General features: G+C 71.6%; 46 protein-coding genes (1 of these 46 only partly in view). 14 read left to right on the top strand and 32 right to left on the bottom strand.

The window, feature by feature from the left end; translation table 11 throughout:
• Positions 1-2,173: the 5' portion of a UPF0182 family membrane protein gene (locus tag ACZ4IF_RS33985; RefSeq protein WP_467570132.1), read on the bottom strand. It extends 767 nt beyond the left edge of the window; the window shows 2,173 of its 2,940 coding nt (coding positions 1-2,173); its start codon is at positions 2,171-2,173; its stop codon lies off the left edge, out of view.
• Between the two features lie 163 nt (positions 2,174-2,336).
• Here ACZ4IF_RS33985 and ACZ4IF_RS33980 point away from each other — a divergent pair, with 163 nt between their 5' ends.
• The gene (locus ACZ4IF_RS33980; protein ID WP_467569842.1) at positions 2,337-2,882 is read left to right on the top strand and encodes a PPA1309 family protein; all 546 of its coding nucleotides are present in this window, start codon (positions 2,337-2,339) and stop codon (positions 2,880-2,882) included.
• 96 nt (positions 2,883-2,978) lie between these two features.
• Here ACZ4IF_RS33980 and ACZ4IF_RS33975 read toward each other — a convergent pair whose 3' ends face one another.
• From ACZ4IF_RS33975 to ACZ4IF_RS33960, 4 genes are all read right to left on the bottom strand, one after another.
• Positions 2,979-4,076, bottom strand: a complete 1,098-nt coding sequence (locus ACZ4IF_RS33975; protein WP_467569840.1) for a YlbL family protein — start codon at positions 4,074-4,076, stop codon at positions 2,979-2,981.
• Between the two features lie 72 nt (positions 4,077-4,148).
• Entirely contained in the window at positions 4,149-4,346 is a 198-nt protein-coding gene (locus ACZ4IF_RS33970) for a hypothetical protein (protein WP_095936520.1), read from the bottom strand.
• Positions 4,347-4,471: 125 nt separating this feature from the next.
• Positions 4,472-4,933 (bottom strand): molybdenum cofactor biosynthesis protein MoaE, encoded by a 462-nt coding sequence (locus ACZ4IF_RS33965; protein WP_345650732.1) that lies wholly within the window; start codon positions 4,931-4,933, stop codon positions 4,472-4,474.
• 434 nt (positions 4,934-5,367) lie between these two features.
• Positions 5,368-6,480: an SDR family oxidoreductase gene (locus tag ACZ4IF_RS33960; protein ID WP_359489585.1), complete on the bottom strand. Its 1,113-nt coding sequence runs from the start codon at positions 6,478-6,480 to the stop codon at positions 5,368-5,370.
• Between the two features lie 190 nt (positions 6,481-6,670).
• Between ACZ4IF_RS33960 and ACZ4IF_RS33955 the strand changes: the two genes are divergently transcribed.
• Both ACZ4IF_RS33955 and ACZ4IF_RS33950 read left to right on the top strand, forming a co-directional pair.
• Positions 6,671-8,101, top strand: a complete 1,431-nt coding sequence (locus ACZ4IF_RS33955) for a zinc-dependent metalloprotease (RefSeq protein WP_467569836.1) — start codon at positions 6,671-6,673, stop codon at positions 8,099-8,101.
• On the top strand, positions 8,098-8,613 hold the full coding sequence (locus ACZ4IF_RS33950; RefSeq protein WP_359489581.1) for an NUDIX hydrolase: 516 nt from the start codon (positions 8,098-8,100) through the stop codon (positions 8,611-8,613). The genes ACZ4IF_RS33955 and ACZ4IF_RS33950 overlap by 4 nt, the downstream gene beginning before the upstream one ends.
• Positions 8,614-8,756: 143 nt before the next feature.
• Here the strand turns inward: ACZ4IF_RS33950 and ACZ4IF_RS33945 are convergent, their stop codons facing one another.
• The 4 genes from ACZ4IF_RS33945 to ACZ4IF_RS33930 form a co-directional block, all read right to left on the bottom strand.
• Positions 8,757-9,512, bottom strand: a complete 756-nt coding sequence (locus ACZ4IF_RS33945; RefSeq protein ID WP_028802024.1) for an AIM24 family protein — start codon at positions 9,510-9,512, stop codon at positions 8,757-8,759.
• Between the two features lie 16 nt (positions 9,513-9,528).
• The gene (locus ACZ4IF_RS33940) at positions 9,529-10,209 is read right to left on the bottom strand and encodes an AIM24 family protein (RefSeq protein WP_345650745.1); all 681 of its coding nucleotides are present in this window, start codon (positions 10,207-10,209) and stop codon (positions 9,529-9,531) included.
• Positions 10,210-10,220: 11 nt separating this feature from the next.
• On the bottom strand, positions 10,221-11,927 hold the full coding sequence (locus tag ACZ4IF_RS33935; protein ID WP_467569832.1) for a TerD family protein: 1,707 nt from the start codon (positions 11,925-11,927) through the stop codon (positions 10,221-10,223).
• A 125-nt stretch (positions 11,928-12,052) separates the two neighbouring features.
• Positions 12,053-12,649: a M48 metallopeptidase family protein gene (locus ACZ4IF_RS33930; RefSeq protein ID WP_359489576.1), complete on the bottom strand. Its 597-nt coding sequence runs from the start codon at positions 12,647-12,649 to the stop codon at positions 12,053-12,055.
• A 220-nt stretch (positions 12,650-12,869) separates the two neighbouring features.
• Between ACZ4IF_RS33930 and ACZ4IF_RS33925 the strand changes: the two genes are divergently transcribed.
• Together ACZ4IF_RS33925 and ACZ4IF_RS33920 are read left to right on the top strand one after the other, a co-directional pair.
• Positions 12,870-14,090 carry a ThiF family adenylyltransferase gene (locus ACZ4IF_RS33925; protein ID WP_467569830.1) on the top strand — a complete coding sequence of 407 codons (1,221 nt, stop codon included), beginning with the start codon at positions 12,870-12,872 and terminating at the stop codon, positions 14,088-14,090.
• Complete coding sequence (locus tag ACZ4IF_RS33920; RefSeq protein ID WP_467569827.1) at positions 14,083-15,471, top strand: ABC1 kinase family protein; 1,389 nt, start codon at positions 14,083-14,085, stop codon at positions 15,469-15,471. The genes ACZ4IF_RS33925 and ACZ4IF_RS33920 overlap by 8 nt, the downstream gene beginning before the upstream one ends.
• Positions 15,472-15,529: 58 nt before the next feature.
• On the opposite strand, the gene ACZ4IF_RS33915 is transcribed toward ACZ4IF_RS33920, so the two are convergent.
• The 5 genes from ACZ4IF_RS33915 to ACZ4IF_RS33895 form a co-directional block, all read right to left on the bottom strand.
• Positions 15,530-15,754, bottom strand: coding sequence for a hypothetical protein (locus ACZ4IF_RS33915; RefSeq protein ID WP_467569825.1), 225 nt, complete (start codon positions 15,752-15,754; stop codon positions 15,530-15,532).
• Between the two features lie 110 nt (positions 15,755-15,864).
• Positions 15,865-16,188: a hypothetical protein gene (locus ACZ4IF_RS33910; RefSeq protein ID WP_095936511.1), complete on the bottom strand. Its 324-nt coding sequence runs from the start codon at positions 16,186-16,188 to the stop codon at positions 15,865-15,867.
• The gene (locus ACZ4IF_RS33905) at positions 16,185-16,553 is read right to left on the bottom strand and encodes a WhiB family transcriptional regulator (protein ID WP_028802016.1); all 369 of its coding nucleotides are present in this window, start codon (positions 16,551-16,553) and stop codon (positions 16,185-16,187) included. The genes ACZ4IF_RS33910 and ACZ4IF_RS33905 overlap by 4 nt, the downstream gene beginning before the upstream one ends.
• A 174-nt stretch (positions 16,554-16,727) precedes the next feature.
• The gene (locus tag ACZ4IF_RS33900) at positions 16,728-17,051 is read right to left on the bottom strand and encodes a hypothetical protein (protein WP_095936510.1); all 324 of its coding nucleotides are present in this window, start codon (positions 17,049-17,051) and stop codon (positions 16,728-16,730) included.
• A gap of 163 nt (positions 17,052-17,214) precedes the next feature.
• Positions 17,215-19,467, bottom strand: a complete 2,253-nt coding sequence (locus ACZ4IF_RS33895) for an ATP-dependent DNA helicase UvrD2 (RefSeq protein WP_467570129.1) — start codon at positions 19,465-19,467, stop codon at positions 17,215-17,217.
• Between the two features lie 161 nt (positions 19,468-19,628).
• Here ACZ4IF_RS33895 and ACZ4IF_RS33890 point away from each other — a divergent pair, with 161 nt between their 5' ends.
• Positions 19,629-19,871: a mycoredoxin gene (locus tag ACZ4IF_RS33890; protein ID WP_359489565.1), complete on the top strand. Its 243-nt coding sequence runs from the start codon at positions 19,629-19,631 to the stop codon at positions 19,869-19,871.
• 6 nt (positions 19,872-19,877) lie between these two features.
• On the opposite strand, the gene nudC is transcribed toward ACZ4IF_RS33890, so the two are convergent.
• The 5 genes from nudC to ACZ4IF_RS33865 form a co-directional block, all read right to left on the bottom strand.
• Positions 19,878-20,834 (bottom strand): NAD(+) diphosphatase, encoded by a 957-nt coding sequence (gene nudC, locus ACZ4IF_RS33885; RefSeq protein ID WP_359489563.1) that lies wholly within the window; start codon positions 20,832-20,834, stop codon positions 19,878-19,880.
• Positions 20,835-20,918: 84 nt separating this feature from the next.
• On the bottom strand, positions 20,919-22,331 hold the full coding sequence (locus tag ACZ4IF_RS33880) for a dipeptidase (protein WP_467569820.1): 1,413 nt from the start codon (positions 22,329-22,331) through the stop codon (positions 20,919-20,921).
• Positions 22,332-22,341: 10 nt separating this feature from the next.
• The gene (locus tag ACZ4IF_RS33875; protein ID WP_467569817.1) at positions 22,342-26,028 is read right to left on the bottom strand and encodes a UvrD-helicase domain-containing protein; all 3,687 of its coding nucleotides are present in this window, start codon (positions 26,026-26,028) and stop codon (positions 22,342-22,344) included.
• A gap of 182 nt (positions 26,029-26,210) precedes the next feature.
• Positions 26,211-29,816 (bottom strand): ATP-dependent helicase, encoded by a 3,606-nt coding sequence (locus tag ACZ4IF_RS33870; RefSeq protein WP_467569814.1) that lies wholly within the window; start codon positions 29,814-29,816, stop codon positions 26,211-26,213.
• Positions 29,817-30,127: 311 nt separating this feature from the next.
• A complete protein-coding gene (locus tag ACZ4IF_RS33865) occupies positions 30,128-30,493 on the bottom strand; it encodes an MGMT family protein (RefSeq protein WP_257004945.1) in 366 nt (121 codons plus the stop codon).
• Between the two features lie 186 nt (positions 30,494-30,679).
• Between ACZ4IF_RS33865 and ACZ4IF_RS33860 the strand changes: the two genes are divergently transcribed.
• The 3 genes from ACZ4IF_RS33860 to ACZ4IF_RS33850 all read left to right on the top strand — a co-directional run bounded on the left by ACZ4IF_RS33860 (position 30,680) and on the right by ACZ4IF_RS33850 (position 36,871).
• Positions 30,680-33,472: a lysylphosphatidylglycerol synthase domain-containing protein gene (locus ACZ4IF_RS33860; RefSeq protein ID WP_359489554.1), complete on the top strand. Its 2,793-nt coding sequence runs from the start codon at positions 30,680-30,682 to the stop codon at positions 33,470-33,472.
• Positions 33,473-33,643: 171 nt separating this feature from the next.
• Entirely contained in the window at positions 33,644-35,200 is a 1,557-nt protein-coding gene (locus ACZ4IF_RS33855) for an alpha/beta hydrolase (protein ID WP_467569811.1), read from the top strand.
• Positions 35,201-35,314: 114 nt separating this feature from the next.
• Positions 35,315-36,871, top strand: a complete 1,557-nt coding sequence (locus ACZ4IF_RS33850; RefSeq protein ID WP_467569809.1) for an alpha/beta hydrolase — start codon at positions 35,315-35,317, stop codon at positions 36,869-36,871.
• Positions 36,872-36,969: 98 nt separating this feature from the next.
• Here ACZ4IF_RS33850 and moeZ read toward each other — a convergent pair whose 3' ends face one another.
• The 12 genes from moeZ to ACZ4IF_RS33790 form a co-directional block, all read right to left on the bottom strand.
• Positions 36,970-38,148: an adenylyltransferase/sulfurtransferase MoeZ gene (gene moeZ, locus ACZ4IF_RS33845; RefSeq protein WP_467569807.1), complete on the bottom strand. Its 1,179-nt coding sequence runs from the start codon at positions 38,146-38,148 to the stop codon at positions 36,970-36,972.
• A gap of 63 nt (positions 38,149-38,211) precedes the next feature.
• Entirely contained in the window at positions 38,212-38,961 is a 750-nt protein-coding gene (locus ACZ4IF_RS33840) for a spherulation-specific family 4 protein (protein WP_467569805.1), read from the bottom strand.
• Entirely contained in the window at positions 38,949-39,908 is a 960-nt protein-coding gene (locus tag ACZ4IF_RS33835; protein WP_467569802.1) for an NAD-dependent epimerase/dehydratase family protein, read from the bottom strand. Before ACZ4IF_RS33835 ends, ACZ4IF_RS33840 begins: the two co-directional genes overlap by 13 nt.
• Before the next feature lie 149 nt (positions 39,909-40,057).
• On the bottom strand, positions 40,058-41,449 hold the full coding sequence (locus ACZ4IF_RS33830; protein ID WP_467569799.1) for a hypothetical protein: 1,392 nt from the start codon (positions 41,447-41,449) through the stop codon (positions 40,058-40,060).
• A complete protein-coding gene (locus ACZ4IF_RS33825) occupies positions 41,446-43,200 on the bottom strand; it encodes a DUF3492 domain-containing protein (RefSeq protein ID WP_467569796.1) in 1,755 nt (584 codons plus the stop codon). The genes ACZ4IF_RS33830 and ACZ4IF_RS33825 overlap by 4 nt, the downstream gene beginning before the upstream one ends.
• Before the next feature lie 357 nt (positions 43,201-43,557).
• Complete coding sequence (locus ACZ4IF_RS33820) at positions 43,558-45,123, bottom strand: dipeptide ABC transporter ATP-binding protein (protein WP_467570126.1); 1,566 nt, start codon at positions 45,121-45,123, stop codon at positions 43,558-43,560.
• 203 nt (positions 45,124-45,326) lie between these two features.
• Entirely contained in the window at positions 45,327-46,355 is a 1,029-nt protein-coding gene (locus tag ACZ4IF_RS33815) for an ABC transporter permease (RefSeq protein ID WP_467569793.1), read from the bottom strand.
• A complete protein-coding gene (locus tag ACZ4IF_RS33810; RefSeq protein WP_467569790.1) occupies positions 46,352-47,344 on the bottom strand; it encodes an ABC transporter permease in 993 nt (330 codons plus the stop codon). Before ACZ4IF_RS33810 ends, ACZ4IF_RS33815 begins: the two co-directional genes overlap by 4 nt.
• Positions 47,345-47,348: 4 nt before the next feature.
• The gene (locus ACZ4IF_RS33805; protein ID WP_467569788.1) at positions 47,349-49,067 is read right to left on the bottom strand and encodes an ABC transporter substrate-binding protein; all 1,719 of its coding nucleotides are present in this window, start codon (positions 49,065-49,067) and stop codon (positions 47,349-47,351) included.
• A gap of 174 nt (positions 49,068-49,241) precedes the next feature.
• Positions 49,242-49,334: an Ms4533A family Cys-rich leader peptide gene (locus ACZ4IF_RS33800; RefSeq protein ID WP_324608112.1), complete on the bottom strand. Its 93-nt coding sequence runs from the start codon at positions 49,332-49,334 to the stop codon at positions 49,242-49,244.
• Between the two features lie 56 nt (positions 49,335-49,390).
• Positions 49,391-50,893, bottom strand: a complete 1,503-nt coding sequence (locus tag ACZ4IF_RS33795; RefSeq protein WP_467569784.1) for a DUF3152 domain-containing protein — start codon at positions 50,891-50,893, stop codon at positions 49,391-49,393.
• 8 nt (positions 50,894-50,901) lie between these two features.
• The gene (locus ACZ4IF_RS33790) at positions 50,902-51,891 is read right to left on the bottom strand and encodes an alpha/beta fold hydrolase (RefSeq protein WP_467569781.1); all 990 of its coding nucleotides are present in this window, start codon (positions 51,889-51,891) and stop codon (positions 50,902-50,904) included.
• A gap of 159 nt (positions 51,892-52,050) precedes the next feature.
• Between ACZ4IF_RS33790 and ACZ4IF_RS33785 the strand changes: the two genes are divergently transcribed.
• From ACZ4IF_RS33785 to ACZ4IF_RS33770, 4 genes are all read left to right on the top strand, one after another.
• Positions 52,051-52,266 carry a hypothetical protein gene (locus ACZ4IF_RS33785; protein ID WP_095936493.1) on the top strand — a complete coding sequence of 72 codons (216 nt, stop codon included), beginning with the start codon at positions 52,051-52,053 and terminating at the stop codon, positions 52,264-52,266.
• A 186-nt stretch (positions 52,267-52,452) separates the two neighbouring features.
• Positions 52,453-53,094 carry a TetR/AcrR family transcriptional regulator gene (locus ACZ4IF_RS33780; protein ID WP_095936492.1) on the top strand — a complete coding sequence of 214 codons (642 nt, stop codon included), beginning with the start codon at positions 52,453-52,455 and terminating at the stop codon, positions 53,092-53,094.
• 135 nt (positions 53,095-53,229) lie between these two features.
• The gene (locus tag ACZ4IF_RS33775) at positions 53,230-53,457 is read left to right on the top strand and encodes a DUF3107 domain-containing protein (RefSeq protein ID WP_028801993.1); all 228 of its coding nucleotides are present in this window, start codon (positions 53,230-53,232) and stop codon (positions 53,455-53,457) included.
• A 255-nt stretch (positions 53,458-53,712) separates the two neighbouring features.
• Positions 53,713-53,982 (top strand): hypothetical protein, encoded by a 270-nt coding sequence (locus ACZ4IF_RS33770; protein ID WP_028801992.1) that lies wholly within the window; start codon positions 53,713-53,715, stop codon positions 53,980-53,982.
• 121 nt (positions 53,983-54,103) lie between these two features.
• Here ACZ4IF_RS33770 and ACZ4IF_RS33765 read toward each other — a convergent pair whose 3' ends face one another.
• Positions 54,104-54,871, bottom strand: a complete 768-nt coding sequence (locus tag ACZ4IF_RS33765; RefSeq protein ID WP_359489525.1) for a ferritin-like fold-containing protein — start codon at positions 54,869-54,871, stop codon at positions 54,104-54,106.
• A gap of 460 nt (positions 54,872-55,331) precedes the next feature.
• Here ACZ4IF_RS33765 and ACZ4IF_RS33760 point away from each other — a divergent pair.
• Positions 55,332-57,671, top strand: a 2,340-nt coding sequence (locus ACZ4IF_RS33760) for a DEAD/DEAH box helicase (protein ID WP_467569777.1), incomplete at its 3' end; no start/stop codon positions are given.

Genomic DNA, 57,671 nt, shown 5'->3' with positions numbered 1-57,671 from the left:
TGGTCGGGTCGTCCGGGATCTGCCACACCTCACTGCCGCTGAGGAACGTCTGCGCGTCCTTCACGTGGTAGCGGGTGAGCAGTTCGCGCTGGACCTTGAACAGGTCCTGCGGGTACCGCAGATGAGCCATCAGCGACGGCGAGATCGAATCCTTGGACTGCACCGTGTTCGGGAACGCCTTCATCCAGGTCTTCAGGACCGGGTCCTTGGTGTCCCACTGGTAGAGCTTGACCTGACCGGTGTACGCGTCGACGGTCGCCTTCACCGAGTTGCGGATGTAGTTGACCTGGTTCTGCTGGGCCACCACCGCACGCTGGTTGTTGGCCGCCGTCAGCGAGTCCGCCGTCGTGTCACCGAGCGTGGTGCGGGAGGCGTACGGATAGCCGTTCGTGGTCGTGTACGCGTCGACGATCCACTGGATCTTCCCGTCGACGACCGCCGGGTAGGCGTCGCCGTCGATGGTCAGCCACGGGGCCACCGCCTCGACCCGCTCCTTGGGCGTGCGGTTGTAGAGGATCCGCGAACCGTCACCGATCGCGCCCGAGTAGAGGATCTGCGGCTCGCCGAACGCCACCGCGTACGCGGCGCGGTTGACCGGGCTGGACAGGCTGACCCCGCTCTTGCCCTTGTAGCTGGTGGTCTTCTCACCGCTGTCGTCGGAGTAGTCGATCTCCTTCTGGGGACCGCCGACGATCGAGTACTGGCTGGTCTTCTCGCCGTAGTAGATCTGCTGCTGGTACTGGCCCAGGTCTCCCCGGGACGGCAGGTTGTACTCGGTGAAGACGGGCCGGCCCTCGGAGTCGGCCTCGGTGCCCTTGGCCGCGACCACGCCGTAACCGTGCGTATAACGGAAGTGGTCGTTGATCCAGTTGCTCTTCGGGATGCCCTGGAGGTTGAGCTCGCGCAGCCCGATGACCGTGTCCTGGTCCTTGCCGTCCTTGCTGTAGCGGTCCACGTCCAGGTTCGACGGGAAGCCGTAGTAGTTCCGGACCTGCTGGAGCTGCTGGAAGGTCGGCGACACCACGTTCGGGTCCATGAGGCGGATGCTCGCGGCATTGTCCGCGTCGTCGCGCAGCTTGGTCTTGTCCTTGGTGGTGCTCGCGCCCGGGTAGTCGGTCACGTCGGTGCCGTCGATCCCGTACGCCTCACGCGTCGCCTTGAGGTTCTTCTCGACGTACGGCGCTTCCTTGGCCTGCTCGTTCGGCTGGACCTGGAACTTCTGGACGATCGCCGGGTACAGGCCGCCGATGAGGATCGCCGAGAGCACCATCAGGCCGAACCCGATCACGGGCAGCTGCCAGGTGCGCCGCCACAGGGTGGCGAAGAAGAGCAGCGCGCAGATGACGGCGATGCAGAACAGGATCGTCTTGGCGGGCAGGTACGCGTTCGCGTCGACGTACCTGAGGCCCGTCCAGTTGCCCGTGGCCTTGAAGTCGCTGGACTTCACGGCCAGCCCGTACCGGTCGAGCCAGTAGGCGACGGCCTTCAGCGCGACGAAGATGCCGAGGAGCACGGACAGGTGCCCGGTCGCAGCGGCCGTGGCGCGCGCCCCCGGGCTGGTGATCCGCAGCCCGCCGTACAGGTAGTGCGTGAGCGCGGCGGCGATCAGCGAGAGCACGGCGGCGGCGAAGCCGAAGCCGAGCAGGAAGCGGTACCAGGGCAGGTCGAAGGCGTAGAAGGAGACGTCCAGGTGGAACTGGGGGTCCTTCTGGTTGAAGGGCACTCCGTTCACCCACATCAGCCAGGTGCGCCACTGGCCCGAGGCGGACGCGCCGGCGATCAGCCCGACCAGCGAGGTGATCGCGAGGAGCAGCCACCGCTTGTAGGGGGCGATGCCCATGCGGTACCGGTCGAGGCTCTGCTGCTCCATCGACATGGCACTCAGCGGCGGGCGCATCTTGTGCGCGAGCCAGATGTTCACCCCGACCGCGGCCGCCATCAGCAGGCCGAAGACGAAGAACAGTCCGATCTTGGTCCACAGGGTGGTCGTGAAGACCGACGAGTAGTGAACCGACCGGTACCAGAGCCAGTCCGTCCAGAACCCCGCGAACATGACGAAGGCCATGGCCAGCACGGCCAGTACGCCCAGTGTCATGAGCAGGGTCCGGACACGCCGGGACGGTCGGCCCACTCTGATCCGTGGCCCCGTCGGGCCTCCGCCGCGGTCCGGCATCTGGAAAGCCAAGGTGCGCACCTCGAAGTCGCTGTTGATCCGTCAGGCCCCCGTGATGGTGGACCGTCCGCAAGGCTCCGTGATCGTGGGGCCTCATCTATGCAACTTACTCACGCTTTACTCGGTTCCCGGATTCGGGTACGAACGAGGCAGGATTGTGACCATGTCCAACACTCCCATGGCAGCGACCCCCCTCACCCGGGCCGTACTCGAGATCGACGAGTACGCCTCGGGCCTCGGCTGGGACCAGCCCGCTCGCCTCTTCGCCCTCGTAGACACCGCACGGCTGCGGGCCCAGGAACCCGGCCTCGCCGCCCAGCTCGGCCTGGAGGACGAGCAGCAGGAGACCTCCGGTCTCACCCCGATCGAGCAGGACGAGATCCCCGCCGGCAAGCCGCTGGACGAGTTCCTCGGCACCATCGCGTGGCCGGACGCCGTCATCGGCTGCGCGCTCACCGTGGAGCGGCTGATGCTGCCGCCGTCGGCCGAGGCCTCCGTCCCGGACGGTCTCAGCGAGAAGAAGCTCGCCCGCTGGGTCGCCGAGCACCCGGACCGCCAGGAGGTCCGTATGACCGTCGGCGTGCTGCGTGACGGCACCCGCGACTCCGCGCTCCGGCTGCGCGAGAAGGACGCTGCGACCGAGGTGCTCACGGGTTCGGATCTGGTGCCGGGGCTCGCGGAGGCACTCTCGGCGACGTTCGCGGACTGACCGTCGCGGCGGGGGCGGCCCGGCCGCCCGGTGCGCCCCCGTCCGGGGACGAGGGCGGGGTGCGCCCCCGTCCAGGGGCGCGCGGCTGTGGTCGGCTCAGCCCTTGGCCGAGCACTTCGGCAGGGCGGCGGTGTTGCCGGACTTGATGTCCTTGAGGGCGTTCAGCGCGTCGTCGATGGTGTCGACCTTGACGAGCGTGAGGCCCGCGGGGGTGTCCTTGGCGGCGGCCGCGCAGTTGTCCTTGGGCGTCAGGAAGTACTCGGCGCCCTTCTGGCGCGCGCCGACCGTCTTCATCTCGATGCCGCCGATCGGGCCGACCTTGCCGTTGTCGTCGATGGTGCCGGTGCCGGCCACGAACTTTCCGCCCGTGAGGTTGCCGGGGGTCAGCTTGTCGACGATGCCGAGCGAGAACATCAGGCCGGCGCTGGGTCCGCCGACGTCGGCGAGCTTGATGTCGATGGTGAACGGGAACGTGTGGTCGGTCCCGGCCGAGATCCCGACGATGGCCCGCTGCGTCCCGCCGTCGTCGGACTTGGCCGTGGTGATCGTCACGTCCTTCGTCCCCGTCGCCGTCCGGTTCTCCTTCTCGGCCGCGGCCTGCTCCTTGGCGGGCACGATCGTGAAGACGACCTTCTCACCGGGCTTGTGCACGGTGACCAGCTTCGCGACGTCTTCGGGCGCCTTCACCGCGGTGCCGTCGACGGCCTTGATCACGTCACCGGCGTGCAGCCGGCCCTCGGCCGGAGAGCCCTTGAGGACGGTGGAGACGATCACCCAGGACTTCACCGGGATGTCCAGTTCCTTGAGCGCCGCCACCTTGGCGCTCTCCTGGGACTGGCTGAACTCCTCGGCGTTCTCCTGCGTCGACTGCTCCTCGGTCTTGCCGTCCGGGTAGAGCGTGTCGTGCGGCACGACCTTGTTGTCGTGCGCCAGCCAGCCGTAGACGGCCTCGACGAGGTTCATGTTGTAGTCGGCGCTGGTGACGCGGACCGTCGTCATGTTCAGGTGCCCGGTGGCCGGGTACGTCTTGTGCCCGGAGATCTGCAGCACCGGCTCGCCGTCGTGCTCGCCCAGCGTGTTCACCGTCGGCCCCGGGGACATCTCCGAGTACGGCACTTTGATGAACACCCCCGCGCACAGGAGCGCGATCAGGATGAGTGTCGAGGCGAGCATCGTCGCGGTGCGGCGTGGCATGGAACGACAGTACGGGACGGTGCTGTAAGCGCACCGTCGGGGCCGTCCGTCCGGGGGCGCGGAGCGGCGGGATCAGTGGGCGTCGGAGTGCGACTTCTCCTTGGCCTCGGCTCGGACCTCGGTCCGCTCCATGGCCTCGCGGAAGCGCGTGTATCCCGCGAGCTCGACACCGTCCCCGGCCGTCTTGCGATTCCGGCCGGCCCAACTGCCCCAGAGTCCGGCACCGACCGCAGCCACAAGCGGAATCAGCAACCAGGCAAGCGCCGCCATGTCGACCTCCCAACCCCATGAGCGACCGCAACTGACTGATCAGCAGATTAACCATCCGCAGTGCTAACGCTCACGGCAGGGGGCGAGTTACGCAACCGGAGGCCCGGGGGCCACCCGGTCGGCCTTCAGCAGGCGCCGACCCACTCCTCGGTGCCGTCGGAGAACTTCTGGTGCTTCCAGATCGGCACGTCGTGCTTCAGGTCGTCGATGAGCTTGCGGCACGCCTCGAAGGCCTCGCCCCGGTGCGGGCACGAGACGGCGACGACGACCGCGAGGTCCCCCACCTTCAGGTCCCCGACACGGTGGACGGCGGCCAGCGCCCGCACCGGATACTCGGCGACCACCTTCTCCGCGATCCGCCGCATCTCCGCCTCGGCGCTGGGATGACACGAATACCCCAGCTCGTCGACGTCGGCACCCCCGTCGTGATTCCGCACGGTCCCGACGAACAGCGCCGTCCCGCCGGCGGCGTCGTCCCCCACCGCCTTGAAGACCTCGTCCAGCGACAACGGCGTCTCACGGATGGCGATCAGCCTGATCGCGTCCTGCGCCGCCTGCTCACCGGGATGGTCGCTCGTGGATGCCATGAGCCCATCGTGCCCCACACCACTGACAACAAGAAATAGACCATTCCCCCGGCACACGCGCGTGCCCCTTTGGAGCCTCCTACAGAACGGGCGAACCGGTGGAACGCCGTCCAGCTCCGCGCCGGGGCTGCCTTCAGCCCGTCCGACTGGCGGCCCGTCGTCCAGCCCGGTGCCTTCAGCCCGTCCGGCGTTCGAGGACGAGGCCGTCCAGGCCGATGCGGGGGTCTGGGGGCGGCAGCCCCCAGGACGACGGGACTGACAGGGGCGGAGGGGGCGAGAACCACCGTCCGCGACACCTGCCGCAGGATACGAAGCCGGCCGGCGATCACCCCCCGGCCGGGACGGCGACAGCCCCCAGGGAACGCCCGGCGGGAACAGCCACCCCTGATGGAAGCAGCCACCCGGTGGAAAGCGCCCGGCGCCCGAGGGCACCCTCAGATGCGCCGCCGAGCCTTCCGCGCCCGCCGCACCAACGCAGCCGTACCCAGCAGCGCGACCGTCGCCCCCGCGGCCCCCGCGGCCGTCGCGTCCTTGCGCCCCAGCCGCCGCCCCGCCACGGTGTGGCGCCCGGAGACCTCCTCCAGCAGCTCCGCGAGAACCTCCTCGTTGGTCCACTGCGGCCGCCACCCGGCGTCGTGCAGCCGGCTCCCGCTGACCACCCACGGGTACATCGTGTACGCGAGGTCCCCGGCGGGCGAAGGAGTGAGCCCGATCCGGTGAAGTCGCGCGGCCGCCCCGAGCGCCACGGCGGACGGCAGCTCCATCCGCCGGATCCCGCTCAGCTCCTCGACCTCCTCCTGCTCCAGCCATCCGTCGCACCCGACGGCGAGCTCCCCCTCGACCTTCTCGACGACGGCGTACTCCAGGGCACTGCACAGGTCCTCGACGTGGCAGAACTGCCAGGCGGGCCGCGACCCGGCCACCACGAGCAGTCGCGGCGACTCGAAATACCTGGTCAGCGCGGTGTCGGTACCGCCGACAAGCACGGCGGGCCGCACCACCGTGACGTTGAGACCGGGATGCGCGCGCGGCGCCCGCCGGGCCAGCCGCTCGATCTCCAGGAGGTCGCCGACACCCGTGGCCTCGGCCGTCGCCCGCAGTTCCGCGTCCTCGGACAGGGGCAGCTCGTTGTCGGGCAGCGCCCCGTAGACCATCGCCGAGGTGCACAGCACCACCCGGTGGACCCCGGCCGCCGCGGCGGCGGTCAGGACGGTCTGCGTCCCCCGGACGTTGTAGGCGGTCCGGGCGGCCGCGTCCGTCTCCAGATCGAGGTCGAGCGCCAGATGCACCACGACGTCAGCCCCGCGCAGCTTCTCGGCGATGGCCGGGTCCCGCACGTCGAGGATGTGCCACTGGGCCGCCGCGCACTCGCCGCGCCGCTCGTCGATCGCGATGACCTGCCTGATCTCCTCGCTGGCGGCGAGCCGCTCCGTGAGCAGGGCTCCCACGCCGGCCGCGGCGCCGGTGACCGCGACGACGGGGCCGCGCGAGGCGGGGCTGGTTGAGTGGTTTCGCGCTGCGCGAACCTGCGGATCTGGGGAACTCACCGGGCGTCTCCAGCGGTTGTCTTCAGTAACGGACGCGCAGGACGCGTCCGTACCAGGTGGCATCCATCCTGCCGCAGGCCGAGAGTCGGCGAAGCACTGAGGCCCGATCGGGCTGTGGTGTCTACGCTGGGTGGTGTTGTGGGCAGCCGCCGTCGGGAAGAACCGGCGGCCTTACCAGCCGAGGAACCCCGTGAGTGACACCCCATTCGGATTCGGCCTTCCGCCGGAGGAGCCGGAGAACGGCGACGAGGGCAAGAAGAAGGACCAGCAGGGCGGCGGTGCTCAGGGACCGTTCGGCTTCGGGCTGCCCGGAGCCGGTGGCCCCGGCGCCGACAATCCGCTCGCAGCCATGTTCGGTTCCATGAACCCCAATGACCTGGGCGCCGCGTTCCAGCAGCTGGGCCAGATGCTCTCGTACGAGGGCGGCCCGGTGAACTGGGACATGGCCAAGCAGATCGCCCGCCAGACGGTCGCCCAGGGCACGTCCGACGGCACCAAGGACGCGAGCATCGGCCCCTCCGAGCGCTCCGCGGTCCAGGAGGCCGTGCGCCTCGCGGACCTGTGGCTGGACGACGCGACGTCCCTTCCTTCGGGCGCCGGGACCGCGGTGGCCTGGAGCCGCGCGGAGTGGGTCGAGGCGACCCTTCCGGTGTGGAAGGAGCTCGTCGACCCGGTCGCCGAGCGCGTCGGCGCGGCCATGGGCGACGTCCTGCCCGAGGAGATGCAGGCCATGGCGGGCCCGCTCATCGGCATGATGCGCTCCATGGGCGGCGCCATGTTCGGTACGCAGATCGGGCAGGCCGTGGGCGTGCTCGCCGGCGAGGTCGTCGGCTCGACGGACATCGGTCTGCCGCTCGGCCCGGCCGGCAAGGCCGCGCTGCTGCCGCTGAACATCGAATCGTTCGGCAAGGACCTGGGCATCCCCCAGGAGGAGGTACGCCTGTATCTCGCTCTGCGTGAGGCGGCCCACCAGCGTCTCTTCGCGCACGTTCCGTGGCTGCGCTCGCACCTGTTCGGCGCGGTCGAGGGCTACGCGCGCGGGATCAAGGTCGACACCGCCAAGCTGGAGGACGTGGTCGGCCAGTTCGACCCGCAGAACCCGGAGGAGCTGCAGCAGGCGCTCCAGCAGGGCATGTTCCAGCCGGAGGACACCCCGGAGCAGAAGGCCGCGCTGGCCCGCCTGGAGACGGCGCTGGCACTGGTCGAGGGCTGGGTGGACGCGGTCGTGCACTCGGCCGCGAAGCCGCGCCTGTCGTCCGCGGACGCGCTGCGGGAGACCTTGCGCCGCCGTCGCGCCACCGGCGGTCCCGCGGAGCAGACGTTCGCCACGCTGATCGGTCTGGAGCTGCGTCCGCGCCGTCTGCGGGACGCCTCGCGGCTGTGGGCCTCGCTCACGGACGCGCGCGGTGTCGACGGCCGTGACGGCCTGTGGGCCCACCCGGACATGCTGCCGACGGCGTCCGACCTGGACGACCCGGACGGCTTCGTGCACCGCGAGCAGCTGGACTTCTCCGAGCTCGACAAGATGCTCGGCGAGGCAGCCGGCGGTTCCGAGGGCAAGACGGACCTCAGCAAGGACGACGCCCCCAAGGACGACGACAAGGGTGACGGCGCCGAGTGAACCTGCACGACGACGCGGTCCTCGTCCTGAAGGGCTACGAGGGCCAGGAAGAGCTGCGCCAGACCTACCTGGACCATCTCACCGCGCATCCGGACGGGATGTGGAAGGCCTGCCGGGACGGGCACATCACGGCAAGTGCCCTGGTGATCGACCCGGAGCAGGGGCGTGTGCTGCTGACGCTCCACAAGAAGCTGCGCATGTGGCTCCAGATGGGCGGCCATTGCGAGCCGGTCGACGAGACCCTGGCGTCGGCCGCCCTGCGTGAGGGCACCGAGGAGTCGGGCGTCTCGGGACTGACCCTGCTGCCCGGCGGCCCCGTGCGCCTGGACCGTCACCACACGCCGTGTGCCTGGCACCTCGACGTGCAGTACGCGGCGCTCGCTCCGTCCGGGGCCGTGGAGGCGATCAGCGACGAGTCCCTGGACCTGCGCTGGTTCGCCTACGACGAGGTCGCGGACGTGGCCGACGAGTCGGTGGTCCGTCTGGTGGAGGCCACGCGCGCCCGCCTGTGATCTCGAGCAACGGGTAAGGGGCGACCACAGTGGCGGTCGCCCCTTACGTTTGCCTGCCGGACGGCCCAAGCCGCACCGTCGCCCGGACGGTCGGATCCGGGCCCCAGACAGCGGCGGTCGGATCCGGGGCCGTCGTCCGATGGTCAGCTCCAGGCGTTGCCCTGGTTCTGCGCGTGCGCGCCGTGCTGCCCCATGCCGTACTGGGCGCGCAGGCCCTGGCCGATCACGGCGTTCTGCGGCGGCAGCAGCTCGCTGGGCTGTACCAGCGCGTACCCCTGCCCCATGAAGCTGAGCTCCCAGCCCTCACCGGTGTTGCCGCGGCGCCGCCACACACCGGAGGAGTGCGTCTGCGCCTGCATCTGCACCCGCAGACCGGTGGACCACGCCACGATGGCGTCGGCGTCGCAGTTGACGTACCGGTCGGGCGTGACCTGCATCAGCAGCGGCATCCCCGAGGTCATCAGCGCGACCTTGCCGCGTCCCGTGATGTTGAGCTGGTACTTGCCGGAGCCGGAGATGCCGTACTGGCTGTCGACGGCGATGACCTCGTGGTGCAGCGAGGAGTCCATCGCGAGGACGTAGCTGCTGTCGACCGTGAGACCTTCCTGGTCCACGTCCATGACGTGCACGTGCTGAGCGAGATTGGCCAGGTAGACCGTCCCCTGCCCGTGACAGCGCATCAGGTCCAGGCCCTCACCGGTGTAGGCGCGGGCCCGGTGCTGGCTGTTGTTCTGGTACTCGGCGTCGAACTCGACGAGCCCCTGGTACGCGACCATCGTGCCCTTGCGGGCGAGGATGTCGTCGTGGCCCTCCAGGACGACCCGCAGCATCTGCGAGTTCTGCAGGCTGTAGCGGTCCTGGGTCTGCTGCTCGTTGTAGCCGAAAAGCGAGCTCTGCATGGTGTCCTGCTCCCCCTCAGCCCCGGACTCGGAGGCGGTCGGTGCTGTCCTCGCTGGGCTGGACGACGACGATGCCCGTCCCGGAGAACGCCATCTGGTACGCCTCGCCGCTGCCGCGTCCGATCAGCGACTGTGCCTTGAAGCTGCGCTTGCCCTTCACCTTGAGGTTCGGGGACCAGGCGACGAGGGCGTCCGGGTCGACGTACGTCTCGTCCTCACCACCGCCGCAGTCGACGACGATCGGCTTGCCCCGGGAGGTCAGCGCGACCCAGCCCTGGCCGGAGATCTTGGTGTTCCACAGGCCCTGCCCGGCGAACTTGGCGAGCCCCTTCACCCGCTCGACACCCCATTGGAGGTGGGCGTCGAAGGCAAGCAGGTTCGTGGCGTTGACGGAGATCGCGTCTCCGTTGAGGTTGATGACGACCACGTTCGCCCCGTAGTCGGCGAGGTAGAGCAGGCCGTCACCCGAGCACTTCATGAGGGGGGCACCCTCGCCGGTGACCCAGTCGCGCGCGATCTGGCGTACGGCGGGCGGGTTGGGCTCGTACTGGACGAACCCTTCATAGGCGACCATCGACCCCACGCGCGCGAGGAGGTCGTTTCCGGTCTGCATGGCGACCTTCAGCATGTGGTTGCCGTGGTTCTCCATGCGGGCGGACACGGGTGCAGGGGCGAAGCCCGCGAGTGGCTGGTTCATGACGGGCTCCCTCAGACCTCGTACGGCTGGACGACGATGAAATTGCCGGGCGCGCCGCGGAACTGAAGGTTCACGCTCTCGCCGGTGTCTCCGGGGTACGCGTTCCGGCGCATCCGCACCTGGCTGGAGACGACCACCTGGGAGGCCGCGGACCATGCGACGACAGCGTTGCAGTCGGCGAACGTCGTCGGTGTCACGGGCAGCACCACGGGGGCGCCGTGCGTCTTGACGACGATCGTGCCGGTCCCCTGGAACTGCATCGTGAACAGTGCGCCGCCGGGGATGCCGTGCCCCTCGATGCGGCGCACCTCGTACTGGAGTGCCTCGTCGAAGGCGAGGACGTTCTCCGCGGAGACGCAGATCGCGTCGCCCTGGAGCTCGATGGGGTGAAGCATCGTGGAGTTCTCGGCGAGGAACACCTGGCCCTGGCCGGTACAGCGCATCAGCTGCATCTCCTGGCCGGTCGCGTTGCCCACGATCCGGCCGGCGAACCCGGCGCCCTTGTAGCTGAAGTCGACCTTGCCCTGGTAGAGCACCATGCTGCCCTGGCGGGCGAGCACGGGCTGGCCGCCGACACCGAGGTCGACCCGGACGAGCTTCTTGTTCTGCTGCGTCCACCGCTGGCCGGTGGGCGTCTCCTTGAAGGCGCCGAGTGCGGCCGCGACACCGGCACCGCCCTGCGGGGCGCCCTGGGGCGCACCGTACGGGGAGGGGGCCCCGGGCTGGCCGGGCACCTGGCCGTACTGCGGCTGCTGGCCGTAGCCGGGGGGCGCGGTCGGGGCCTGCTGGCCGTATCCGGGAGGCGCGGAGGGCGGCTGCTGCCCGTAGCCGGGAGGCATCGGGGCCGTCTGGCCGGGGGGCTGCTGGCCGTAGCCCGGGGGCGGGCCGGGCTGCCCCGGCGGCTGCGCGTACGGTGCGGGGCCCGGCGGGTGCACGGTGCCGCCCGGCGGGGCGTTCAGGGGCGCGATGATGGTCGGCGCGGCGTGCACCGGAGGCGCGCTGGGCGTCGGTGCGGGGGGCGGCGTGGCTCCCCCCGGCGGCGGTGCGAAGCCCGCGGCAGGCTGCGGCGCGGGGGCCGGAGCGGGGGCGGGAGCGGCCGGGGCACCGAACGCGGGAGGCGCGGTGGCCTGGGCCGGCGGGGCGAAGGACGGAGCGGCCCCGCTCTGCGGCTGCGGCGCGGCGGGCTCCTCCTCTGCGACCTCGCCGCCGAAGTTCTTCAGCAGCGCGTCGAGGCCGCCGTCGAAGCCCTGGCCCACCGCGGCGAAGCGCCAGACGTCCTTCATGTAGAAGTCGCCCAGCATCACGGCACGCTCCGTGGAGAACTCCGCGCCGCTGAACGAGTACCGGGCCACCTCCTCGCCACCCGCGACGATTCGGAGGTATCCGGGGGCGATCTGCGACATCTGCCCGGAGCCGTCGATGGTCGCCGTGAAGGACAGCTTCTGGATCTGCGCCGGGATCCTGTCGAGGGTGACGCGGAAGGACTCGGTGTCGCCCGACTGGGCGCCCAGAAGCTGGATGGACTCCTCGGGGGACTTCGGCTGGTTGAAGAAGACGAAGTACCGGTCGTCCGAGAGCCGTTCGTCGGCGTCCAGACCGAAGCAACTGATGTCGAAGGTCAGTCCGGGGCCGGTGATCTGCACGCCTACGTACAGATCGGTGCCCGCGGTGAGGTCACTGATCCTGGCCTTGTGGCCGCGTTGGAATTCCCTGGCCATGCGTAACGACCGTCCCCCATCCCGAATTCGAGTGCGTCGCGTCAGGCTAACGGCAAACTCCGGGAGTGGACGAAGCCGGTACAGACCCGGTACACAATCGCCCCTTGGGACGTGGGGAACCGCCCCTACTCCTCGCGCGGGGCCGGCGAATGGGGCAGCCGGTCGGCCGCGACCACGCCTTCGAGGTATCCGCGGGCACGCTCGGTGCGCGGATAGGCCTCCAGCAGCCGCCAGAAGCGCGGCCCGTGTCCGGGTACGAGCAGATGGGCGAGCTCGTGGAGGAGGACGTAGTCGACGACGTACTCGGGCATGCCCTGGAGCCGGTGCGACAGGCGGATGCTGCCCTCGGACGGGGTGCAGGAGCCCCAGCGGGTGTTCTGATTGGTGACCCAGCGCACCGACTTGGGACGGGCCCGGCCGTCGAAGTACTGCTCCGACAGGCGCCCGGCACGCTCGGCGAGCTCGGTGTCCCCGAGGAGCCGTTTGCTCTCCTGGGCGGCCAGCTTGTCGAGCATGACGGTCACCCAGCGCTGTTCCTCCGCCTCGGACATACGGGCGGGGATGAGCACGACGGTGCGATCGCCCTCGCGGTACGCGGAGACCGTTCTGCGCCGTCGCGTGCTCCGTCGGACCTCGATCGCGCTCGCCACCGAGCCGCTCGGCGGCGGGCTCGTCGTGCTGCGCTGTGGTTTTCCGGCGCGGTGCAGTGGGTCGGCGGGCACGCCACGACGTTACCCGCTGCACATGGGGGAAGTCCCGCCCCCGGGACGGTTCGATGCTGATCCGCACCCCGAGCGCTTGATTTGTACGACTGACTCCGCCGCCTGTGGACAACTTTCGGCACGGTTCGTCACGGACGGGCATGCTGGCACTCGGTCGGCGGCGTGGGAAGCACACCGCCGGCGACACACGAGGACGCTCTACGGGCTACGGGGGTAGGTCATGCATCCGATCGTGAAGCCCGCGCTGCGGCGCGGCTGGCGGGATCTCGACACCGTGCAGTTCGGGATGGCACCGGCGCACGCGATGGTGCTCGGCCCGATGGACACGGCGACGGCCGGCTTCCTCGATCTGCTGGACGGGACACGCGGTCTGCCGCTCCTGCGTGAACAGGGACGCGGCATGGGACTGCCCGAGGACCGCGTGGACGAGTTGGTGGACCGGCTGGTCCGGTCCGGTCTGCTGGACGACGCGACCGGCGGCGGCCCGGCCGCGGACGCCCTGCGCGAGAAGAGGGACGTCCTGGACCGGTTGCGGCCGGACCTCGCTTCCCTGTCTCTCGTCTCACCGGATCCGGGCGACGCCATCAGGCGCCTCGCCACCCGTCGCTCCCAGCGGGTGCAGGTGCGGGGGGCCGGACGGGTGGGAGTGGTCCTCGCTTCCCTTCTCGCGGGCGCGGGCGTGGGCGAGGTCGAGGTGCGCGACGTCGGGTGCGTCGAGCCGTGGGACGTGGCACCCGGCGGGCTGCCCGCCGACTCCGTCGGCGAGCGCCGCGAGGACGCCGCCCGCCGCGCCACGCGCCGAGCGGCACCCGACCGCCCGCCCCGGACCTCCGCCGAGCGGAAACAGAAGGAGCGGGAGAGAGCGAGGGGCCCGGAGTCGGAGCGGGCCGCCGCGCTGGCCCTGGTCGTCCTCGCTCCGCGGGACGGCGTCGCCGTCCACGCACCCGATCCCGTCGCGGCGGAACCGCTGATCGCCTCGGGAACACCCCATCTTTATGCGGGCGTCGTCGAAGGCACCGGGGTCGTCGGCCCCTTGGTGCTGCCCGGCGAGACTGCGTGCGCCGGCTGTCTGGACCAGGGGCGCGCGGACCGGGATCCGACCTGGCCCCGTATGGTCGCGCAGTGGCGCTCGGGGCGGTCGCAGCGGGTGCCCGCCTGCGACCTGACCCTGGCGGCCGGTGTCGCCGGACTGGCCGCGGGGCACGCACTCGCCTTCCTGGACGGGGAGTTGCCCTCCAGCGCGGGGGCGCGCTGGGAGGCGTCGATCCCCGGATTCGACTGGCACGCGAGGCCGGTCCGGGGGCATGCTGCATGCCCCTGCGGCACCGGGGCGAAAACCAAGGGGGAGCGCCCCTCGGAAGACACCGGGCCGCACGAGACAATGGCGGGGCAACAGCCGTACGCGGCACGGCCGTCTGGGACTTGGAGGGCGCATGTCTGATCTTCCCCGGAAGGCGGTCACCCGTACCGCCAAACTCGCCGCGCTACCGCTCGGCTTCGCCGGGCGGGCGACCTGGGGCCTCGGGAAACGGATCGGCGGGAAGTCGGCGGAGATCGTGGGCCGCGAGCTTCAGCAGCGCACGGCGGAGCAGCTGTTCCGTGTGCTCGGCGAGCTGAAGGGCGGCGCGATGAAGTTCGGGCAGGCGCTGTCCGTCTTCGAGTCGGCGCTCCCCGAGGAGGTCGCCGGGCCCTACCGCGCGGCACTGACCAAACTCCAGGAGGCGGCCCCTCCCATGCCGACCCGCACCGTGCACTCCGTGCTCGAGGAGCGGCTCGGCGAGGACTGGTCCGAGTTGTTCCTGGAGTTCGAGGACAAGCCGTCCGCGGCGGCCTCGATCGGCCAGGTGCATCGGGCCGTGTGGCACGACGGACGCGAGGTCGCGGTCAAGGTCCAGTACCCCGGTGCGGGCGAGGCCCTCCTGTCCGATCTGACACAACTGAGCCGATTCGCCCGGCTTCTGGGTCCGCTGATCCCCGGCATGGACATCAAGCCGCTCATCGCGGAGTTGCGCGACCGGGTCTCCGAGGAGCTCGACTACGCCCTGGAGGCTCAGGCCCAGACGGCTCACGCCGAGGAGTTCGCGGACGACCCGGACGTCGTCGTGCCGTCCGTGGTCCACCAGTGCGACCAGATCCTGGTGACCGAATGGATCGACGGAACACCCCTGTCGGAGGTGATCGCCGACGGCAGTCAGGAGCAGCGGAACCGAGCCGGACAGTTGCTGGCACGCTTCCTCTTCTCGGGGCCCGCGCGCACCGGCCTGCTGCACGCCGACCCGCACCCGGGGAATTTCCGTCTCCTCCCGGACGAGGAGAACGGCTGGCGGCTGGGCGTGCTGGACTTCGGAACGGTGGACCGGCTCCCCGGCGGGCTGCCCCTGCCCATAGGCCACTCCCTGCGCATGACCCTGGACGGCGAGGCCGAGTCGGTCTACGGACTGCTCTGTGAGGAAGGCTTCGTCAAGGAGTCCATAGAGCTCGACCCCGACGCGGTCCTGGACTATCTGCTGCCGATCATCGAGCCGGCCCAGGCCGACGAGTTCACCTTCACCCGAGGCTGGATGCGCAGTCAGGCCGCCCGCATCGCCGACCCGCGCTCCCCCGCCTACCAGCTGGGCAAGCAGCTCAACCTGCCCCCGTCCTACCTGCTGATACACCGGGTGACGCTCAGCACCATCGGTGTCCTGTGTCAGTTGGGTGCGACGGTCCGTCTGCGCGACGAACTGGAGGAGTGGCTGCCGGGGTTCCTGACGGACGAGGAGATCGCGGAGGAACTGGCGGAGGACCTGGTGGACGAGGAGGTGTCGGCGGCGGAGGCGTGAGCCCGCGAGACCTCTGCCGAACGGCGAGGCGTCGGCGGGCGAGACGTGGGTCCGGCCGCTACCACCAGGCCGAGTCGAGCCGTCCCTCGATGGCCCTGAGGTTGCTGCGGGCGCAGTTGTCGCAGAAGTAACGGCGGGCACCGTTCTCCACGGAACAGGTCCATGTCGGTCGGGGACCGTCGGCCTGGGTCCCGCAGCGTGCGCACACGATGCGCTCGTCCTCACCGCCGTCGGACCGCGGTGCGGAGTCGGTGCTGTCACTGTCCCCGGGAAGACTCGTCACTCGGCGACGATATCCCCGCGACCCGTGCGCGGCCCGGCACAACGCACCGCGGGGGCCGGTCCCTTCCGGACCGACCCCCGCGAGGAGTTGCTGACTGCGACTGCTTCGGTTTACTGCATGACCGCCATGGCCAGCGCGCGCCGGGCTCGCATCGAAGCGCGCTCGGCCCGACGCTGCATCCGGCGGGCAGTCGCCAGGCGCACGGCCCGGCGTTCCTGCTCGGCCTCGTGCAGCCGCTCGTGCATATGCGCACGAGCCAAGGCTTCTGGGATGAGTTGCATCTCTCGGGTCCTGTTCTGACGCGAGTCGTTCGCGCCGGTGGTGGTGAAGTCTGGGATGGCGGAGCCGGCGGGCTCGCTGGTGGACGGCTTCATCGGGGCCTGCTTCTTGGGGTCGTGCGTCAGGGGGCGATCAATGGTTCCGCGGATGTTCATGCCGCGACCGGGTTCTTGCGCGGGCGGCCACGCGGCCGCTTGCGGGCCACGACGACACCCTGGACGAAGAGCTCGCCACCCCAGACGCCCCAGGGCTCACGCCGCTCCTTGGCGCCGGCGAGGCAGGCCTCCATCAGCGGGCAGGTGCGGCAGAGGGACTTGGCGTACTCGACGTCGGCCGGCGACTCGGCGAAGAAGACCTCCGGGTCGTAGGAGCGGCACGGGACGGGTACGCCGAGGTTCTCGATGGCGTCGTCGAGCGCGGTGAGCGCGGTGAGCGGGATCAAGGTGGAGTCCTCCGTGAGGCCGGGCGGGGGGATCGTTTCGGAAGGCGGTACGGACGGGGCGTGCGCTTCGAGTTGCACGGTTCGTCTTCCTCGTCTGGTCGTGCCGGCCTGTTGGCCGGTTGGCGGCTGGTACCGGGTTCTTTTCTTGTCCCGAGGCCCCTTCGCTCTGCCGTCCCTGGTCGGGGACAAACAGAAGGGCCGCGGATCCCGGGTGGGGTTCCGCGGCCCTGAAGGCGCCGGCCTGATCGGGGATCAGGCTGGATCACTCCAGGGTTCAGGCCCACGGAAGGCCCACATCGTGTGGTGCTGCGTCGTCTGCTTCAGGGCTCCGGCACCGGCCGCCGCAAAGGCATAGGCCTGCGCCTCTGCCACTACTGCCGCTTCCAGTGCCTGGGTCGGTCGCTCATTGCGCTCACGGACGGGAAGGCCCGCGAGAGACAGGGAGGACGCCGGCCGGGCGGCACGGATGCCGGACAGACCGGTGCCCAGGTTCGAGACGCCGAGCATGCAGGTGGAGACGACCGAGCGATCGGTCATTTTGACGGTGCTGATGGAGCTGGCGTTGATGCTGATCACTGGAATCGCCTCCTCTCGGCGTCTTGGGGGACCAGGGTGAGCCGGTCCGACGGTTATTAAGTACAGCACGGAGGCGGGGCCTTGGAGAAGGCCGCCGTTTCCGTGCTTAGAACCTATGGGGATTGCTGGGGCATGCGCAAACTATTTTTTCGACGAGTTTGCATCAGTCACCCTCGTCCTCCCCCTCGGGCTCCTGACCTGCGCAGATGGCCAGAACGTCAGCTCCGAAGCGGTTGAGCTTGCGTACTCCGACGCCGGGGATCCGGGCGAGCTGTCCCTCGTCCTCGGGCACGGTCTCGGCGATCGCCATGAGCGTCTTGTCGGTGAAGACGCAGAACGCGGGCTGTCCGCTGCGTTCCGCCTGCACGGCACGCCACTCGCGCAACCGCTCGTAGAGACCCTCGTCCATGTCGGAGGGGCAGTCCTCGCAGCGCATCAGCTTCATCTCGCCGGCGTCGGTGAGGGTGCGGCCGCAGACCCGGCAGCGAGCCGGGGTCCGGCCGGTACGCCGCACGGCCGGGCCGCCGCTGCTCCCGACACCCCGCTCGATGCCTCCCGCACCGCCGGACCCGGTGCGGCCCGCGGTTCTGACGGAGCCGGGGCGCAGGCCGTCCAGAAATCGGCTGGGGCGCCGGCTGGAGCGTCCGCCGGGCGAGCGGGACAACGCCCAGGAGACGAAGAGGTGCTCTCTGGCGCGAGTGACACCTACGTAGAGGAGGCGGCGCTCCTCCTCGATCTGCTCGTCGGTCTTTGCGTAGGTGATCGGCATCATGCCCTCGGCCACGCCGACCAGGAAGACGACGTCCCACTCCAGTCCCTTGGCGGAGTGGAGGGAGGCGAGGGTGACACCCTGCACGATCGGAGCGTGCTGCGCGCTCGCCCGCTCGTCGAGCTCGGCGACGAGGTCACCGAGCGTGGCGGCGGGCTTGGCCGCGGCGAAGTCCTGCGCGAGGTTCACCAGGGCGGCGAGCGACTCCCAGCGCTCCCTGACCGCGCCCGAGCCGGCGGGCGGCCGGACGGTCCAGCCTTCGCCCGACAGCACGGCACGGACCTGCGAGGGCAGGTCGACGGTGTCGTCGAGCAGTGAGTCGTTGCCGCCGAACCGGGCCGCGGCGCGCAGCGCGGCACCCGCTTTGCGCACCTCAGGACGGTCGAAGAACCGCTCGGCACCACGCAGCTGATAGGGCACACCGGCGTCGGCGAGGGCCTGCTCGTAGATCTCCGACTGGGAGTTCGTACGGAAGAGGATCGCGATCTCTCCTGCGGGGACGCCGGAGGCGACGAGGTCGCGGATGCGGCGCGCGGCTCCTTCGGCCTCGGCGGGCTCGTCCGTGTACTCCGCGTACACGGGCTCGGGGCCGGGGGCGCGCTGGGAGATCAGTTCGAGGCGGTGTTCGGCGGCCCGACCACGGGCCTGGGCGAGCAGGCCGTTGGCCAGATGGACGACCTGGGGCGAGGAGCGGTAGTCGCGGACCAGCTTGACGACGGTGGCCGAGGGGTGGCGGGTGCGGAAGTCGAGAAGGTGGTCGGGAGTTGCACCGGTGAACGAATAGATCGTCTGGCTGGCGTCGCCGACCACACAGAGGCTGTCGCGCTCGCCGAGCCACAGTTCGAGCAGGCGCTGCTGGAGCGGGCTGACGTCCTGGTACTCGTCGACCACGAAGTGCTGGTACTGGGAGCGGACCTGCTCGGCGATGTCGTGCCGGTCCTGAAGGATGGCGACCGTCAGCAGCAGGACGTCCTCGAAATCGATGACCGCGCGGTCCCGCTTGAGGTCCTCGTACGCCGCGTAGAGCTGGGCGATCTCGGCCGGGTCGCGGGGGGCCTCACGTCCGGTCTTGGCGGCGGCGGCCGCGTAGTCGGCGGGGATGGTCTGGGTGACCTTGGACCATTCGATCTCGCCGGTGACGTCCCGCAGCTCGCCCCGGTCGAGGCGGATGCGACAGGCGGCCGCGGCGTCCGCGACGAGCTGGATCTTGCGGTCGACGAGCCGGGGCAGGCCGCCACCGACCGCCTTGGGCCAGAAGTACTGGAGCTGGCGCAGCGCGGCGGAGTGGAAGGTGCGGGCCTGCACTCCCCCGGCGCCGAGCTGGCGCAGCCGGCCGCGCATCTCGCCGGCGGCGCGGTTGGTGAAGGTGACGGCCAGCACGCTGGAAGGGTGGAGTATCCCCGCCCGGACTCCGTAGGCGATGCGATGGGTGATCGCCCGCGTCTTGCCGGTGCCCGCTCCCGCCAGCACACACACCGGACCGTGCAGCGCGGTGGCGACCTCGCGCTGCTCCGGGTCGAGCCCGTCGAGCACCGCGTCGGCCGTGTCCGGAACCTGCGGGAAGAGGGTGGAGTGCGTTGCTGCTGTCACCCCGCCATGCTGCCAGGTCGCCGGAGGCGGATGAGCCGGTTGTCCACAGGGAGGCACCCGCAGTCGTACTGATGCGACAGGTGTCACGCTCCTGATCCGACGGGAGGGCCGGACGAGGAGCGACGTATCGCATACCCCCGGTGGGAATGCCGGGCAGGTCACTTGCGTTCCACTGGCAGCTACGACGCACCCCCGAGCCGTGAAGGAGCGCAAAAGACATGCAGGGCACTGTGACGATGTACAGCACCACGTGGTGCGGTTACTGCCGTCGGCTGAAGAGCCAGATGGACCGCGAGGGCATCGCGTACACGGAGATCAACATCGAGCAGGACCCGCAGTCCGCGGCGTTCGTGGAGAAGGCGAACGGCGGAAACCAGACGGTTCCCACCGTTCTCTTCGCGGACGGCTCGACGCTCACGAACCCTTCGCTGGCGCAGGTCAAGCAGAAGATCGGCGTCTGAGCCGGATCAAGCGACCGCCCGCGTGGGCAGGGGCTTGCCGTACCAGAGCTCGATGAGGCGGGCCGCGATCGAGATTCCGTAGGGAGGCAGTACCTCCCCGGACTCGAAAGCGGCCCGCAGCTCGTCCCGGGAGAACCAGCGGGCTTCGTGGATCTCCTCGCCGTCGACGTCGATCTCCGACGAGGTGGCGCGGGCCATGAAGCCGAGCATGAGGCTGGAGGGGAAGGGCCAGGGCTGGCTGGCGATGTACTCGACCTCACCGACCGTGACGCCCACCTCCTCGAAGACCTCGCGGCGCACGGAATGCTCGATGGACTCACCGGGCTCCACGAAGCCCGCGAGCGTGGAGAAGCGACCTTCCGGCCAGTGCACCTGGCGGCCGAGCAGGATGCGGTCGGCGTCGTCCGTCACCGCCATGATCACGGCCGGGTCGGTGCGGGGGTAGTGCTCGGCCCCGCAGGCGGGGCAGCGGCGGATGTGACCGGCGGCGGCGATGACCGTGCGTTCGCCGCAGCGCGAGCAGAACCGGTGCAGTCGCTGCCAGTTCTCCAGGGCGACCGCGTGCACCATGAGGCCCGAGTCGCGCGGCGAGAGCAGCAGTCCGGCCTCGCGCAGTCCCGCCGGTCGCGCGGACTGGTCGATGCGGCCCGGCAGCGTGTCCTTCTGGAGTGCGAAGTAGCTCACGCCGTCGTCGTCCGTGCCGAGGAAGTAGCGGTGCGCCTCGGTGAGCGGGGCTTCGAAGGCGGGCGTCATCACCAGTTCGGTGGTGCCGTCCGCGGTCTCGTCGATGAGTACCTGACCGCCCGAGACCACGAAGACTCGGGTCGTGGGGTGGCTCCAGGCCGCCGCGAGCCAGGCCTCGTCGAGCCGGTGGTGGGCGGCGCGGTCGATACCGCTCGGGGCGGTGAGCGAGATGGGACGGTCGGCGGTGCGGTCGGTCCAGGTGGTCACGGGTGCTTCCAACTCCCCCGGTGTAACGGTTGTTTCGGCGGGCGGTTCAGCAGGACGGGTGTGCGGGACGCCCTCCAGGGGCGCGGATCGGCTCCTTCAGTGTGCCTCGCGCCAGTTCTCGGCCATATCGCCCCACAGGTGGGCTGCCGTCTCGACGCCCTTCATGAGGAGATCGAGTTCGACCTTCTCGTTCGGGGCGTGCCAGCCGTCGGACGGGACGGAGATGCCGAGGAAGAGCACGGGGGCCCCGAGGACTTCCTGAAGGTCGGCCGCGGGCCCGGAGCCTCCCTCCCGGGTGAAGCGGATCGGCTGCTCGAAGGCGCGGCCCATGGCGCGTGCGACGGACTGGAGCGCCGGGTGGTCCAGGGGCGTGAGGCACGGGCGCGTGGCCGCGCCGAAGGTGATCTCGTACCGGATGCCGGCGGGCAGCTGCTCGGCGGCCCAGGCGCGTACCGCCTTCTCGATGTGGTCCGGGTCCTGCCCGGCGACCAGCCGGAAGGAGAGCTTGACCATGGCCGAGGCCGGGATGATCGTCTTGCTGCCGGGGCCCTGGTAGCCGCCGCCGATGCCATTGACCTCGGCGGTCGGACGGGCCCAGATGCGCTCCAGGGTGGTGTGGCCGGCCTCGCCGTGGGTGGCCGTCGACCTGGCCGTGCGCAGCCACGTCTCCTCGTCGAACGGCAGCTCGGCGAAGAGCTCGCGCTCGCGATCGGTGAGTGCGGTGATGCCGTCGTAGAAGCCCGGCACGGCCACGCGTGCGTGCTCGTCGTGCAGGGCGGCGACGAGCCGGGCGGCGGCGGTCGCGGGATTGGGCACGGCGCCGCCGAAGGAGCCGGAGTGGATGTCCTGGTCGGGGCCGTGCAGCTCGATCTCGCACTCGGCGAGACCGCGCATGCCGGTGCACACCGTGGGGGTGTCCTCGGACCACATTCCGGTGTCGGAGACGATCACCGCATCGGCGGCGAGCCGGTCCGCGTGCGCCTCGACGAGGTCGCGGAAGTGCGGGGAGCCGGACTCCTCCTCGCCCTCGATGAGGAGCTTGAGGTGGACGGCCGGGGTGGTGCGCCCGGTGGCGGCGAGGTGGGCGCGGACACCGAGTGTGTGGAAGAACACTTGGCCCTTGTCGTCCGCGGCCCCGCGCGCGTGGAGGCGGTTTCCCCGGATCACCGGCTCGAAGGGCTCGCTGTCCCAGCCGTCCTCGCGGGCGGCGGGCTGCACGTCGTGGTGCCCGTAGACGAGGACGGTGGGTGCCTCGGGGTCGTCGGAGGGCCACTCGGCGAAGACGGCCGGGGCGCCGGCGGTCGGCCAGACCTCCGCGGTGGTGAAACCGGTCTCCCGGAGCTTGGCGGCAAGCCAGTCGGCGCTGCGTGCCACGTCCGCGGCATGGTCGGGCTGGGCCGACACGGAGGGGATGCGCAGCCATTCCACGAGGTCGTCGAGGAAGGCGGCTCGGTGGGTCTGGATGTACGCACGGACGGTGCTGACGGCGTTGTCAACGGGCTTGCTCATGCTCACGAGCCTATCCGCCCTCGGAAGCGTGTCCGCCCGTCGGTTCCCCGGGCGGCCCGTCCCGAGGGCCCCGCTCTTCCCTCGGCGTCCCGTCCCCGGAGCCCGTCGGGTCCTCGACGATCAGCCGCTCCAGCGCGGCACGGTCCGGCAGCTCGGGCCGGACGACCTCACCGCTGCGGACGTACAGGAAGGCGGCCGTGACGGATTCCGGGGGCACGCCCTGCTGCTCGGCCCAGGCGAGGCGGTAGAGCGCGAGCTGGAGCGGGTCGGCCGTGCGGGCTCGGCTGGTCTTCCAGTCGACGATCTCGTACGTCGCCGCCCGGCCGTCGCCCTCCTTGTAGACGGCGTCGATGCGGCCGCGCACGACGCGTCCGGCGATGGCGAGCTGGAAGGGCGCCTCGACGCGGTACGGGGTGCGCTGGGCGTACGGAGTGCGTTCGAAGGCTTCCTTGAGGGCCTCCATGTCACGTTCGTCGGCGATCTCGGCGTCGGTGCCCGGCAGCTCCTCGGGCTCCAGCATCGGCAGTCGCAGCTCCTCGAAGCGCGACTCCACCCAGGCGTGGAAGCGGGTGCCCCGGCGCGCCGCCGGCTGTGGGGGGCGCGGCATGGGACGTGCCAGCTCCTGCGCGAAGCCGTCCGGGTCGGCGGCCAGCCGCAGCACCTGCGACGCGGTGAGCGAAGCCGGCAGGGGCACGTCGGTCACCCTGGCGCGGGCACGCAGCAGTTCCCCGGCCAGCGCGTCCAGGTCGCGGTCCCAGGAGGCGAGGGTGCGGGCTTCCTCGGGGGTGAGCTGCCCGGGGCCGACGGGATGCGGACGGCTTCCCGGGCCGGCCGCCTGGCGGGGAACCGTCGGCCGTCCGGCCGGGCGGTCCGTCGTCCACGACTCCCAGTCGACCTGATCGCCCTCGGGGAACGGATGCGTGCTGGAGTGCCGGCCACCGCCGGTGAGCCGGTCTCCGTCGGAGAGCCGATCGCCGTCGGGCACCGGAGGGTGGTCCAGGAACGGATCGTCGTCGGAGAAGGGGTCTCCGTCGGCGAAGTCGCCCTCTTCGTAAGGCGGCTCGTCGAGCGGCCCGTAGAGGGACTCGTCGTCGTCCGGCGGGGGCGGCCAGTCGGGGTCGTCGTAGGACGCCGGGTCGTGCGCGGCCCGCGGTCCGGCCTGCCAGGTCCCGGGAGCGGTCTCCTCGTGCGACGTGACCCGCTCCAGGTGGGCGAGTACGGTCTCGGCGGCCGCGCGGCGGCGGGCGAGTGCCGCGTCGTCGAGCGGGAGCGGCCAGGCGTGGTCGGCGGCCGCCTCACGCAGGGCGGGATTCTCCTCGTCCTCGGCGGGCTCGTCGGCCCAGGCCTCGATCTCGCCGTGTCCGGCCGCGCAGTGCTCGTACAGGGCGTGCAGGAAGTCCGAGGGTCCGCGCGGCCGCTTCTGTGAGGGGCCCCACCAGTGGCCGGAACCGAGCAGGAGCGAGCGGGGACGGGTGAAGGTGACGTAGCCGAGACGGAGTTCCTCGGTGTGCTGGTGGTCCTTCATGGCCTCGTGAAAGCCCTTGAGGCCCTTGGCGTCCCAGGCCTCGACGTCGGGCAGTGTGTCGGCGTCGCCGCGCAGTTCGTGCGGCAGGACCTTGCCCTGGGCGGTCCACTTCTCCCGGCCCTGGCTGCTGGGGAAGGTTCCGGTGACGAGGCCGGGGACCGCGACGACGTCCCACTCCAGTCCCTTGGACTTGTGCGCGGTCAGCACCTTGACGGTGTTCTCGCCGCCCGGGAGGGCGTTGTCGAGGCCCTTCTCGTACTGCGCGGCGGTACGCAGGAAGCCGAGGAAGGCCAGCAGGGTCGCCTCGCCGTCGCCCGCGGCGAAGGACGCGGCGATGTCCAGGAAGTTCGACAGGGTCTCGCGGCGGCGGGCGGCGAGGGCGTGCGGGGAGGCCGAGAGCTCGACCTCCAGGCCCGTGACGGCGAGCACCCGGTGCAGGACGTCCATCAGCGGGTCGGCGAGCGAGCGGCGCAGGTCGCGCAGTTCCGCCGCGAGCCGCGCGAACCGTACCCGGGCGTCCGGCGAGAACGGCAGCCCGTCGTCGTACCCCTCGGCCTCGATGGGCAGCTCCAGGAACGTGTCGAGGGCGTCCGCGAGCGATATCACCTCGGACGGGTCGACGCCTTCGACGGCCGCGGCGAGCCGGCGCTCCGGGTCGTCGTCGGCTCCCCCGCGCGCGTGGGACACCAGCAGCCGGGCGCGCCGGCCCAGGAGAGCGAGGTCGCGGGGCCCGATGCGCCAGCGCGGACCGGTGAGCAGCCGTACCAGGGAGGCGTTGGCTCCGGGGTCTTGGAGCACCTCGCAGACGGCGACGAGGTCGGCGACCTCGGGCAGGTGCAGCAGGCCGGAGAGGCCCACGACTTCGACGGGGATGTCGCGGGCGACGAGGGCGCCCTGGATCTCGGCGAAGTCCCCGGCCGTACGGCACAGGACCGCGATCTCGCCGGGTGCCTTGCCGGTGCGTACGAGATGGGCGAGGGAGTCGGCGAGCCAGTCGATCTCCTCGGCGTGGGTGCGCAGCAGCGCGCAGCGGACCAGGCCGTCGCGTTCGGCTCCAGGGGCGGGGCGCAGCGCCTCCACGCCCGCGTGCATGGCGCGCAGGGGCTCGGCCAGGCCGTTGGCGAGGTCGAGGAGGCGGCCGCCGCTGCGGCGGTTCTCGCTGAGTGCCTGACGGGTGGCGGGGCGGCCGTCACGGTGGGCGAAGTGGTCGGGAAAGTCGTCGAGGTTGGCGACGGAGGCGCCGCGCCACCCGTAGATCGCCTGGCAGGGGTCGCCGACCGCGGTGACCGGGTGTCCGGTGCCGCCGCCGAACAGTCCGGCGAGCAGGACTCGCTGGGCCACCGACGTGTCCTGGTACTCGTCCAGCAGCACGACGCGGAACTCGTCGCGCAGGATCTCCCCCACCTCGGGGCGGGTGCGGGCGAGGGTGGCCGACAGGGCGATCTGGTCGCCGAAGTCGAGGAGGTCGCGCTCGCGTTTGGCCGCGCGGTAGCGCCCGACCAGCTCGGCGAGTTCCCGCCGGGCGGCCGCCGCCTCGGGGACCTTGCGCAGGTCGGCATTGGTGAGTTTGGCGCCGGCGAGCGCGCGCAGCAGCCCGGCGTCGTACGCGCGCAGGTCCTCGGGGCGTACGAGGTGTTCGGCGAGCTCGGAGTCGAGGGTGAGGAGGTCGCCGACCAGATCGGCGAACGATCGGGTCAGTGCCGGGAACGGCCCCGGTGCCTCGCGCAGCACGCGCGCGGCGAGCTGGTAGCGCGTCGCGTCGGCCAGCAGCCGGGAGGTCGGTTCCAGACCGATGCGCAGGCCGTGGTCGGTCAGCAGGCGGCCGGCGAAGGCGTGGTACGTGGAGATGACGGGCTCGCCCGGCGGGTTGTCCGGGTCGATGACGTCGGGGTCGGTGACGCCCGCCTTGACCAGTGCCTTGCGGACGCGCTCGGCGAGTTCGCCGGCCGCCTTGTTGGTGAAGGTCAGGCCGAGGACCTGCTCGGGGGCGACCTGGCCGGTGCCGACCAGCCACACCACGCGCGCGGCCATCACCGTGGTCTTGCCCGAGCCGGCTCCGGCCACGATCACCTGAGGGGCGGGCGGTGCGGTGATGCAGGCCGTCTGCTCGGGGGTGAACGGGATCCCGAGGAGCTCCTTGAGCTGCTCGGGATCGGTGATACGGGCGGGCACGTCAGAGAGGCTAGCGGCGCCCACTGACAGCGGGGGCCACATCGGCCGTCGAGGCGGAAGAACCGCAGGTCAGCACGTGTGGTGCCGTACGTCACTCGCTGACGCGGTCCCGGGACGGCCCACTCGCTGACGCGGTCCCGGGGCGGCGGCTCGCTCGCTTGCGCGGTCCCCGGGCCGGCGGTTCACTCGACGACGTGCCGTCCCTCCGGCCGGGCGCTGCAGGATGCCCGGAAGGCGCAGTGCGTGCAGTGCTGTCCGGCGGTCGGCGAGAACCGTTCGTCGAGGACCTTCCCGGCGGCGGTGGCCAGCAGGTCGCCGACCCACTCGCCCTCCAGCGGCTCCTGGGCCTGCACCTTGGGGAGCGTCTCCCCGCCGTTCTTCTTGGCGGCGCCCTGGCGCAGCTGGACCAGCTCGGCACCGCCCGGCTCTGGACGCACGCCGTCGAAGACGTCGTCGACGGCGCCCTCCCGGACGGCGAGCTGGTAGACGGCGAGCTGCGGGTGGTGGGCCACCTCGGCGGCGGTCGGCGCCTGCTTGCCGGTCTTGAAGTCGACCACGTAGGCGCGGCCCTCGGTGTCCGCCTCGACGCGGTCCATGGAGCCGCGGATGCGCACTTCGTAGGAGCCCGCGTCGAGCGTGACGTCGAAGTCGTGCTCGCTGGCCACCGGCGTGCGGCCGGTGCGGTCCATGACGTGCCACTCCAGGAAGCGTTCGAGGGCCACGCGCGCGTGCTCCTTCTCCTGGGCGGACTTCCAGGGCGCGTCGAAGGCGAGCGCGTTCCACACGGAGTCGAGGCGCTCCATGAGGACGGCGAGGTCGGCGGGGGTGTGCCCGGAGGCGACCTCGTCGGCGAGGACGTGCACCACGTTGCCGAAGCCCTGGGCGGCGGTGGCGGGTGCGTCGGCCTTCACCTCGCGGCCCAGGAACCACTGGAGGGCGCAGGTGTTGGCGAGCTGGTCGAGGGCGCTGCCGGACAGCACGACGGGCTGGTCGCGGTCGCGCAGCGGCACCTTGCTCTCGGTCGGCTCGTACATGCCCCACCAGCGGTAGGGGTGCGCCGACGGCACCAGGGGGCGGCCGTCCTCGTCGGCGAGCGCGGCGAGCCGGGCGAGGCGCTGGGCCGCGGCCTGCCTGAGGGGGTCCGAGACGCGCGGGTCGACGGTCGTGGCGCGCAGTTCGGCGACGAGCGCGGCGACGGACAGCGGACGGCGCGGGCGGCCGGTCACGTCCTTCGGCTCCACGCCGAGCTCGGTCAGGAATCGGGAGGGCTGGTCGCCGTCGTCGGCGGGGGCCTTCACTGCGGTGACGACGAGGCGTTCACGCGCGCGCGTGGCGGCCACGTAGAACAGTCGCCGCTCCTCGGAGAGCAGGGCGCCGGGGGTGAGGGGTTCGGCGAGCCCGTCACGGCCGATGCGGTCCGCCTCCAGCAGCGAGCCGCGGCGGCGCAGGTCGGGCCAGAGACCCTCCTGGACCCCGGCCACGACGACCAGGCGCCATTCCAGGCCCTTGGAGCGGTGAGCGGTCATCAGGCGCACGGCGTCGGGGCGCACGGCCCTGCGGGTGAGGGTGTCGGCGGCGATCTCCTCGGCCTCGACCTCCTCCAGGAAGTTCAGGGCACCCCGACCGCCGGTGCGCTCCTCGGCGCGCGCCGCCGTCGCGAAGAGCGCGCAGACGGCGTCCAGGTCACGGTCGGCGTTGCGTCCGGCGGCCCCGCCGCGACGGGCGGCCCGCTCCAGGCGCTGCGGCCACGGGGTGCCTTCCCACAGGTCCCAGAGCGCCTCCTCGGCGGTCCCGCCGCCGGCGAGGCGCTCGCGTGCCTTGCGCAGCAGGGCGCCCAGCCGCTGCGCACCGCGGGCGTACGCGGGGTCGTGCGCGACGAGCCGCTCCGGCTCGGCGAGCGCACGGGCGAGCAGTTCGTCGGACGGCGGCGGTACGAGATTCCCGGCGGCACGCTCCTCCTCGCGCAGTGCGCGGCCCAGGCGGCGCAGATCCGCGGCGTCCATGCTCGCCAGGGGGGAGGCGAGCAGGGCGAGCGCGGTCTCGGTGTCGAGCCAGGACGACGCGGTCGCCGTCACGTCGTCGGTGCCTGCGTCACCGGCCTCCACGTCACCGCTGTCCGCGACCTCGTCGTCCGCGCCACCGGCAGTCGCGTCGCCCGCCGGGTCGCCGGCCTCCAGGTCACCGGCGGTCGCGTCGCCCTCGGCGTCACCGGCCGCCACAGCATCGGCACCAGCGTCACCGCTGTTGACGTCACCGGCACCAGCGTCACCGCTATTGACGTCACCGGCACCAGCGTCACCGCTGTTGACGTCACCGGCGTCCGCACCACCGGCACCGGCGCCCCCGGCCCCGGTGGTCTCGGCGTCCGAGAGCGCGCCCCCCTCCGGGCCGGCGTCCTCCGCGCGGGCCACCGCCCGCAGGGCCGCGAGCAGGGGTGCGACGGCCGGTTCGTGCCGCAGCGGCAGGTCGTCGCCGTCGATGTCGAGGGGGACCCCCGCCGCCGTGAGGGCCCGCCGGATCGTCGGGATCGTGCGGGCACCCGCGCGCACCAGAACGGCCATCTCGCCCCAGGGGACGCCGTCCTCCAGGTGGGCACGGCGCAGCAGGTCCGCGATGTTGTCGAGTTCCGTGCCGGGCGTCGGGTACGTGTGGACCTCCACGCGGCCCCCGTCCCGGACCGGCGACAGCTCGCGATGGGCGCGCACCTTCTCCGCCGGCAGGCGGGTCAGCGGCATGCGCTGGGTGAGCCGGCGGGTGGCGGACAGCAGGGCCGCCCCGGAGCGGCGGGACGTCCGCAGCACCTCGACCGGTGCCGGACGGCCTTCGGTGCTCGGGAAGGCGTCGGGGAAGTCCAGGATGCCGTTGACGTCGGCGCCGCGGAAGGCGTAGATCGACTGGTCGGGGTCACCGAAGGCGACGAGGGTGCGTCCGCCGCCCGCGAGGGCGTGCAGCAGCCGTACCTGCGCGGGGTCGGTGTCCTGGTACTCGTCCACGTAGACCGCGTCGTACCGCGCGGCGAGCTGCCGGGCGACCTCGGGGCGCCGGGCGAGGAGCACCGCGCGGTGGACCAGTTCCGCGTAGTCGAGCACTCCTTGCATGTCGAGTACGTCGAGGTACTCGGCGAGGAAGGCCGCCGCCGCACCCCAGTCGGGACGGCCGATGCGGCGGGCGAAGGCGTCCAGGGCGTCGGGGCTGAGGCCCAGTTCACGGCTGCGGGCGAGGACGGCGCGGACCTCGTCGGCGAAGCCGCGCGTGGTGAGGCAGGCTCGCAGTTCGTCGGGCCAGCGCACATGCGCGAGGCCGAGCCGCTCCAGGTCGGGCTGCCCGGCGAGCAGCTCACGCACGGCCACGTCCTGTTCGGGGCCGGACAGCAGCCTCAGCGGCTCCACGAACAGGTCGCTGTCCTGCTGCGCGCGGACGAGGGCGTAACAGAAGGAGTGGAAGGTGGTGGCCTGGGGTGCACGGGCGGCCCCTATGCGCAGCGCCATGCGGTCGCGCAGCTCGACGGCGGCCTTTCTGCTGAACGTCAGCACGAGCACCCGCTCCGGGTCGCCGTCGCGGGCGATCCGGGCGGCCACGGACTCGACGAGCGTGGTCGTCTTGCCGGTGCCCGGACCTGCGAGGACGAGCAGCGGACCGCTCCTGTGGTCAACCACCGCGCGCTGCCCCGCGTCCAGACGAGGGGGGTCCACCCGGGCCGGCGGGGTACGCACCAGCCGGTACGCGCCGCGGGCCCCCTGACGCACCGGGGGGTGCGTCAGGCGCCTGGTGGAGGAAGAGGAGCTCACGTGGTTCGCCGGTCCTGGTGGTTGTGCGGTTCGTCACTGCCGGCGCTGAGCGCCGTCGTCGGGGGACGGTGGTCGGGAGACGGACGGGAGGACCGCCGCGCACGGGGCGCGGTGGCCGCGGGGTGAGGAAGGTGCGCGCCGAAGACGCTACGCCGGTGAGCTTCGCGGAAGCAGGGCTTCCCCTTCTTCCCTCACATCACCCGCGTCACCCACGCCCCCCGCACCACGAACGTACGGCATGTCACGGATGTGCCTCGTTTCCCTCGTACGGGCCACAGGCGCCCCGTCCGCCCCTCGAATGGCGGAAGCTGTCAGGTGTGACCTTCCGCGTGCTCGCCGCCGTCCCATCGCGCTCGTCTCATGTCGACGCGCGGCACATGTCCTTCGGAGGACCGGCCCGCCTCCCTCAGCGGCGTGCCCTCCTCGCGGTAGCGCGCGAGCGCCTCCAGCTCGTGGCCGGGCAGCAGCACGCCGTCGGCGCGTATGACACGCCACCACGGAACCGCTCCTCCGTAGAGGGCCATCACACGGCCCACCTGGCGCGGGCCGCCCTCCTCCAGCCATTCCGCGACGTCGCCGTACGTCATCACACGTCCGGGCGGGATCGACTCGGCGACGTCGAGGACCCGCTCCGCGTACTCCGGCAGCGCGTCCGCCGGAAGGCTCTCCTCGCTCATCCGTCCCATCCTGCCCCACCCCACCGACAGTGCGACGCGGCGGCCACTGTGCCTACCGCTCGCCCCGGCCGCCGTGCTTCGGGCAGACTGTGCGCCCCCGTATTGCACCCTGATGCCCCCGTGTGTCGGTCGGGCATGCCACCATCGTCCGGGCGGTGACTGGTGATACGAGATCAAGAAGAGACCATGAGGCAGCAGAGCGTGCACCCCGAAGACGCAGAGGGCACCTCCGAGGCCTCGTCACGCCCGGACACCGGCGGCGCCGAGGTGAACGACGCGGGCAAGATGAGCCACGGGTCCGTCCCCACGGCCGCCGACGAGACAGCCGCTGAAGCACGCGAGAGCGCGGAAGCGCAGGTCGAGGCGGGCACGGACGACGGCCACACGGACGAGGTCGAGGGCGACGAGCCCCTGCTCCCCGCGCGCGTGCACCGTCCGTCCGATCTGATGCGGCTTCTGGTCGGGGTCCTCGCGATCGTCGTGCTCCTCGCCATCGCCGCGTTCGCGCACGGCACCACCTCGGGGCTCGAACAGGACATCAACAAGGGCACCGGCCAGGCGCCCGACCTGCTCATCAAGATCGCGGGTCTGGCGTCGAGCATCGCGATCCTCCTGGTGCCGGTCGCCTTCGCGATCGAGCGGCTGATCAAACGGGACGGGCTGCGCATCGCCGACGGCGTGCTCGCCGCGGTCCTCGCGCACGGGGTGACACTCGCCACCGACCTGTGGGTGGCGAAGGCGGCGCCGGACTCCATCCAGGAAGCCCTCACCCAGCCGTCCCCCGGTGACATCCACGCCCTCACCGACCCGGTGCACGGCTATCTCGCACCCGTCATCGCGTACATGACGGCCGTCGGCATGTCCCGCAGACCGCGCTGGCGCGCGGTGCTCTGGGTGGTGCTCCTCCTGGACGCCTTCTCCATGCTGGTCACCGGCTACACAACGCCGTTCTCGATCATCCTGACGGTGCTCATCGGCTGGACCGTCGCCTACGGGACGCTGTACGCGGTCGGCTCGCCGAACGTGCGGCCCACCGGCCGGACCCTCATGGCGGGCCTGCGCCACGTCGGCTTCCACCCGGTGAGCGCGGCCCGCGAGGAAGCGCCGGACGCCACGGAGAACGGCGACCGCGGCAGGCGCTACTTCGTCACCCTGGAGGACGGCCGGCCCCTGGACGTCACGGTCGTCGACCGTGAGCAGCAGGCGCAGGGGTTCTTCTACCGTGTGTGGCGACGCCTCACCCTGCGCGGCATCACCACCCGCCGCAGCCTGCAGTCACTGCGCCAGGCGCTGGAGCAGGAGGCGCTCCTCGCGTACGCGGCCATCGCGGCCGGCGCCAACGCGCCCAAGCTGATCGCGACCTCCGAGCTGGGCCCGGACGCCGTGATGCTCGTCTACGAGCACATCGGCGGGCGCACCCTCGATGCGGTTCCCGACGAGCTGATCACCGACGACCTGCTGCGCGACACCTGGCACCAGGTGCAGGCCCTTCAGTCCCGCCGCATCGCGCACCGCAGGCTCGCGGGCGACGCGATTCTGGTGGATCGTTCCGGCACGGTGATCCTCACCGATCTGCGCGGCGGCGAGATCGCGGCCGGCGACCTGCTGCTGCGCATGGACATCGCCCAGCTGGTCACCACGCTCGGACTGCGGGTGGGCGCCGAGCGCGCGGTGGCGTCGGCGGTCGGCGTGCTCGGCCCGGACGCGGTCGCGGACTGTCTGCCGATGCTCCAGCCGATCGCCCTGACGCGCTCCACGCGCGCGACGCTGCGCAAGCTCGCCCGCGAGCGTGCGCACCGGGAGCGCGAGGCCGTCCTCGAGGCCTCCCGGCAGGACAAGCTCGCCCGCGCGGAGGAGGCCCGGCAGGACGCCACGTCCGTGCAGGAGAAGCCCGGCAAGAAGGCGGTGCGGGCGGAGCAGCGCGCCGAGAAGCGGGCCATAGACGAGGCCCTGGACGAGGCGCGCGAGGAGGACCTGCTCACCCAGATCCGCCATCAGGTGCTGCTGATCAGACCGCAGGCACCGGTCGAGCCCGCGCGCCTGGAGCGGGTCAGACCGCGCACGCTGATCAGTTTCATCGCCGGAGCGATCGGCGCGTACTTCCTGCTGACGCAGCTCACCCACATCGAGTTCGGGACCCTCTTCGACAACGCCGAATGGGGCTGGGTCGCCGCGGCGGTGCTGTTCTCGGCGCTCAGCTACGTCGCGGCGGCGATGAGCCTGCTGGGCTTCGTGCCCGAGCGGGTGCCGTTCGCGCGGACCGTGGCGGCGCAGGTCGCCGGCTCGTTCGTGAAGATCGTGGCGCCCGCCGCGGTCGGCGGTGTGGCGCTCAACACGCGCTTCCTCCAGCGCGCCGGGGTGCGGCCCGGACTCGCGGTGGCGAGCGTCGGCGCCTCCCAGCTGTTCGGCCTCGGCTGCCACATCCTGATGCTGCTCTCCTTCGGCTATCTGACCGGCACCGAGAAGACCCCGTCCCTGTCGCCGTCCCGCACGGTCATCGCGGGGTTGCTGACGGTGGCGGTACTGGTCCTGGTGGTGACGTCGGTCCCGTTCCTGCGCAAGTTCGTCGTCACGCGCGTGCGGTCCCTGTTCGCCGGCGTGGTGCCCCGCATGCTCGACGTGCTCCAGAGGCCGCAGAAGCTGGTCACCGGGATCGGCGGCATGCTGCTGCTGACCGCCTGCTTCGTGATGTGCCTGGACGCGTCGATCCGGGCGTTCGGCCACGAGGAGTCGACCACGCTGAGCCTCGCCAGCGTCGCCGTCGTCTTCCTCGCCGGCAACGCGCTGGGATCGGCGGCGCCGACCCCCGGCGGCGTGGGCGCCGTCGAGGCCACCCTCACGGTCGGTCTGATCGCCGTCGGGCTGCCCAAGGAGGTCGCGGCGCCCGCGGTCCTGCTGTACCGGCTGCTGACGCTGTGGCTGCCCGTGCTGCCGGGCTGGCTGTTCTTCAACCACTTGACGCGCAAGGGCGCGCTCTGACCGGAAGGCGCGGGCGCGCACCGCCCCGCGTCCTGCCGCGCACACCGTCCCGTGCGCCGCCGCCCAGGCTGTCGCGCGCACCGCGAAGCGCCTGGTCCGAGCGCTGCGGCGCACTCACCCACACGGCCCGCGCCCCGCGCGCACCGCCCCGTACGACCGCACGATGGGGACATGCCGAACCCTCCCCAGCCACGCGCGGCTGCCCTGACCCTGACCGCCGTTGTGCTGATCTCCTTGCTCGCGGGTTGCAGCGACGGGTCGAAGGACAAGGGCGGGGACGGCGATCTGACAGCTCAGAAGCTGAGCTGGACGGAGTGCCCGGCACCCTCCGAGTCCGAGGGCGGGGGCAACGCTCCGTCACCTCTGCCGGGCGGCACCGAGTGGCAGTGCGCCACGATGAAGGCGCCCCTCGACTGGGCCGATCCCAAGGGCGACACGATCGGGCTGGCGCTGATCCGGGCGAAGACGAGCGGCGACCCGAGCAAGCGCATCGGCTCGCTCATCTTCAACTTCGGCGGCCCGGGAGGCTCGGGCGTCACCACGCTCCCCGCCTTCGGTGAGGACTACGCCGCCCTGCGCACCCGCTACGACCTGGTGAGCTTCGACCCCCGCGGCGTGGGCCGCAGCGCGGGCGTGACATGCGAGGACGACCAGCAGCTCGACGAGTTCTTCCAGCAGGACGCCACGCCGGACGACGCCGCGGAGCAGAAGGAGCTCCTGCAGAACACCAGGACGTTCAACGCGGCCTGTGAGAAGAACTCCGGCACGATCCTCCCCCATGTGCGCACCACGGACGCGGCCCGCGACATGGATCTGATGCGCCAGGTCCTCGGCGACGCGAAGCTCCACTACTTCGGCATCTCCTACGGGACCGAACTGGGCGGCGTCTACGCCCACCTGTTCCCGAAGAACGTGGGACGCGCGGTGTTCGACGCGGTCGTCGACCCGACGCAGAACCCCGAGCAGAGTTCGCTCGGGCAGGCCAAGGGGTTCCAGCTCGCACTCGACAACTTCGCCGAGGACTGCACCTCCAAGGTCGAGGACTGCCCGATCGGCGACACGCCTCAGGACGTGAAGGACCGCATCGCCAAGCTGCTCAAGGACCTCGAGGTGAAGCCGATCCCCGGCGTCTTCCCCCGCGAGCTCACCCAGACCGCGGCGACCAGCGGCATCGCCCAGGCGCTGTACTCCAAGGACTTCTGGGAGTACCTGACCGAGGGTCTCGAGCAGGCCTACGACGGCGACGGCAAGGTGCTCATGCTGCTGTCGGACTCCATGAACGGCCGCAACGCGAACGGCCAGTACAGCAACCTCGTCCCGGCGAACATCTCCATCAACTGCGCGGACGACAAGCCGCGCTACACCCCGGACTTCGTGGTGTCGAGGCTGCCGCAGTTCCGGGCCGCCTCACCGCTGTTCGGCGACTATCTGGCCTGGGGCATGCTCAGCTGCACGGACTGGGCCGTGGCGGGCGCCGCCGACCACCCGGACGTCGCCGCCGCCGGCGCGGCGCCCATCCTGGTCGTCGGCAACACCGGCGATCCGGCCACGCCGTACGAGGGCGCCCGGAAGATGGTGGAGGCGCTGGGCAAGGGGGTCGGCGTCGAGCTGACGTACAAGGGCCAGGGACACGGGGCCTACGACAGCAAGAACAAGTGCGTGCAAGGCGCCGTGAACGGCTATCTGCTGGAGGGAACCATCCCGCCCGCTGGAACCGTCTGTTCGTAGAAAACAGCAGGTCAGCGAGTTATCCACAGGCTGTGACGGCTTTGGACGCCGCCGCCTACTATTGCCTGCATGTGATCCGCGGATCGGGCGGACCACGGGTGAGGGGGGAAGCACATGGCACGTTTCGCACGGTGGACGGCCGCGGCCGCCACCGCGTTGCTGGTGGCCGGTTGCAGCGGCGGGTCGTCCGGTGACGACACGGACGAGGGGAAGGGCGGCGACAAGTCGTCGGCCACAGCGCCTTCTTCGGGCACACCGTCGGGGCTGCCCGGCGAACTCACCTCGCAGAAGCTCGACTGGGGCCGCTGCAAGGGCACCTCCGACTCCCCCGCGCCTGGCAGCGGCTGGCAGTGCGCCACGCTCAAGGTCCCGCTGGACTACACGAAGCCGGACGGCGAGACGATCGGCCTCGCGGTGATCCGCTCGAAGGCGACGGGCGGCTCGGGCGAGCGCATCGGCTCGCTCCTGTTCAACTTCGGCGGGCCCGGCGGCTCGGGCATCTCCACCATGCCGTCGTACGGCTCGATCGTCGGCTCCCTCCACGACCGGTACGACCTGGTGAGCTGGGACCCGCGCGGCGTGGCGGCGAGCGAGGGGGTGCGCTGCCGCAGCGACAAGGACATCCAGGCGGCCGAGTCGGTGGACGCCACACCGGACGACGCCACCGAGGAAGCCGCGTACTTCAAGGACGCCACGGACTTCGGCAAGGGCTGCGAGAAGGCCGCGGGCAAGCTCATGTCCCATGTGTCGACCACGGACACGGCACGCGACATGGATCTGATGCGCGAGGTCCTCGGCGACCGCAAGATGCATTACTTCGGCATCTCCTACGGCACGGAACTGGGCGGGGTGTACGCCCACCTGTTCCCGAAGAACGTGGGGCGCCTGGTGCTGGACGCCGTCGTCGACCCGAGTGCCGACACCGTCGGCCACGCCAAGAACCAGACCCTCGGCTTCCAGCGGGCCCTGGACGACTATCTGAAGTCCACCGGCCAGGACCCGAAGCAGGGCTCGCAGAAGATCGTGGACCTGCTGAAGCGCATCGACGCCCGGCCGCTGCCCGCCTCGGGCGGACGCAAGCTCACCCAGACCCTGGCCCTCACCGGCATCGTCCTGCCGCTGTACAGCAAGCAGGGCTGGTCCAGCCTCACCAGCGCGCTCAAGGCGGCCGAGGACGGGGACGGTTCGGAGCTGCTGACGCTCGCCGACGGTTACAACGAACGCGACCCCTCGGGGCACTACGGCACGACGACACACTCGCAGCGGGTCATATCGTGCCTGGACGACAAGCAGCGGCCGACTCCCGAGGAGACGAGGAAGCTGCTGCCCGAGTTCGAGAAGATCTCGCCCGTCTTCGGCGACTTCATGGGCTGGGACACGGCGGGCTGGTGCCACGACTGGCCGGTGGCGGGCCAGTTCGACAACCCGGAGGTCAGTGCGCCGGGTGCGGAGCCGGTCCTGGTCGTCGGCAACACCGGCGACCCCGCGACACCGTACGAGGGCGCCCGCAGGATGGCCGACGAACTGGGCAAGGACGTCGGTGTGGAGCTCACCTGGAAGGGCGAGGGCCACGGCGCGTACGGCAGCGGGAGCGACTGCGTGGACTCGACGGTGAACAGGTATCTGCTGGACGGGACCGTGCCGAAGGACGGCAAGGTCTGCGCCTCCTAGGCCGCGTGGTCCGAGGGCACCGGTTCCGGTGCCCTCGGACCACGGCAAGGGGCCCGGCACACAGCGTGCCGGGCCCCACCTCCGAGGAGGGCGTTTGCCTAGTAGACCGGCTTGTCGGGCTCGATCTGGTTGACCCAGCCGATCACGCCGCCGCCGACGTGGACGGCGTCGGCGAAGCCCGCGGACTTCAGGACGGCGAGGACTTCCGCACTGCGGACACCCGTCTTGCAGTGCAGGACGATCTTCTTGTCCTGCGGCAGGGACTCCAGGGCGGTGCCCATGAGGAACTCGTTCTTCGGGATCAGCTTGGCGCCGGGGATCGAGACGATCTCGTACTCGTTGATCTCACGGACGTCGATGATCTCGATGTTCTCGCCGTCGTCGATCCACTCCTTGAGCTGCTTGGGAGTGATCGTCGAACCGGCCGCCGCCTCCTGGGCCTCCTCGGACACGACGCCGCAGAAGGCCTCGTAGTCGATGAGCTCGGTGACGGTGGGGTTCTCGCCGCAGACGGCGCAGTTCGGGTCCTTGCGGACCTTGACCTGGCGGTACTGCATCTCCAGGGCGTCGTAGATCATCAGTCGGCCGACGAGGGGCTCGCCGGTGCCGGTGAGGACCTTGATCGCCTCGGTGACCTGGATGGAGCCGATGGACGCGCACAGCACGCCCAGCACGCCGCCCTCGGCGCAGGAGGGGACCATGCCCGGCGGCGGGGGCTCCGGGTAGAGGCAGCGGTAGCAGGGGCCGTGCTCCGACCAGAACACGGAGGCCTGGCCGTCGAACCGATAGATCGAGCCCCACACGTACGGCTTGTTGAGGAGCACACACGCGTCGTTGACCAGGTAGCGGGTGGCGAAGTTGTCCGTGCCGTCGACGATCAGGTCGTACTGGCTGAAGATGTCCATCACGTTCTCGGCTTCGAGCCGCTCTTCGTGAAGGATCACGTTCACGTACGGGTTGATGCCCAGCACGGAGTCGCGGGCCGATTCGGCCTTGGAGCGGCCGATGTCCGACTGGCTGTGGATGATCTGGCGCTGCAGGTTCGACTCGTCGACCTCGTCGAACTCCACGATGCCGAGCGTGCCCACGCCCGCCGCGGCCAGGTACATCAGCGCAGGCGATCCCAGGCCGCCGGCGCCGACACACAGCACCTTGGCGTTCTTCAGCCGCTTCTGCCCGTCCATGCCCACGTCAGGGATGATCAGGTGGCGGGAGTACCTGCGGACCTCGTCTACGGTGAGCTCGGAAGCCGGCTCGACCAGGGGTGGCAGCGACACGGGGGCTCCGTTGGTCGGTCAATCACTACAGTTGTTCTCCCCGTAACACTGCCACGCCCTTCTTCATTCCGAGACACCCGTTCCGATCCGCGAGACGATTTCGTCCCAGTAGCCGGGCATCGTCTCCCAGGGGTCGGCCCGCCCACCGAGATCGGTGCGGTCGGTGAAGTAGATCGTCGAGGCACCCTGCCAGCGGGCGATGCGCAGCGCCTCGTCGAGATGACCGCGCGGCACGCCGTGCACCAAGTGGCAGAACCGCTCGGGCGGGTAGTCGGCGGTCCACTCGGCGACCTGGGACCAGCGGTAGTCGCTCCAGGAGCCGGAGAAGGTGACCAGCTGGTCGGCGTTCTCCGCGTAGCCGGGATACGGATGGGCGCCGTGCCCGAGCACGATGTGTGCATCCTCACGGAGCGTCCGGAGCGTGCCGACGGTCCGGCGGACCTCGGCGAGCGCGGTGCGTTCGGTGGGACAGCGGTCCAGGAGGTAGCCGTCGACCCGGTACCAGTCGAGGTAGCGCTGGGCGTCGGAGACCAGTTCGCCGAAGGCCCGCGCGCCGTACTTGGCGTCCAGGCGACCGAGCACGCGTACGCCCGCGTTGCGCAGCCGCCCGACGGCCTCCAGGCAGTGCGGGTCGGGACGGGTGCCGGGTCCGTTGGACACGTTCAGGGCGACCCAGTGCAAAGGGGCGCCGGGCCGGGTGAGTTCGGCCCACTCCAGCGGAGCGACGAGGGGGTGTGCATAGCCGGGGATGCCGAAGCCGACCTTGAGGTCGGTGCTCGCGGTACCGGCTGCGGTGCTGGTCAGATACGGCATGCCGCCTCCATCCAGATGTCTGCCAGGGATTCCTCGAGGTTGATGCGGGGCCGCCAGCCGAGCCGGTCGCGTGCGGTGCGCACGTCGGCCTGCTGCCAGCTGCCGCAGCCGTCCGGGTACGGGTACGCGACCGGGGCCGCGTGGTCCGGTTCGTTGCGGGGGTGGCCGATGGATGTCCTGAGGGGGCCGGGAGGTCCGTCGAGTTCGTGCAGGGCGCCGCCGTAGCCGGCGACCCGGGCGAGGACCGCGGCCGCGTCGCGGAGTCGTACGGCACGTCCCGAGCCGATGTTGATCACGCCCTGTGCGGCGGAGAGCGAGGCCGCGTGGACGGCACGGGCGACGTCGCGTACGTCGATGAAGTCACGCTGGACGCCGAGTCCGCCGAGTTTGAGTTCGCCGTCGCCGGACTGCATGGCGCGGCGGAGGGCCTCGGCGAGGCGGCCCAGCGGGGATCCGGCGGGTGTGCCGGGTCCGGCGGGTGAGAAGACCCTGAGGACCACGGCGTCCAGGCCGGAGCCGAGGACCAGTTCGGTGGCGGCGAGCTTGCTGACGCCGTACGGGCCGCCGGGGCGCGGCACGGCGTCCTCGGCGGTGGAGGAGCCGGCCTGGCTGGGCCCGTACTCGGCGCCACAGCCGATCTGGACGAGCCGTGCCCCGCAACCGCTGCGGCGGAGGGCCTCGCAGACGGTGGCGACGGCGACGGTGTTGTGCCGGGTCAGTTCGCGGGCGCCTCCGCGGGTGGCGCCGGCGCAGTTGATGACGACTCCGGGGTGCACCGCGTCGAGGAAGCGGGTGAGTGCGCCGGGACTGCCCGAGGCGAGGTCGAAGCGGACGTCGGCGTCGTCGCCCCGGCCGAGCGCGGTGAGCTGCACGGCCGGGTCGGCAAGCAGTCTGTCGGCCACGAAGCGGCCGAGGTATCCGTTGGCTCCGATCAGCAGGACCCTCATCGGGCGGCTCCCGGGGCGGATTCTCCGGTTCGGGAGGTGATCATCTGGCGTTCTCCTTCAGGTGATGCCGTGGGTCGGGAGAGGGCCCGCGGTGTCGGCCCCGCGGGAGAAATAGGTCCGTGCCCGGGTGCCGGGCGCGGAAGCGCGGTTCACACCGCCTCGTTGGGCAGTGCGTGGGCGGAGGCCCTGGTCAGGGTGCGCGTCGAGTGGACGAGCAGGACGAACGCCGCCGTGCCGCACACCAGAGCCGGTACGGCTCCGGGCCCCCAGGCCTCGACGACGGTCTCGACAGGCGTGGCGAGGAAGGAGCAGCCGGGCAGGCGGCCCGCGAAGACGGTGGCGAGCGCGATCGCCTCGGTGGCTCCGGCGCCGGCGAGCATCACGGCGGGCGCGTGGGTGAAGCCGCGCGCCGTCAGCAGACGGGCGAGCAGGAGCAGGGCGCCCAGGGCACCGGCCCCGGTGTAGGCGGGTGGCTCGCCGAGCACTGCCGCGCTCAGGGCGAGCAGCCCGCCGAGGGCGCACAGGAACAGGGTGAACACGCCGAGGAGCAGAGGGCGGACCGTGGTGGCGAACTCGTCGAGGCCGCGGCTGGCGGTCAGTCTGCGACGGGCGTTCACGACGAAGAGCTGTGCACACCAGGCCGCCGGCGCGCACGCCGTCGACAGGGCGAGCACGGGTGCCTTGGCGAGCGGCCAGGGGCCGTCGGGTCCGCCGTCGAGCGCGGCGCTGAGCAGTCCGTCTCCGAGGAGGGCGTAGGCGACGAGCCAGCACATCCAGCCGCGGGTGGCGCCGGTCGTGCGCTGACCGGCGCTCAGGGGGCCGCGGCGCAGGGCGTACCGCAGACCGAGGGTCACGGCGAGGACGCCGGCCGCGGCCACCGCGAGGCGCGGCCGGCCCTCGGTGACGCGCAGTCCGAGCGTGGCCGCCAGGCAGAGGACGCCGGGCAGCAGGGCGAGCACCGCCCAGTCGGCACGCGCACCGGGGCGTTGCGGCTCCGCCGGGCGCGGTGTGTGTTCGCCGTCGCGCGAGGCACGGGCGTACATCTCCTCGGCGAGCGAGAACACGTCGCGGTGGCGGAATCGGGTGGCCGTCCGGTCGGTCACACCGTGGGCCTCCAGACCGGCGGCGATCTCCAGCGGGTCGACCGCGCGCTCGCAGAGTTCGCGGTGCCGGTGCATGAGCGCTTTCACGGGGTCCGCGGCGCCACGGCGCGCGATGGGCCTGCGCGCGCCGTCGGTACGACTCGCACTCCCCTCGCTGCCGCTCGCACCACCTTTGCGTTTCCGTTCACCGGCGCCGTCGCCGTCCCGGCCGGCACGCTCACCGATGCGGCCCGCGCCGCCGGCATCTCCTCCCCTCGCGCCACCCGCGCCCCGGCCGCCCACGCTGCCCGAGTCCTCGACGTCCTCGACGTCCTCGACGTCCTCGACATCCTCGCTGCCCAGATCCCCGCCGCCCAGGGCGCCCAGGCCGGCCAGGTCGTCCAGCTCCCGCAGAGTGTGTGGTCCACCCGGTGCGCGCGGTCCGGTCGTCTCGCTCATCGGGCTCCCTCCCCCGCGGGGACGGGAACCGTGGCGCGCACGGGCGCCCCCGCCGCCCAACGCGGCCGGCCCGCGGCCATGGGACGGACCTCGGTCCAGCAGCCCGGCACATGGGCCTCCGCGGGAACTCCGAAGGGCAACGGCTCGCCCTCGTCGTCCACGACCACCCGCCGGACCGGGGAGTGCGAGACGATCTCCAGGTAGATGCCGTGGAAGGCCGCGATGTTCTGCTCGACGGTGAACAGTTCGAGGGCGCGTGCACGCGCGGCCGCGCCCAGACGCTCACGGCGCTCGGGGTCACGCAGCAGCGTCACGCACGCCTCCGCGAGCGCCCGCGGGTTGCGGGGCGGCACCACCAGCCCCGTACCGCCGATGACTTCGACGACCGCGCCCACGTCCGTGGAGACGGTCGCGCGACCGCAGAACATGGCCTCGACGAGACTGATCGGAAAGCCCTCGACGACGCTGGAGAGCACGACGACGGCTCCGGAGGCGTACGCCTCCGCCAGACTGGGGACCTCGGGGCCACCGATCTCTTCGAAGGACACCGGATTGTCGCCGACCGCGTGCACGCCCTCCGCCTCGTCGGGGAAGAGCTGGGCGGCCAGAGCCCGGCAGTGGGCCAGATAGGTCGCGCCTTCGGGGCCGTCGGCGGGCGCGCCGACGATCCGCAGCCGCGTCTTCGGCTCCTCCTTGCGGATCTCCGCGAAGGAGTGCAGCAGCGAGATCAGATCCTTGGCGGGTTCGATGCGGCCGACCCACACCAGCGTGTCCGGGTCGGCGCATCCGTTGCCCTCCGCGCTCTCCCCCACGTCCGCGAACCGGGACGCCTCCATGCCGGGGTAGACGGTGCGCAGTTTGGCGCGGTCGGCGCCGCAGCGCTCCTGCCAGCGGCGGGCGTGCGTGTTGCCGGGCGTGATGAGCGCGGCGGCCCGGTAGACCTCGGCGGCGAGCCTGCCGTGGAACCCGGCGAGCAGCGCGCGTACGGCCGGGCTCTCGCCGACGGTGGCGGAGGCCAGGTAGTGCGCGCGCAACTGCACCCCGTACTCGGTGACCAGCAGGGGCACGCCGGCGAAGTGCCGGGCGATCAGACCCGGCAGCGCCGCGGTGCCGCCCGCCGTGGCGTGGCACAGGTCCACCGAGTCGAGTCCGTCGCCCTCGTACCAGTCCAGCGACAGGGGCCGCAGGGCACGTTCGACATGGGAGGCGAAGGCGAGCAGGTCGGGCACACGCGCCGTGCGGGCGGTGCGCAGCGCGCCGGGCGCACGGCAGGCGCGTTCCAGTGCGCGCACGGCACCCTCCGAACGCAGGGCACCGGCGAGACCGCCCTCGTCCCGGGCGAGCTCCGCGAGGGCGTAGAGCGCGCTGCCGAAACGGTCCGCCTCAACACCGGCGGAGGCCGCCTGGTCGTCCTGGGCTCCCGCGCCGCCGCCGAACGCCCAGCCGTCGAGAGCCCCCGGCCCCTCGCACACGGCCGCCGCCAGCTCTCTGTACGCGTCGGCGAAGCGTCGCCGCGCCCGGCGTCCGTACATCACCCCGTCGTCCTCGACGGTCCACAGAGGCGCGGTCCGTACCCTGCTGACCTGCGGCGGCAGCTGGATCCAGCCCTCGTCCTCCTGGCGCTCGCTGCGGCTGAGCGCGTAGATGTCGAACTCGTGCTGCCCGAGCCCGCGTACGAGCCGGTCGCACCAGAGTCTGGCGTCACCGCTCACATACGGATAGCCACCCTCCGTAAGCAGTCCGATGCGCACGACCACACCCCCGATCTCCCGTATGGGGAGCCACCGTTGACCCGGCGGCTCGCAGCGGGAAGAACGTATGCGGACATGACGGTGGCGCGACGGACGGTTGTCCATCGCGCCACCAAAAGGGGTGAACGGTCGTAACTTTCCCGCGCAGGCCGCGTTCTGTCGCGCTAAGAGATCATGCGACTACGCTTCGTCGTCACGCGTGCCAGGCCGTACGCGCCGACGGAGCCGCTCGGACCGCACCGCGCGTGCCGACCGCGCCACCCGAACCGCACCGCACGTGCCGACCGCGCCACCCGAACCGCACCGCACGTGCCGACCGCGCGACCCGAACCGCACCACGCATGCCGACCCTGCGGCTCAGGCCGTCGCCAGCTCCCCGCGGGCGGCACGGCGCCGTGCCGCGACCTCCGGGTCGAGTGCCGGTACGGCGGCGAGCAGTTGCTCGGTGTAGGGGTCCCGGGGGGACTCGTACACCTCGTCGGCGGGCCCGTACTCGACGATCCGGCCGCGCCGCATCACCGCCACCCGGTCGCTGACCTGGCGCACGACCGCGAGGTCGTGCGCCACGAAGACCAGCGCGAGCCCCAGTTCGCGCTGAAGCTCACCGAGCAGGGCGACCACTTGGGCCTGGGTGGTGACGTCGAGCGCGGAGACGGGTTCGTCGCACACGATGGCGCGCGGCTCCGCGGCCAGGGCGCGCGCGATGCCGACCCGCTGCCGCTGCCCGCCGCTGAACTCGTGCGGGTAACGGTCGTAGTGGTCCGGGTCGAGGCCCACGCGTTCCAGCAGCTCCCGCACGCGCCCTCTGATCCGGCCCTCGTCGCGTTCGCCGCGGGCCCGCAGCGGGTCGGCGATCGACTCGCCCACGCTGCGCCGGGGGTTGAGGGAGGCCACCGGGTCCTGGAAGACCATCTGCACCGATGGGCTCACGCCGGTCTGCTCGCGCCCTTCGTGGCGGACCGTGCCGGCGGTGGGCTCCAGGAGCCCGACCAGCATCCGTCCCAGCGTGGTCTTCCCGCTGCCGCTCTCGCCGACGACGCCGAGGGTCTCGCCCCGGCGGACCGTCAGCGACACGTCGTCGACGGCGGCGAACCGCCGCTTCCCCGTGCCGAACTCGCGCCGCAGCCCCACCGCTTCGAGGACGGTCTCGTCGCCGACGTCGCCCTCGGTGACGCGTGGTGCGTCCACCCGCGGGACGGCACCCAGCAGCTCACGCGTGTAGGTGTCGCGGGGTGCCCCGAGAACGGTTCCGACCGGGCCGTGCTCGACGGCGCGCCCGTGCCGCATGACGAGGATCTCGTCCACGCTCTCGGCCGCGACCCCGACGTCGTGCGTGACGAGCAGCAGCCCCATGCCGGTCTCCTCGCGCAGGGTGTGCAGCAGGTCGAGGATCTGGGCCTGGACGGTCACGTCGAGGGCCGTGGTCGGCTCGTCGGCGATCAGCAGGTCGGGCCGGCAGGCCAGGGCCATGGCGATCAGGGTGCGCTGGCGCATGCCTCCGCTGAACTCGTGCGGACGCGAACGGGCGCGACGGGCCGCGTCCGGTATGCCGACGCGGTCGAGCACCTCGACGGCACGCGCGCGTGCCGCTCGCCGTGACGCCCTGGTGTGCACCCGGTACACCTCGGCGATCTGGTCGCCGACGGCGTGGTACGGGTCGAGGGAGGACAGCGGGTCCTGGAAGACCATGGCGGCCTTCCCGCCCCGCAGCCGCCGCAGTTCGTCGTCGGAGGCCGCCTGTACGTCCACGCCGGCCACCCGCACCGTGCCGCCGACCCGCGCTCCGGTGCCCCGGTGCAGCGCCAGCAGGGCCGACGCCACGGTGGACTTGCCGGACCCGGACTCGCCGACGAGTCCCAGCGCGGCCCCCCGTTCCAGCCGGAAGGAGAGCCCGTCGACGGCGCGCAGGCCCCCGAACGCCACGGAGAGGTCGGTGACCTCGACGAGGCTCCCGCCGCCCGGAGCGGCGGGACCGGACCCGTCACCGGCTTCGGCGACACCGCCCCCGCCCCCGCCCCCGCCCGCACCACGGCCGTCACCGACAGCACCCGGCACACCGTCACCGACGGCGCGCAGCACGCCGTCACCGACAGCACGCAGCACGCCGTCGTCGGCTTCCGCAGGACTCACGACAGCACCACCCGTCGGTCGGCCACCGCGAACAGCACGTCCGCGACGGCATTGGCCAGGACCACGAAGAAGCCGGTGACCAGCACCACGCCGACCACGACCGGCAGATCGACGACGGTCACCGCGTGCACGAGTTCGCGCCCGAGCCCCGGAAGACCGAACAACGTCTCGGAGAGCACGGCACCACCGATCGCCGACCCGAAGTCGTTGGCGCTCAGCGCGATGACCGGCGCCACGGCGCCCCGCAGGGCGTGCCGCCCGATGATCGAGCGCTCCCCCACCCCGTACGCACGGAAGGTGCGGACGTGGTCCTCCGCGAGCGTCTCCAGCATGGAGGCCCGGGTCAGACGGGCGTACTTGGCGGACTCGATCAGTGCCAGCGACAGCCAGGGCAGCAGCAGGTTCCACGCCCACTGCTCGGGGTCCTCGGTGAAGGGCACGTACTGCGGGAAGGGCAGCAGCTGCAACTGTCCGCAGACGACGATCATCAGCACCAGACCGATGACGAAGACGGGGGTGGCCGTGCCGGCGAGGGTGACGGCGGTCAGCGCCCGCTCGGTCAGCCGGCCGCGCCGCCAGGCGGACAGCACACCGGTGCCGACGCCGAGGATCAGCCACAGCACCGTCGCGCCGAGCACGAGCGAGAAGGTGACCGGCAGCTTCGCCCAGATCAGCTGGGTGACCTGCTGGCCGCTCTGGTACGAGACACCGAGGCAGGGCGCGCCGCAGTGCTGCACGGACGTGCCCGTCGAGTAGTCCTGGCCGACGAAGACGCCCTGGAGGAAGTGCCAGTAGCGCACGTACAGCGGATCGTCGAGCCTCAACTGCCCGGCGACCTGGTGCACCTGGGCGGGCGAGCAGCGCGGGCCGCAGGTGATCTGCGCGACGTCGCCGGGCGCGACGTAGAAGACGAGGTAGATGATCACGGAGATCGCGAACAGGGTGACGACGGCCCCGACCAGGCGCCGCAGCGCGAAGCCCGGGAACCCGGCGAGCGAACCGCTCAGCCCTTTGAGGGCGCTCATGCCTTGGCCTCCCGCCTGCGTCCCGTCCCGATGCGCAGCCGGGAGGCGGCGCGCGGATCGAGTGCGGTGCGCACTCCGTCGCCGAGCACGGTCAGCGCGAGCACGGTGACGAACAGCGCGCCGGCCGGCAGCAGCAGATACTGAGGCGCCGCCTGGTACCAGATGTCGGCTGCCGTGAGCATCTGTCCCCAGGACGGTGTCGGCGGCTTCACGCCGACACCGAGGAAGCTGAGCGCCGCCTCGACGGTGATGTTCGCGGGGACGAGGAGGGCGGCGTACGTGATGACGGGCGCGACCAGCGCGGGCAGCAGCTCGCGGCAGGCGACGCGCCAGGCGCCCCAGCCGCTGAGCCGGGCGGCGGCCACGTAGTCGAGTTCCTTGAGGGTCAGCGTGTGGGCGCGGACGATCTTCGCGATCGAACCCCACGCCACCAGGCCGATGATGAGCGCGACGAGCACGGGCCGGGGGAAACTGCTGGGGACGATCGCGAGCAGCGCGAGGGACATGATCATCAGCGGCATGGCGATGATGACGTCCGTGGCCCGGCTGAGCAGCTGGTCGACCCACCGGTTCCCCAGGCCGGCCGCGACTCCCACCACGATGCCGATGAGGACCTGGACGAGCGTGGCCGCGAGCGCGACGCCGAGCGAGACGCGGGCGCCGTAGACAAGGCGGGCGAAGAGGTCGCGGCCCGTCTGCGGTTCGACGCCGAGCCAGTGGTCGCCGCCGATGCCGCCGAGCGGGCCGACGGGCACACCGCCGCGCGCGGAGTCCACGAGTGAGGGGTGGTAGGTGGTCGGGTCCTGGCCCTCGATCGCGGTGAGCAGCGGCGCGGCGAGCGCGATCAGGACGAGCAGCGTGACGACGCCCGCCGCGACGAGGGCGGCGCGCTGCGCTCGCAGCCGCCGCCAGAACTGACGGGCCCCCGAGGCCCCCGGGACGGAGGATTCCGTCCCGGGGGCCTGGGAGGCGACAAGTGCCTCGCTCACGGTGCTACTTCACCGCGACCTGGGAGATGTCCAGCACGCCGGTCCAGTCGCTGATCACGATGTTCTTCACGTCCTTGCCGTACAGGCGCTTGTAGACGGGGTGGAACAGCGGCACGGTCAGCGCCTGCTCGCCGATCTTCTTGTCCAGCGCGCCCCAGCGCCGGGCGGCCTGGTCGAGGTCGGTCAGCTTGTTGATCGCGTCGATCTCGGCGTTGACCGACTTGTCGTCGAGGAAGCCGGTGTTGAAGTTGGCGCCGTCCTTGACGATCTGCCGGCCGTCGAAGATGGGGGCCAGGAAGGGACCGCCGGAGGGCCAGTCGGCGCCCCAGTGGGCGAGGAACAGGCCGGGCTCGGTCTTGGCGCTGTGGATCTTGTCGCTGTAGTCGTTGTCCTCGAGACCCTGGAGCTTGACGGTGATCCCGGCCTTCTTCAGGGCGTCCTGGAGGGCCGTCGCGATCTCGGGGCTGGTCTCGAAGTCCTTGCTGTTGGAGTGCGTGAGCGTGATGGTCAGGCCGTTCTTGTAGCCCGCCTCCTTCAGCAGCTCCTCGGCCTTGGCCGGGTTGCCGGACTTGCCCGCCGGGAAGTGGTCGTACGGCGTGTAGCCGAAGGACTTCTGGTCGGGCAGGTAGGTGGTCGCGGGCTCGGCGAGCGACGAGCCGCCGGCCGCGTTGATCACCGAGGTGCGGTCGACGGCGTACGAGATCGCCTGGCGGACCTTCGGGTTGTCGAACGGCTTCACCTTCGGGTTGAAGGCGAGGTAGTTGGTGTAGCCGAAGTGACCGGTGCCGACGCGCGCGGCGAGGGCCTTGTCGCCGGACACCTTGGCGAGCTCGGCGGGGCCGAGGTTGGTGTCCGTGGTGACGGCGGCGGCGTCCGCTCCCTGAGACGCGGAGAGCCGCTGGTTGATCACGGACGAGTCCAGGCCGGACCGTACGTCGATCTTGTCGGGGTAGGCCTTGCGCTCGGCGTCGGTCGTCGCGGACCAGTGGGTGTTGCGCTCCAGGACGAGCCGCTCGCCGTCGTTCTCGTTCTTGACGACCTTGTACGGGCCGGAGGAGACGGGGTGCTCCTCGTACTTCGTGCCGGTGTCCTTGGCCCTCGGGACGGGCGTGAACTGCGTCTGCGTGGCGAGGTAGGGGAACTCACCCTCGGGCTTGTTCAGGTGGAAGACGATCGTCAGGTCGTCGGGCGTCCCGATCGAGTCGAGGCCCTTCTTGTCCTTGTAGGGGCCCTGGTAGTCGGCACCGCCGATCAGCCAGTCCCGCAGGTAGGGGGCGCCGCCGGAGAGTTCGGCGGCGAAGGAGCGCTCGATGCCGTACTTGATGTCGGCGGAGGTGATGGGCGTGCCGTCCTCGTACTTGAGGCCCTTCTTCAGGGTGTACGTCCACACGGTCGCGTTCTTGCTCGGGCGGCCGGTGTCGGTGGCGAGGTCGGGGACGACCTGGGCGCCTGCCGCACCGTTCTCGCGGTTGCGCGTGGTGAGCGTGCGGAAGACGAGCGAGGGGACGTTGCCGCCGCCGGAGGTGTAGAGCCGCGCCGGGTCGAAGTCTTCCTGCGGGTTGGCGTTCAGGACGGTGAGGGTGCCGCCCTTCTGCGGCTTGGAGTCGGCACCGGCGCTGTCGGCATCGTTGTCCTTCGGCCCGCACGCGGCGGCGCCCGCTGCCACGACCAGGCTGACGGATGCCGCGGCCACGCGGCGCGCTATGACGGACGGATGACGCATCGGAAGACGACCTCTCGAATGGTGAGACTGATTGACGCAATGTGAGACGGAAGAGCGCAGAGCTCGCCCAGGGCGTCAGGCGTCGGCATCCGACCGGACCGCGCGCGTCACAGAAGACGGCACACGGAGAAGGAGTAACGAGAGGGAGAGCGACGCACTCGCCGGGGGCGGGCGTCAGCGACAGTGAATGTCGGCCACGCAGAGTGCGGTCACGCCGATCAGCGCCAGCTCAATGGCGGCGCGAGCGGAGACGTGACGAGGCGACATGCGGAGAAATATGAACGAACTTTCGCCGCGTGTCAATGTGACCTGTGGGGCTGCTGTCAACTCCCGGGATACGCCCAGGGGTTGGCCTTGCAGTGGATCCCGTCATGATCGAGGAACTTGGTCTGCTGCTGCATCACGGGGGCGAGTTCGCCGTCCTTGTCGCAGCTGACATGGCCGTATCCGAGCCGGTGGCCGACCTCGTGGTTGATCAGCATCTGCCGGTAGGAGTGAATTCGATCACCATAGGTCTCGGAGCCCTGCGCCCAGCGATAGGCGTTGATCATGACCCGCTCGGTCGAGGCCGAGTCGCACGACACATTGTCCTCGGTCGTGTCGAGCCCGGACTTCGCGCACCACGTGGCGGTGGTGCCCGGGCTCGCGAGCGTGATGACGAAGTCGGGCTTGCCGGACGAGATCCGCTCAAAGGTGCGGGCACCTCCGTGGGCCCAACTCCGTTTGTCGTTCAGGGTCTTCTGCACGGCCTGTGCGAAGAGCGCGGCGTCGAGGCCGAGGCCCCGCTCGACGTCGACGCGATACGTGTACTTGCGTCCCTTGCCCGGCGCCTTGTCGAAACCGGGGACGGTGTCGAACTTCCCCGAGCCCTTGAGCGTCGCGCCGAGCGCGTACGTTCTGGCCATCTTCTGGTCGTACGTCAGCGCCACCGCGCTCGGTGCCGCGGACGGGGTCGGCCGGTCGTCGCCGCGCGAGGCGGAGTCGTGCGTCTGGCGGTCGCCACCGGTGGACCGGGCGTGCGCACTGGCGTCCTGCCGCCCGGAGACGACCTGTCCGGCCACCACGACGGCCAGCACGGTGGTGACGGCCGCCGCCGCGATCCCGGTGAACGCGCGCCCCTTGCCACCCTTGCCCTGCGCGTTCTGCTCGGTGTCCGGCGGCGGGCTCTCGCCGGTCTCCGTGTTCCGCGCGTCCCAGTCGGTGACGGAGCCGTACGGGTCGGCCCGGTGGGCTTCCTCGCCATGGGTCGCGAAGGCGCCGGCGCGCGGTGCGAAGACGTCGCGGTCCTCGTCCTCGTCGGCGTCGAACGCGTCGATGTACGCCTGGCGGGGCGTGGAGCCCGGCTCCTGGCGCTGACGGGGGATCCGGGGACCCGCGGAACCGGGCGGCGCACCCTGCGGCGCCCCGCCCGGGGCACCGGACGTCCCGGCGCTCCCGAACTCGCCCCAGCCACCGCCGGCTTCACGCTGCTCGGGATGGCCACCGCGCACCCGCGGCACACCGTGCGCGGGAGTCCCGTCCGGAAACCGCGGCACACCGTGCGCGGGAGTCCCGTCCGGAAACCGCGGCACACCGTGCGCGGGAGTCCCGTCTGGGAACCGCGGCACACCGTGCGCGGGAGTCCCGTCCATCGGGGGCCGCGGGCCTGGCGCCGCCTGCGGTGGAATCGACCCGCGCCGGACGGACGGGAAACCGGGGCCCGGGGCTTGGCCCGCGACCGGGGCCGGTGCGCCCCCTCGTGCGCGACCCGCCTCCTGTGCGGGTATCACGGGTATCTCGGAGGTGTCGGTCTTGCCGTTCCGCCCCCGACGACTGTGACGTCCCACGCCCCGCCTCAGCCTTCCGCGCCGGCGCCGGACGGGGAGGCATGCTCTCCTGCGTCGGCGAGAAGTTCACGGAACCCGGTGGCCACCGTCTCCGGGTACTCCATCATCGCCACGTGCCCCGCGTCCGGCAGGGACAGCAGCCGGGAGTCACGGAAGGCGCGGGCCGCGCGCTGGGCCATGCGGTAGCCGACGAGCTGGTCCCGGCCCCCGTAGACGAGGAGGGTCGGCGCGAGCACCCGCTCGGCCTGACGCCACAGTCCGTGCTGGCCGCCGAGCGTGTACGCGTTCACCAGCCCGCGGGACGAGCGGGCCATGGCGTCCCAGAAATAAGGGAGGGCGACCCGGCGTTCCATCTCCTCCACCGCGTGCCGGAACCCTTCCGGCGTCACGATGCTGGGGTCGCCGTAACAGAGGGCCATCACCCCCCGGACGCGCTGCTCGGCGCTCCAGTCCTTGGTGAGCCTGGTGAAGAGCCCCGCCACTCCGGGCAGGGCCAGCAGCGCGGTCGGCCACGCGGTGCGCTGCGCGCGGATCTCCGGCAGCGCGGGCGAGACCAGGGTGAGCGTGCGGACGAGGTCGGGGCGTACGGCCGCGACGCGCGTCGTGACGGCGCCGCCGAGCGAGTTGCCGAAGAGGTGCACGGGGCCACGCTCGGCCGCGTCCAGATAGCGGATCACGGCGCGTGCGTGCGCCGTGACCGAGTAGTTCCCGTCGTCGGGCGGCGGGGAGTCGCCGAACCCCGGCAGGTCGAGGGCCTCGCTGTCCACGAGCCCGTCGAGGAGCGGCATCAGCGCCGACCAGTTCTGCGAGGAACCGCCGAGGCCGTGCACGTACAACGCGGGAGGCAGTCCCTTGCGTGCCGCCGGTCTCGACCGCACGGTCAGGGTGATGCCCGGAAGGCCGACCGATCGCAGCCGCTCCCCGTCTCCGACCCTGACGGCACCGACCCGGGGCGTGACGGTGGTGGCCAGCGCGGGCGGCAGCTCGGTCGAAGACATGCGGGCAATGTTACGAGACGATCACGCAGTGGTTCATGTGTTCGCCGTCACAGATCGCGCGCGGATCGCATAGCGTCCGGATCTCGTGTCTCCTAGGCTTCAGTCGAGGGCACTCGTACGCGTACGGCAACGCACGCGCACCGTTCGGGAAGAGGAATCATGACAGTCGACCCGACAGACCCCGGGACGTTCGACGACCAGTTCCGGGAGATCCTCGACGAGGAAGCCCCGGAGGCCGACACCGCCGAGCAGCGCACCGAGCTGGACCCTGTGGAAGAGGTGGCCGTACCGCCGGGCGACCCCCTCAACGCCAACGAGGCCGATCTCGCCGAACAGGCCAGAGTCGTGCAGCTGAACGAGGACGACTACCGGTGACGGGACGCCGCTGACCAGGGAAGTCGCGGTGAGATGGAGTGCATCTCACCCGATTCGGGCCGCTCTGTGCGCCATCGGTGGCGTCCGGTCCGTGAAATTCTGCGCTCGCACCGCGCACAGCACGGTTACCGAAAAGTACGATGGCCGCGCGGCGCACACCGCATGTGGACGATTTTGGGAGGCGGCGTGACAGCCATCGAGCAGACAGAGGCGGCACGCCCGCGGGGCACTCGGCTGCCGCGCCGGGCACGGCGCAACCAGCTCCTCGGCGCCGCCCAGGAAGTGTTCGTTGCGCAGGGGTACCACTCGGCCGCGATGGACGACATCGCCGAGCGCGCGGGCGTCAGCAAGCCGGTCCTCTACCAGCACTTCCCGGGCAAGCTCGACCTTTACCTCGCTCTGCTGGACCAGCACTGCGAGTCGCTGCTCCAGGCCGTGCGGACGGCGCTCGCGTCGACGACGGACAACAAGCTGCGCGTGCGCGCCACGATGGACGCCTACTTCGCGTACGTCGAGGACGACGGCGGCGCCTTCCGGCTGGTCTTCGAGTCTGACCTGACCAACGAGCCCGCGGTCCGCGAGCGCGTGGACAAGGTCACGCACGAGTGCGCGGAGGCGATCTGCGAGGTCATCGCCGAGGACACCGGTCTCTCGCGCGCCGAGTCGATGCTCCTCGCCTCGGGTCTCGGCGGACTCGCCCAGGTGGTGGCCCGCTCCTGGCTGCACAGCGACCGCAGTGTTCCGCGCGACCAGGCGGTCCAGCTGCTGACCTCGCTGGCCTGGCGGGGTATCGCGGGCTTCCCGCTGCACGGCACGGATCATCACTGACCGCCACTTTGTTCCCGTCCCCTGTTCGCTCCTGGCGTTCTCGGGCGGAGCGTGTACGTCCCCTCACCGGGCTAATGTGTGCTGCGTACGGCGCGTACGGACGCGCACATCACTGACCGTCGGAGGGACAAAGCCGTGGAGGTCAAGATCGGCGTGCAGCACGCGCCCCGCGAGATCGTTCTGGAGAGCGGTCAGACCCCGGAAGAGGTCGAGCGCGCGGTGTCCGAGGCGCTGGCCGGCAAGTCGCAGCTGCTCAGCCTCGTGGACGACCACGGCCGCAAGGTCCTGGTTCCGGCCGACCGCCTCGCGTACGTGGAGCTCGGCGAGCCCACCCAGCGCAAGGTGGGATTCAGCGCGCTGTAGTTCGGCGAGCGGAAGCATGAAGGGCCCGGTGACGATGTCGCCGGGCCCTTGCTCGTGCCGCCGCCGGAACCGTTCCGCCTGCTCCGCTCCGTCGACGACGCCCTGGCCGCGACGGGTGTGCGAGTGGTAGGGGCACGGTCGTGACCGCCCCGCTCGGAGCACGGATCGACCAGTGGGGAGGATTGCGTTCCGCACGTCACGGGTAAGACCGCCTACGACCGATTTGCACCCGGCCGTGCGGGAGGGACCCCCACCATGCTGTTGGAGACGCTCGGCTCCGCGTTGCTCGGTTTCGCACTGGCGTGGGCGGCCGCGTACCGCCTGCCGCACCGACTGCCCGCCCGCAGTCTGGTGCTCTCGACCGGAGTGGCCGGAGCCCTGTTCGGTGCCTTCCTGACGCACACCGCTCTGGGCGCCGGCCACTTCCTGGTGATCCTGCTCGGCGCGGCCGCCGTCTCCGCGGCCCTGCTGTCCCTGTTGCTCCGTCCGGCGGAAAGATTTCGACGTCGCTCGGCGACGGCGTGACCCCCTGCGCAAGGTGCTGAGCGACGCGCTGGGCCACGCCCGGGACCGGGCACTCCACCGACCGCACGACCACAGCTGACCGGGGCCGGGCGGCCCCGGGCCATGGCTCGTCCGACGAGCTCTAGGCGGCCAGGCCCAACGCCGCCATCCGCTTCGTGTGCGCCTCGGTGATCCGCGAGAACATCCGGCCGACCTCGGCGAGGTCGAAGCCGTCCGCGACACCGCCCACGAGCATCGTCGACAGCGCGTCCCGGTCGGCGACCACACGCTGCGACTGGGACAGCGCCTCGCCCATCAGCCGGCGGGCCCACAGCGCGAGCCGGCCGCCCACTCGCGGGTCGGCGTCGATCGCGGCGCGCACCTTCTCGATGGCGAACCCGGCGTGGCCGGTGTCGTCGAGGACGGCAAGGACGAGACCGCGGGTGTCCGAGTCGAGGCGCGCGGCGACCTCACGGTAGAAGTCGCTGGCGATCGAGTCGCCGACGTACGCCTTGACGAGCCCTTCCAGCCAGTCGGAGGGCGCCGTCTGCTTGTGGAAGCCGTCGAGGGCGGCGACGAAGGGCTCCATCGCCTGCGTCGGCTCGGCTCCGATCGCCGCGAGCCGGTCGCGCAGCTGCTCGAAGTGGTGGAACTCGGCGGAGGCCATCTTCGCCAGCTCGGCCTTGTCGCTCAGCGTGGGCGCCAGCTTGGCGTCCTCGGCGAGCCGCTCGAACGCCGCGAGCTCGCCGTACGCGAGGGCTCCGAGCAGGTCCACGACCGCGGCGCGGTACTGAGGGTCGGCGGAGGCCGTGTCCCAGTCCTGGGCGGCGACTCCGGTGGCCGCCGGGGCGGCGTCGGCGGCCTCGGCGGGCTTCTCAGCGGCGTTGTCAGGCGTCGTCATGAAGCGCACAATAGCCCGCTCACCGCAGGACGGAAGTCCCTGGTCAACCAGTGTGACGCCGACGACGTGACCGAATCGGCCATCGCATGTGCGCGATTCCAGGGTATGGTGGTAATGCGCCCGGCGAGTATTCGACGGGCCGCACGAATGAGGATGCCCGGTCGGTGGCCCGATCGGCTCCGACCCGACAGCCCTCCTCGTCCGTACGGCACTGTGCGTACGGCATCCGGAGGGACACCCTCAGCGGTACGAACGCTAGAGCGTCGGCAGTGGTCCCCTGCCACTCGGCCCGCCTGACAAGCGGCCGACGTCCCCGGCACGGTCCGACACGACCCCCGCGCTCGCCTCGCACCGCGCACACAGAAGAGGCAGCACCCTGACTACGACTTTCCGAGAGCTCGGAATCCTTCCCGAGACGGCCGAGGCCCTGGAGGCCGTCGGCATCCTCAACCCCTTCCCCATCCAGGAGATGACGCTCCCCGTCGCCCTCTCCGGCACCGACGTCATCGGCCAGGCCAAGACCGGCACCGGCAAGACGCTGGGCTTCGGCCTTCCGCTCCTCGAGCGCGTCACCGTCCCCGCGGACGTCGAGGCGGGCCGGGCCCAGCCCGAGCAGCTCACCGACGCACCGCAGGCCCTCGTCGTCGTCCCGACGCGCGAGCTGTGCACCCAGGTGACCAACGACCTGCTCACCGCGGGCAAGGTCCGCAACGTACGCGTCCTCGCCATCTACGGCGGCCGTGCCTACGAGCCCCAGGTCGAGGCCCTCAAGAAGGGCGTCGACGTCATCGTCGGCACCCCCGGGCGTCTGCTGGACCTCGCGGGCCAGAAGAAGCTCAACCTCAAGCACATCAAGGCGCTCGTCCTCGACGAGGCCGACGAGATGCTCGACCTGGGCTTCCTGCCCGACGTCGAGAAGATCATCAACATGCTTCCGGCGCGCCGCCAGACGATGCTGTTCTCGGCGACCATGCCGGGCGCGGTCATCGGCCTCGCCCGCCGGTACATGTCGCAGCCCACGCACATCCGCGCCACCGCGCCGGACGACGAGGGCGCGACGGTCGCGAACATCTCGCAGCACGTCTACCGCGCGCACAACATGGACAAGGCCGAGATGGTCGCGCGCATACTGCAGGCCGAGGGCCGCGGTCTGGCGATGATCTTCTGCCGCACCAAGCGGACGGCGGCGGATCTCGCCGACCAGCTCCAGCAGCGCGGCTTCGCCTCCGGCGCGGTCCACGGCGACCTCGGCCAGGGCGCCCGCGAGCAGGCGCTGCGCGCCTTCCGCAACGGCAAGGTCGACGTCCTCGTCTGCACCGATGTCGCCGCGCGCGGCATCGACGTCGAGGGCGTCACCCACGTCATCAACTACCAGTCCCCCGAGGACGAGAAGACGTACCTGCACCGCATCGGCCGTACGGGCCGCGCCGGTGCCTCCGGTACGGCGATCACGCTCGTCGACTGGGACGACATCCCGCGCTGGCAGCTGATCAACAAGGCGCTGGAGCTCAACTTCAACGACCCGCCGGAGACGTACTCCACGTCCCCGCACCTCTTCGAGGAACTCAGCATCCCGGCCGGCACCAAGGGTGTCCTGCCGCGCTCCGAGCGCACCCGCGCCGGGCTCGCGGCCGAGGAGGTCGAGGACCTCGGTGAGACCGGTGGCCGCGGGGCGCGCGGTCGCGGTGGGCGCTCCTCCGGGCCGTCGTCCTCCGGGCCGTCGTCCGCCGAGCGTGAGCGCCCGGCGCGCACGCCGCGCCGCCGTCGGCGCACGCGCAACGGCGCTCCGCTGGACGAGGCGACCGCCTCCCCCGCGGCTCCGGCGGCCACGCCGGAGTCCGCTCCCGCGGACGCCGAGGTCTCCGAGCCCCGCACACCGCGCCGTCGCCGGCGTACGCGTGGCGGTGCCACGGAGTCGGCCACGGCGGCCGCGTCCGCGGCGACCTTCGTGGAGCCCACGGCGACCGAGGCCGCTCAGGCTGCCGTGACGACCGCCGAGAGCGTCGTCGCGGAGCCCGCCAAGCCCCGTCGTCGCAGGACCCGCAAGGCCGCCGAGTCCGTCACGGCCGCGGAGTCCGCGGTCGTGGAGACGGCGCCGGCGGCCGAGGCCGTCGTCGAGACCGTCGCCGCGGAGGTCACCGAGGTTCCCGCCAAGCCCGTCCGGCGCCGGACGCGCAAGACCGCGACCGCCGCCGTCGAGACGGCCGAGGCCGTCGCCGAGGCTCCGGCCGCACCGGCCAAGGCGCGGCGCACCCGCAAGGCCGCGGAGACCGCCGTCGACACGGTCGAGGCCGCTTCGGCCGAGACCGCGGGCGAGGTCGCCGAGGCCAAGCCGCGGCGCACCCGGGCCAAGGCCACGACCACCGCTGCCGCCGAGGCCGCCGTGGACACCGCCGAAGGCACCGAGGCCAAGCCCGTCCGCCGACGCACCCGCAAGGCCGTCGACGCCGAGATCCCGGCCCAGACCGCCGCCGACGACACCGACGCCAAGCCCGTCCGCCGCCGGACGCGCAAGGCCACGACCGCCGCCGTCGAGACGGCCGAGGCCGTTGCCGAGGCTCCGGCCGCACCGGCCAAGGCGCGGCGCACCCGCAAGGCCGCTGTCGCTCCGGAGGCGGCGGGTGAGGTCGCCGAGGCCAAGCCGCGGCGCACCCGGGCCAAGGCCACGACCACCGCTGCCGCCGAGGCAGCCGTGGACACCGCCGAAGCCGCCGAGGCCAAGCCCGTCCGCCGACGCACCCGCAAGGCCGTCGACGCCGAGATCCCGGCCCAGACCGCCGCCGACGACACCGACGCCAAGCCCGTCCGC

The sequence above is a fragment of the Streptomyces sp. NPDC025784 genome (assembly GCF_055558435.1).
The sequence above is the reverse complement of the archived record's forward strand: the minus strand, read 5'-3'. Positions and strand labels throughout refer to the sequence as shown.

Excerpts from the sequence above, each read along its gene's own strand:
- ACZ4IF_RS33800 (WP_324608112.1), bottom strand. The coding sequence starts at position 49,334 with ATGTCGCCTCGTCACGTCTCCGCTCGCGCCGCCATTGAGCTGGCGCTG.
- ACZ4IF_RS33970 (WP_095936520.1), bottom strand. The coding sequence starts at position 4,346 with ATGGCGGCGCTTGCCTGGTTGCTGATTCCGCTTGTGGCTGCGGTCGGT.
- ACZ4IF_RS33790 (WP_467569781.1), bottom strand. The coding sequence starts at position 51,891 with ATGTCTTCGACCGAGCTGCCGCCCGCGCTGGCCACCACCGTCACGCCC.
- ACZ4IF_RS33880 (WP_467569820.1), bottom strand. The coding sequence starts at position 22,331 with ATGAGCAAGCCCGTTGACAACGCCGTCAGCACCGTCCGTGCGTACATC.
- ACZ4IF_RS33940 (WP_345650745.1), bottom strand. The coding sequence starts at position 10,209 with ATGAACCAGCCACTCGCGGGCTTCGCCCCTGCACCCGTGTCCGCCCGC.
- ACZ4IF_RS33975 (WP_467569840.1), bottom strand. The coding sequence starts at position 4,076 with ATGCCACGCCGCACCGCGACGATGCTCGCCTCGACACTCATCCTGATC.
- ACZ4IF_RS33935 (WP_467569832.1), bottom strand. The coding sequence starts at position 11,927 with ATGGCCAGGGAATTCCAACGCGGCCACAAGGCCAGGATCAGTGACCTC.
- ACZ4IF_RS33770 (WP_028801992.1), top strand. The coding sequence starts at position 53,713 with ATGCTGTTGGAGACGCTCGGCTCCGCGTTGCTCGGTTTCGCACTGGCG.
- ACZ4IF_RS33850 (WP_467569809.1), top strand. The coding sequence starts at position 35,315 with ATGGCACGTTTCGCACGGTGGACGGCCGCGGCCGCCACCGCGTTGCTG.
- ACZ4IF_RS33910 (WP_095936511.1), bottom strand. The coding sequence starts at position 16,188 with ATGAACATCCGCGGAACCATTGATCGCCCCCTGACGCACGACCCCAAG.
- ACZ4IF_RS33840 (WP_467569805.1), bottom strand. The coding sequence starts at position 38,961 with ATGCCGTATCTGACCAGCACCGCAGCCGGTACCGCGAGCACCGACCTC.
- ACZ4IF_RS33830 (WP_467569799.1), bottom strand. The coding sequence starts at position 41,449 with ATGAGCGAGACGACCGGACCGCGCGCACCGGGTGGACCACACACTCTG.
- ACZ4IF_RS33865 (WP_257004945.1), bottom strand. The coding sequence starts at position 30,493 with ATGAGCGAGGAGAGCCTTCCGGCGGACGCGCTGCCGGAGTACGCGGAG.
- ACZ4IF_RS33890 (WP_359489565.1), top strand. The coding sequence starts at position 19,629 with ATGCAGGGCACTGTGACGATGTACAGCACCACGTGGTGCGGTTACTGC.
- ACZ4IF_RS33925 (WP_467569830.1), top strand. The coding sequence starts at position 12,870 with ATGCATCCGATCGTGAAGCCCGCGCTGCGGCGCGGCTGGCGGGATCTC.
- ACZ4IF_RS33980 (WP_467569842.1), top strand. The coding sequence starts at position 2,337 with ATGTCCAACACTCCCATGGCAGCGACCCCCCTCACCCGGGCCGTACTC.
- ACZ4IF_RS33860 (WP_359489554.1), top strand. The coding sequence starts at position 30,680 with ATGAGGCAGCAGAGCGTGCACCCCGAAGACGCAGAGGGCACCTCCGAG.
- ACZ4IF_RS33815 (WP_467569793.1), bottom strand. The coding sequence starts at position 46,355 with ATGAGCGCCCTCAAAGGGCTGAGCGGTTCGCTCGCCGGGTTCCCGGGC.
- ACZ4IF_RS33965 (WP_345650732.1), bottom strand. The coding sequence starts at position 4,933 with ATGGCATCCACGAGCGACCATCCCGGTGAGCAGGCGGCGCAGGACGCG.
- ACZ4IF_RS33785 (WP_095936493.1), top strand. The coding sequence starts at position 52,051 with ATGACAGTCGACCCGACAGACCCCGGGACGTTCGACGACCAGTTCCGG.
- ACZ4IF_RS33855 (WP_467569811.1), top strand. The coding sequence starts at position 33,644 with ATGCCGAACCCTCCCCAGCCACGCGCGGCTGCCCTGACCCTGACCGCC.
- ACZ4IF_RS33920 (WP_467569827.1), top strand. The coding sequence starts at position 14,083 with ATGTCTGATCTTCCCCGGAAGGCGGTCACCCGTACCGCCAAACTCGCC.
- ACZ4IF_RS33805 (WP_467569788.1), bottom strand. The coding sequence starts at position 49,067 with ATGCGTCATCCGTCCGTCATAGCGCGCCGCGTGGCCGCGGCATCCGTC.
- ACZ4IF_RS33945 (WP_028802024.1), bottom strand. The coding sequence starts at position 9,512 with ATGCAGAGCTCGCTTTTCGGCTACAACGAGCAGCAGACCCAGGACCGC.
- ACZ4IF_RS33835 (WP_467569802.1), bottom strand. The coding sequence starts at position 39,908 with ATGAGGGTCCTGCTGATCGGAGCCAACGGATACCTCGGCCGCTTCGTG.